The following is a 55,989-nucleotide window of genomic DNA, read 5'->3' as shown; positions in this document are numbered from 1 at the left end:
AGATCTTCGCCGCCGTCCTCGAGCTCGCGCAGGAGGACATGATGCATCCCGGCATGCCGCACGTGGACGCCGACGGCGATCCGGCCGCGATCATCGAGGCGAGCAACCGGGCGTACTTCGAGGCGTACCGCCGCAACGCGAAGCTGATGGGCCTGCTGGAGCAGGTCGCCAGCGTCGACCCCGAGTTCCGGATGCTGCGGCAGCGCAGGGCGGACGCCTTCGTGCGGCGCAACGCCCGCAGCATCGAGGCGCTGCAGAAGCGCGGGCTCGCCGACGCGGACCTCGATCCGCTGCTGTCCTCGCGCGCCCTCTCCGGCATGATCAGCCGACTCGCGTTCGGGTACTTCGTCACCGGCGATGCCGCGGAGGAGGACGGCATCGACCTCGACGCCCTCACCCGCACCGCGACCCGGCTCTGGGTGAACGCGCTGCGCATCACCGCCTGACCTGGCGCCCCCAGGCGTTGAATGGGGGTTCATGTGTCATTCGCTGGCCGCGATTGGTCACTGAAGCCCCATTCAACGGTTGGTGGCAGGACTGCAGTGAACCTTGAACTTGACGCCGGATTCAACTATATAGTTGGGGCGAGGCGGCATCGGCAGGAGAGCGGGGTCGGCAGTGAAGGTTGCAGGCAAGGTCGCCGTCGTCACCGGGGGCGGAGGCGGCATCGGCGGCGCGCTCGCGAGGGCCCTGGTCGACGCGGGCGCGCGGGTCGTTGTCGCGGACCTGGTCGGGCCCGCGGCGCGGGACGTCGCGGACACGATCAACGCCGCGCATCCCGCCGCCGCGGTCGCCGCGGTCGCCGCGGCCGCCGACGTGTCGGACACCGACGCGATCCGCGGCCTGATCGCCCTGGCGGAGAGAGAATTCGGGCCCGTCGACCTGTACTTCGCCAACGCTGGCATCACCGGGGCGCCCGGCCTCGACGCCGACGACGGCGCCTGGGACCTGGCCCTCGACGTCAATCTCCGGGCCCATATTCGGGCCGCACGACTGCTGGTTCCGGGCTGGGTCGAGCGCGGCGACGGCTACTTCGTCAGCACCGCGTCGGCCGCGGGACTGCTCACCCAGATCGGCGGCGCCACCTACGCGGTCACCAAACACGCCGCCATCGGGTTCGCCGAGTGGCTCAGCGTTACCTACGGCGACCGGGGTGTGAAGGTCAGCTGCCTGTGCCCCCAGGGGGTGAACACCCGACTGCTGTTCCCTGAGGAGGACGCCGGCGGGCTCAGTGCGGCGGCGGCGCAGGCCGTCACCTCGGCGGGCACGGTCCTCGAGCCTGCCCAGGTCGCCGCCGACACCCTCGCCGCGATCGACGAGGAGCGGTTCCTGATCCTGCCGCACCCGCAGGTGCTGGACATGTTCCGGCACAAGGGTGCCGACTACGACCGGTGGCTGCGCGGGATGCGCCGCTACCAGGCGTCCCTGCTCGACCGGGGCTGACCTCGCCCGTCCCTCCCATCCGTCAGGAGTTCGCATGTCCCTGTTCGATATCTCGGAACGCGCCACGCAGCTGCAGGAGGACCTGCAGGCCTTCATGGACTCGCACGTGTACCCGGCCGAGTCCGTGTACGAGGAGCAGATGCGCGCCTCCGGCGACCCGCACTTCCAGCCGCCGATCCTCGAGGACCTCAAGGTCGAGGCCAAGAGGCGGGGACTGTGGAATCTCTTCCATCCGCATCCCGGGACCGGGGCTGGCCTGACCAACCTCGAGTACGCGCCGCTCGCCGAGATCATGGGCCGCAGCCATCTCGCTTCCGAGGCCTGCAACTGCAACGCGCCCGACACCGGAAACATGGAGGTACTCGAACTCTTCGGCACCGAGGAGCATCGGGAGAAGTACCTGAAGCCGCTGCTCGACGGCACGATGGCCTCCGCCTTCGCGATGACCGAGCCGCGGGTCGCCAGCTCCGACGCGACCAACGTCGAGCTGTCGATGGTCCGGGACGGTGACGACTATGTCCTCAACGGCCGAAAGTGGTTCGCGTCCAACGCCCTGCACCGCAACTGCAAGGTGATGATCGTGATGGGCAAGACCGATCCGACCGCGCCGACGCATCGGCAGCAGACGATGATGGTTGTCCCGATCGACGCGCCCGGTGTCACCGTGCTGCGCGGGCTGCCCGTCTTCGGCTACCAGGACCGGGAGGGGCACGCCGAGATCGACTTCACCGACGTGCGGGTCCCCGCTACGGACGTGCTCAAGGGGGAGGGGGAGGGCTTCGCGATCAGCCAGGCCCGGCTCGGGCCCGGCCGCATTCACCACTGCATGCGCGCGATCGGGATGGCCGAGCGGGCACTTGAGCTGATGTGCAGGCGCGCCCAGTCCCGGGTCACGTTCGGCAGGCCGGTCGCCGACAACGCGAACATTCAGGACTGGATCGCGGAGGCGCGCATCGACATTGAGATGATCCGGCTGCTCACCCTCAAGGCCGCGTACCTGATGGACACGGTCGGCAACAAGCAGGCGCAGACGGAGATCGCCGCGATCAAGGTGGCCGCGCCCACCATCGCACTGACGATCGTGGACCGCGCGATCCAGGTGCACGGCGGCGCTGGCGTCACCGACGACTTCCCCCTTGCGATGGCGTACGCGCACCTGCGCACCCTCCGCCTCGCCGACGGACCGGACGAGGTGCACAAGCGGGCCCTCGCCCGCCGCGAACTCCGCCGGTACCGCGACCTGCGACCGGAAGGGCACTGAGAACCATGACGAGCACGGACTTGACCGGGCGGACCGCGATTGTCACCGGTGCTTCCCGCGGCATCGGTCTTGCTGCCGCGCAGGCACTCGCCGCCGCGGGCGCCAACGTGGTTCTCACTTCCCGCAAGCAGGAGGCCGCGGACGAGGCCGCGGCGTCGATTACCAGCAGCGCCGGAGGCGGTGCGCATGTCACCGGTAACGCGATCGGGGTCGGCGCGCACGCGGTGGAGGAGGACCAGGCCCGTCGCTGCATCGCGCTGACACTCGAACGATTCGGCAGCATCGACATTCTCGTCAACAACGCGGGAACCAACCCGGCGTTCGGTCCGCTGATCGCCCAGGATCACGGCCGGTTCGCGAAGACGATGGACGTGAACCTGTGGGCGCCGCTGCTGTGGACCGGCATCGCCACCGAGGCGTGGATGGGGGAGCACGGCGGATCGGTGATCAACACCGCGTCCATCGGCGGGCTCGGTCACGAACCGGGCATCGGCCTGTACAACGTGTCCAAGGCAGCGCTGATCTATCTGACCAAGCAACTGGCACTGGAACTCTCACCGATGGTGCGAGTGAACTCGGTTGCCCCCGGCGTGGTGCGCACCAGGCTCGCCGAGGCGCTGTGGAAGGAACACGAGGCGCAGGTCGCTGCCTCGACCGCGCTGGCCCGCATCGGCGAACCGGGCGACATCGCCGCGGCGATCGCGTTCCTCGCGTCCGACGCCGCCTCCTGGATCACCGGCGAGACCATGGTGATCGACGGCGGCCAGCGGCTCGGTGACGCACTCCCGTACCGGAACGGAGCGCCGTTCGGCAGCTGATCGCGCGCCGGACGCGGACCTGACCAGGGGCACCCGGGGACTCCTGTGCGAATGTGTGTCGCACAGCACCCGACGTCGAAGGAGTCGCCCGTGGCCCAGCTCCCCCTCCCCGGAGCCGATCGGCGTGCGCGATGACCACGACCCGGGTGGAGGAGCCGCCCCGGCAGGCGCCGACGCTGCTGCTGCCGGCGTTGTGCCTGATCGTGATGACCATTTCGGTGCTGCAGACCGTGGTCGTGCCGATCGTGGGCCGCATCGGAATCCAGTTGGGCGAGGATCGATCCGCGGTCGGCTGGGTGCTCACCGCGAACCTCCTCGCCGCGGCGGTCGCCACCCCGATCCTCGGCCGCCTCGCCGACCTGCGCGGCAAACGCCCGGTGCTGATCGGTGTGCTCGTCGCGGTGCTGTGCGGGTCCCTGATCGCGGCGGTGGCAGCGACGCTGCCGTGGTTGGTCCTCGGCCGGGTGCTGCAGGGCGCGTCGTTCGCGCTGTTCCCGATCGGCATCGCGGTGCTGCGCGACGAGCTGCCTACCGACCGACTGGTCGGCGGGATGGGCCTGCTGTCCGGCACTCTCGGCGTCGGCGGCGCCGCGGGGATGGTGGTTACCGGACTGCTCGTCCACGACGACAGCGACTATCGGCGGGTGTTCTGGCTCGCGTCCGCGGTCGGCGCCGTCGCACTGGCCGCGGCCGTGGTCGCGGTCCCGCCCCGGGCACGGGCTGCGGCGGGCACCCTCGACTGGACCGGCGCGGTGCTGCTCGCGGTGGGGTTGATCCTGGTCCTGCTCGCGCTGTCCGAGGGCGGCGACTGGGGCTGGCGGTCCCCGCCGACCGTCGGCTGCGCGGCGGCCGGAATCGCCGTCCTGGCAGGGTGGTTCGCGTTCGAGCGCCGCGCAGCTGAGCCGCTGGTGTCGCCGCGAATGCTGACCCACCGACCGGTGTTGGTCGCGAACATCACCGCGATGCTCGTCGGCGCCGCGATGTTCGTCGCGTTCCTCGCCTGCTCCGTTCTCGTCCAGACGCCGCCCGAGGCCGCCGGATACGGGTTCGGCGCAACGATCTTCGAGACCGGGGTGGTGTACCTGCTCCCCGGCGCCGTCGCCGGCGTCATCGCATCGACCGCCAGCGGTCGATTGCTGCACCGCTTCGGTGCCCGCGCGGTGATGATCACCTCCTGCGCCGTCGGGGTTGGTGGTTTCGTGCTGATTGCGGTGTCCCACGACCTGACCGTGTCGGTGATCGTCGCGATGGTCGCGGTGCAGGTCTTCATCAGCCTCGCCTATGCGGCGCTGCCCGCGATGCTGGTCGCGGAGGTGAGCCGGGCCGAGACCGGGGTCGCGAACAGCGTCAACTCGATCTGCCGCACGGTCGGCAGTTCACTCTCGAGCGCGCTGGTGTCGACCCTGCTCGCGACCCTGACCGTCGCCGGCACCGTCCTGCCGAGGGAGGGCGCGTTCGTGATCGCGTTCGGTGTCGGTGCTGGCGCGGCGGCACTCGCGTTGGTGCTCACCGTGGTCGCGTCCGGCCCGCTCGCACGGACGTCGACCCGGCGGGAGGGGGCCGAGGTGCGAGAGGGGTTGGCGACCGCGTAGTGACAGCGGTCGTGCACGATCGTGCATCGGGGCGGGACGTGAACGGAATCGCAACTCGGCGGCAAGCCGGGCGGGCGGTGGCATGGGAAGGAAGCGGCGCGCGTGGATCCGGATCCGATCGACGAACTCGAATCCGAGTTGGTGGACATGTGGCGGCGCGGCGGGGTCAGCGCCCGCGCGCGGGCCACCGCCGTCGACCCGAAGCTGGACGCGGCCTGCTATCCGCTGCTGATGCTGCTGACTCGCCGGGCCGACGCGGTCCCGATGGCAACGCTGATAGAGGTGCTCGGGGTGGGGAAGTCGACGCTGAGCAGGCAGGTGGACGCCGTGACCCGGCTCGGGCTTGCGCGCAGGATCTCGGACCCGTCCGATGCGCGGGCGCGCCTGGTCGAACTGACACCCGAGGGTCGGGTGCGGCTGGTGGCGCACCGGGACGAGCACATCGCGGTGTGGCGGCGGAAGCTGGCGAGGTGGGACCCGGACGACCTGCGGGCGCTGTCGGCGCTGTTGCGCAGGCTCGGCGACGAGGTGGGGTGAGCGCCACGCCACATTAGTTGCTGGATGCAATCAACTGGGTATATGGTTGCAACCATCAACTAATGGAGGGTGAGATGGTCAGTCCGGAATCCGCGTCGAATCTGATCGAGTCGCTGCGTTCTCTGGTCCGGCACGCGCGCGCGGTCGCGGCGCGGGGTACCCATCCCGGGATGCTGCCGCCACCCCTCGGCGCACTGCTCTCGCACATCGCCTGCGCGCAGGGGCATCGCCCGAGCGCGATGGCCGAGGACCTGCGGGTGACGCAGTCCGCGCTCAGCAGGCAGGTCGCGCACGCCGAGTCGCTCGGCTACGTCGTGCGCACCCCGGACCCGCTCGACGGCCGCGCCAGCCTGCTCTCGCTGTCGGAGGCGGGGACGGAGGCGCTCCGGGTGCATCGGGAGGTGCAGCTCGAGTGGGCGATGTCCGCGCTCGCCGACTGGACCGAGGACGAGGTGCAGGATCTCACCGCGCGCCTCGAACGATTGCTCGGCACGGCCGGGGCCAGGCCCCGTCAGGCATCCGCCACCCACTGACCTTGTCACCATCACCCCCGCGGCCGACGGTTCGTCGGCCGCTCGTCCATTCCGGCGCCCATCGCGTGCGGATCCAGTCCCCACAGGAGTGAGCATGAGTTCGTCGCAATCCCCGGACAGTCCGCCAGCCACCGGCGCCGACATCGACGGCATGACCCACAAACAGAAGGTCGAGGCCCTCGTCGGGCTGCTGCTCGGCATGTTCGTCGCGTTCCTCTCGTCGACGATCGTCTCCAACGCATTGCCCACAATCATCACCGAACTCAAGGGCACCCAGGACCAGTACACCTGGGTGGTCACCGCGACCCTCCTCGCGTCGACCGCGACCACGCCGATCTGGGGCAAGTTCGCCGACCTCGTCAGCAAGAAGCTCCTGGTCCAGCTGTCGCTGGTGGTGTTCACCCTCGGCTCCGTGCTCTCCGGCCTCGCGACCAGCGTCCCGATGCTGATCGGGTTCCGCGTCATCCAGGGCCTCGGCCTCGGCGGCCTGCAGGCGCTCGGCATGATCGTCATCGCCGCGATGTTCAGCCCCCGCGAACGCGGCCGCTACCAGGGACCGATGGCCGCGGTGATGTCCGTCGCCACCGTCGCGGGGCCGCTCCTCGGCGGCGTCATCGTCGACACCAGCTGGCTCGGCTGGCGCTGGTGCTTCTTCGTCGGCGCCCCGCTGGCCGTCATCGCCCTCGTCGTCATCGGCCGCACGCTGAACCTGCCCGTCGTCAAGCGGGACGTGAAGATCGACTACGTCGGCGCCACCCTGATCGCCGCCGGCGTGAGCGTGCTGCTGATCTGGGTGACCCTCGCGGGCAAGAACTTCGCGTGGGCCTCCGCCACCTCCTACGAGCTCGTCGCGGTCGGCGTGGTGCTGCTCGGCCTGGCGATCTTCGCCGAGACCCGGGCCAAGGACCCCGTCGTTCCGCTGCGCCTGTTCAAGGACCGGACGATGACCCTCGCCACCCTCGGCAGCATCGCCGTCGGTGTCGCGATGTTCGGTGGCGCGGTGTTCCTCGGCCAGTACTTCCAGATCGCGCGCGGCTACTCGCCGACCGCGGCGGGCCTGCTCACGCTGCCGATGGTGATCGGGTCGATGATCTCGGCAACCGTGTCCGGTCAGCTCATCACCAAGTACGGCAAGTGGAAGCGCTTCCTGATCGTCGGCGCGCTCGGCATGTCCGCGGGCTTCCTGCTGCTCGGCACCACCGACCACAGCACGAACATGGCGCTCGTCGGGGTGTACCTGTTCATCCTCGGTGCGGGCATGGGCATGACCATGCAGAACCTGGTGCTGCCGGTGCAGAACAACGTCGCACCGACCGACCTGGGGTCGGCGACCGCGACGGTGGCCTTCTTCCGGTCGCTCGGCGGCGCGGCGGGCGTGTCCGTGCTCGGTGCGGTGCTGTCCACCCACGTGGCCGACCTGATCACCAAGGGCCTGATCGCGGGCGGCGTCGACATGAGCCAGGCGGGCGGATCCGGCGCGGGCCTGTCCAACCTGAACGACCTGCCCGCACCGATCGCCGAGATCGTCCGCGCCGCCTACGGGGACGCCACCGCCCGAATCTTCCTGATCTCCGGCATCCTCGCGCTGCTGAGCCTGGTCGCGATCGCCTTCCTCAAGGAGGTCGCGCTCAAGACCCACAGCGGCATCGAGCAGCTGGCGGCCGAGCGGGCAGCGCAGGGCGCGGCCGACACCGTGTCGATCGGTGGCGCCGACCCCGAGCTGATCTCGGAGATCGACGAGCTCGAGGACCGGGCCGAGTACGACTCCGGACCCGGACGGAACGCCACGCGCTGACCGCGTCCCGGTGACAGTGTGGGATGCCTCCCGGATGCCGGGAGGCATCCCACACTGTTCCTCTCTGGCTAGGTTGGTCCCATGACGCCGACCCAGGCCCGTACCCGTCGCCGCGTGCTCGGGTGGACGGCCGCCGCCGTCACCGCGCTCGCCGTTCTCGTCGCGGGCGTGCTGTTGACGGTCCCGAGCCGCTACCTGCCCTGGGACACCACCGCGTTCCCCGACATCGACCGCGCCGCGCTGTCCGCGGAGCAGGCCCGGGTCGTCGACCTCCTCGCCGCCGAACACGACGCGCAGCGACCCGGCACCTTCTACGCCGAGGGGGTGACCGAACCGTGGTGCGCTGACTTCGTCAGCTGGATCATGCGGGAGGCCGGGATGCCGCTGTCGAACCCGAACTCCGGGCACTGGCGCATCCCCGGCGTCTACACGCTGCAGGAGTACTACGAGTCGCAGGGCCGGTTCGAGGCCGCCGAGGCTGGCTACCGTCCGGTGGTCGGCGACGTCGTGCTGTACGACAACACCAGCTGGGTGGGTCAGCACACGAACATCGTGGTCGCGGTGGACGGCGGCACCGCGACCACCGTCGGCGGCAACGAGATGGGCCGGATTCGCGTGCACCGCATCGACTGGGCGTCCGACTCCGCCGTCGTCGGGTTCGGACGGCTCGGCGCCTGAACCGGCTCGGCGCTGGGGTTCCGCTACAGGCCGGCCCGGTCGAGGGCGTCGTCGATCGCGTCCCGGACCTCCTCGAGGCTCCGCCCGGACGTCAGCTCGCGGGCGGTCAGCTCCTCCATCTGCGCCTCGACCTTGGCGTAGCGCGCCAGCCACCGCTCCCTGTCCGCCTGCCAGTAGCCCATCACGTGATACCGCTCCGGCGCCCAGCCGAGGGTTCGGCGCAGATACCCGCGGACCGTGCGGGAGGCGCCCGTCTCGCCCGCCGCCCACACATAGTCCGGCCGATGCGCGGCGACGAGGTCGGGCAGCGCCCCAGGCAGCGCGCTCGGGGTCGCCCCGTTACCGGTTCCGTGCAGCCACGTCATGCTCAGGTCCGCGGCACTGTCCCAGGTCTGCTCGTCGGCGGCGTCGGGGACCTCGGCGGCGACGTGCACCGCGACCCCGGCCGAAACGGACTCGACGATCCGGCCCGCGGCGGGCAGCGCCGACAGGTCCGCGAGGACGAGCAGTCGCCGGGCGGCCACCGGTGGGCGGTACCAGCCCTTGGGCCGGGACACCCGGACGGCGGCGCCGGGGACCGCGGTCCGCGCCCACTCGGCAGCGGGGCCGCCCGCGTGCACGGCGAAGTCGACATCGAGCATCCGGGCGCCGGGGTGCCACGCCCGGACGGTGTAGCTGCGATTGTGCCGGCGGTCATCGGCCGCGTCCTCGAAGTCGATCAGCACCCGCTCGTCGGGGTCGCCGCTCGAGGTGAACCCCGCGAGTTCGGGACCGGTGAACCGGAGTCGCCGCAGGCTGGGGGACAGGGTCGCCGCTGCGGCGACGCTGGCGCGGAATCGGGGTTCGTCGTCGGCGGGCACGCACCAACAGTAGGGGTGTTGCTGCGCGATGCCGCACACCCGCTGGTTGGCGGGGCGTGAACGAAGGAAAGTGTGATGGGCGACACGCCGGTGCGACCTGCGGCGCGTCGCCCTCGGCGTCGCGCGACCTGGGAATTTCACGATTGTGGTTCACAACATCTCGCGCTGTGTGGATATGTCGGCCACTAGGTGTAGTGTCTAGAACACCGAGAGGGCAGTGCCGGAACGGTCGAGAAACAGGGCCGACAAGGCTGAGAAACAGGGCCGACGGACTGCTCGGTAGGTGAGATCGACGTCACATGACAACGTCCCGATCCCGCCGTCGGTGGGCGTGTCCGACCGTGTTTCGCGAGGTGCCAGCACCACTGTTCGTCGTCCGTCACTGATCCGTTCGTAAGCCAAGGGGAAGAGGACTTACATGAGCATCACCGTCTACACCAAGCCGGCGTGCGTTCAGTGCAATGCGACCTACCGGGCGCTCGACAAGGCCGGCGTCGAGTACTCCGTCATCGACATCTCCGAGGACGCCGAGGCGCGTGACTACGTGATGGCTCTCGGGTACCTGCAGGCGCCCGTCGTGGTGGCCGGTGACGACCACTGGTCCGGTTTCCGCCCGGATCGCATCAAGTCCCTGACGGCCAGCGTCGCCTGAAGCGGCCCGTCACCCGAGCAGACCTACGGAGATGATCGGCCGTGACCTCGGTGGTCTATTTCTCCAGTGCATCGGAGAACACCCATCGCTTCGTGCAGAAGCTGGGAATCCCCGCAATCCGCATCCCGTTGCACGACCGCGACGGCACGTTCGAGGTCGATGAACCGTACGTCCTGATCCTGCCCACCTACGGTGGCGGGACGACGGTGACCGGCCGAGACACCAGTTACGTGCCGAAGCAGGTCATCAGATTCCTCAATAACACGCATAACCGTTCCCTCATTCGAGGGGTGATCGCAGCCGGTAATACGAACTTCGGCGAGTCGTATTGCTATGCCGGCAACGTGATTTCGCAGAAATGTCAGGTTCCGTACCTGTATCGCTTCGAACTCATGGGCACCGCCGACGACGTTGTGGCCGTCCGTGACGGTCTCGAGCATTTCATGGAGAGTGAACAGTGGCACCGACCATCACAGACGCAGCCCCGGCTGGGAGTGTAGAGCGCGCTACGGCACGACCCGATTCGTCCGCGGGGGAGCTCGACTACCACGCGCTGAACGCGATGCTGAACCTGTACGGCCCGAACGGCGAGATTCAGTTCGACAAGGACCGCGAGGCCGCGCACCAGTACTTCCTGCAGCACGTCAACCAGAACACCGTCTTCTTCCACAACCTGGACGAGAAGCTGGACTACCTGATCAAGGAGAACTATTACGAGCGTGAGGTTCTCGATCAGTACACCCGCAACTTCGTCAAGGATCTGATCGACCGCGCGTACGCGCACAAGTTCCGGTTCCCGACGTTCCTCGGGGCGTTCAAGTACTACACCTCGTACACGCTCAAGACGTTCGACGGCAAGCGCTACCTGGAGCGCTTCGAGGACCGGGTGTGCATGGTCGCGCTGACCCTCGCCGCGGGCGACGAGCGTCTCGCCGAGCAGCTCGTCGACGAGATCATCTCCGGCCGGTTCCAGCCGGCGACCCCGACGTTCCTCAACTCCGGCAAGAAGCAGCGCGGCGAGCCCGTCTCCTGCTTCCTGCTGCGCATCGAGGACAACATGGAGTCCATCGGTCGCGCGATCAACTCGGCGCTGCAGCTGTCCAAGCGCGGCGGTGGAGTTGCGTTGCTGCTCAGCAACGTTCGCGAGCACGGCGCCCCGATCAAGAAGATCGAGAACCAGAGCTCCGGCGTCATCCCGATCATGAAGCTGCTCGAGGACTCCTTCTCGTACGCGAACCAGCTCGGTGCCCGTCAGGGTGCGGGCGCGGTGTACCTGCACGCGCACCACCCCGACATCTACCGCTTCCTCGACACCAAGCGGGAGAACGCGGACGAGAAGATCCGGATCAAGACGCTGTCCCTCGGCGTCGTCATCCCGGACATCACGTTCGAGCTGGCGAAGAAGAACGAGGACATGTACCTCTTCTCGCCGTACGACGTCGAGCGCATCTACGGCAAGCCCTTCGCCGACATCAACGTCACCGAGAAGTACTACGAGATGGTCGACGACAAGCGGATTCGCAAGTCGAAGATCAAGGCGCGCGAGTTCTTCCAGACCGTCGCCGAGCTGCAGTTCGAGTCCGGCTACCCGTACATCATGTACGAGGACACCGTGAACCGCGCCAACCCGATCGCTGGCAAGGTCACCCACTCGAACCTGTGCTCGGAGATCCTGCAGGTCTCCACCCCGTCCGAGTACAACGACGACCTCACCTACAGCAAGGTCGGCAAGGACATCTCCTGCAACCTCGGGTCGCTGAACATCGCGAAGACGATGGACTCGCCGGACTTCGCGCAGACCATTGAGACCTCCATCCGCGCGCTGACCGCGGTCGCCGACCAGACGTCCATCGACTCGGTGCCGTCGATCCGGCGGGCGAACGACGAGGGCCACGCGATCGGGCTCGGGCAGATGAACCTGCACGGCTACCTCGCCCGCGAACGCGTCCACTACGGCTCGGCCGAGGGGATCGACTTCACCAACATCTACTTCTACACGGTGGTGTTCCACGCGATCCGGGCGTCGAACGAGATCGCGAAGGAGCGCGGCAGCTACTTCGCCGGCTTCCCGGAGTCGAAGTACGCCACGGGCGAGTACTTCGACACGTACACCGACCAGGTGTGGGAGCCGGCAACCGAGCGGGTCCGGCAGCTGTTCGCCGACGCGGGCGTGCACATCCCGACGCAGGACGACTGGCGTGAACTGAAGGCGTCCGTGCAGCAGCACGGCATCTACAACCAGAACCTGCAGGCCGTCCCGCCGACCGGGTCGATCTCCTACATCAACAACTCCACCAGCTCCATTCACCCGGTGGCGTCGAAGATCGAGATCCGCAAGGAAGGCAAGATCGGCCGCGTCTACTACCCGGCGCCCTACCTGACGAACGACAACCTGGAGTACTACCAGGACGCGTACGAGATCGGGTACGAGAAGATCATCGACACCTACGCCGCGGCCACCCAGCACGTGGACCAGGGCCTGTCGCTGACGCTGTTCTTCAAGGACACCGCCACCACCCGCGACATCAACAAGGCGCAGATCTACGCGTGGCGCAAGGGCATCAAGACGCTGTACTACATCCGCCTGCGGCAGATGGCCCTCGAGGGCACCGAGGTGGAGGGTTGCGTCAGTTGCATGCTATGAGTCTTGCTAACGACTTTTCGAATGGAGTGAGGGCATCGTGAGCCAGAAGATCAAGCTGATCGACCGGGTGTCGGCGATCAACTGGAACCGCGTCCCCGACGAGAAGGACGCGGAGGTGTGGGATCGTCTCACCGGCAACTTCTGGCTGCCCGAGAAGGTCCCGGTCTCCAACGACATCCCGTCCTGGAACACGCTGACCGCGCACGAGCAGCAGCTCACCATGCGGGTGTTCACGGGCCTGACGCTGCTCGACACGATCCAGGGCACCGTCGGCGCCGTCTCGCTGATCCCGGACGCGTTGACCCCGCACGAGGAGGCGGTGTACACCAACATCGCGTTCATGGAGTCGGTGCACGCCAAGAGCTACTCGAGCATCTTCTCGACGCTGTGCTCCACCCGCGACATCGACGACGCGTTCCGCTGGTCGGAGGAGAACCCGAACCTGCAGCGTAAGGCGGAGATCGTCCTCGAGTACTACACCGGGGACAGCCCGCTCAAGCGGAAGGTCGCCTCGACGCTGCTCGAGTCGTTCCTGTTCTACTCGGGCTTCTACCTGCCGATGTACTGGTCGTCGCGGGCCAAGCTCACCAACACCGCGGACCTGATCCGGCTGATCATCCGCGACGAGGCCGTGCACGGGTACTACATCGGCTACAAGTACCAGAAGGGACTTGAGCAGCTCACCCAGGCCGAGCGCGACGACCTGAAGAATTACACGTTCGAGCTGCTGTTCGAGCTGTACGACAACGAGGTCGAGTACACCCAGGACCTCTACGACGAGGTCGGGCTCACCGAGGACGTCAAGAAGTTCCTCCGCTACAACGCGAACAAGGCACTGATGAACCTCGGCTACGAGGGCCTGTTCCCGAAGGACGAGACCGACGTCAACCCGGCGATCCTGTCGGCGCTGTCCCCGAACGCGGACGAGAACCACGACTTCTTCTCCGGCTCCGGCTCCAGCTACGTCATCGGCAAGGCCGTCAACACCGAAGACGAGGACTGGGACTTCTAGCGCCCCCTCCCGCTGCCGCCCGACCGCGACCCCGCCCGACCCCCACCCCGTCCCTGACCGAATGTGGGATTCGATCACTTCACCTGACCGAATCCCACATTCGGTCAGGGGGCGGGGGCGGTCAGGGGGGTGGGGGGCGGTCAGGTGGCTGGTGTTGGCGCTCGGTGCTCTTCTAACGCGACCCGAACCGGTCTAGCGTCGAACGTGACATTCACCAAGCGTCAGGAGGCGGCGATGAGTGGTCGGGTGGTGCATTTCGAGGTCCCGTTCTCGGACGGCAACCGGGCACGAGCGTTCTACCGGGACGTGTTCGGCTGGGAGTACCACGAGATTCCGGAGTACAACTACACCGGTGTGGCCACCGGGCCGACGGCCGACACCGGAATGCCCGCCGAACCGGGCTATATCGGCGGTGGCATGTTCGAACGGGAGCCGTCGTTCCCGCAGGGTCCGGTGATCACGATCGACGTCGCCAGCATCGATGACGCGCTGGCGAAGATCACCACCCTCGGCGGGGAGCCGGTGGGGGAGAAGACGGTGGTCGGCGAGATGGGGTTCGCCGCGTACTTCAAGGACCCCGAGGGGAACATCATGGGTCTGTGGGAGACGGCAGGCTAGCGCGCCAACGCCGGACGCCCGCGACGGGCGGGTCCGACGTCGGCGCGCGGCCCGCTGATCAGTACCGGAAGGTGACCGGCGCGGCCTGCTGCCCGGAGTAGGGGAGCAGGATGCTGGGCGCGAGGGGCGCCTCGAAACGTGCAGGGACGTCGGTGAATTCGCCGTCGACGGACCCCGGTGTCGCCGCGGTGTCGAGTTGCGCGAATCGGATCCGGTGCATCGCGTCGGTGCCGACCATGTTGCCGTCGGAGGTCTCCGCGGACAGGAAGGCGCCGCGGTCGGTGAACTCGATCCACGGGTTCGCGAGCGCGATCTCGGCGAGGTGGAACCGGGTGAACGAGACCACGGTGCCGCGGTAGCGGACGGTGCCGAGGCCGGTCGCCGGGTCGACGTCGGCGCCATCGAGTTCGAACGTGAGCCTGCCGTCGCCGCGGACGGACGCGCCGTCGCTGCCGACGACGGACCCCTGCGTCGTCGACTTGACCAGGTCGGTGTAGCCGGGCGCAACGCCCCACTGCAGGTCCTGGGCAGGCGGTACCGGGGTGTTGGGGCCGGGGGCCGGGTCGAAGGTGACCGGGACGGACAGCTCTTCCGCGGCGTTGACCGCGTCCGCGGCCGCATAGGTGTAGACGCCGTAGGAGGCGTCCGGCGCGGTCTTCGCCGGCTTCGTCACGGTCAGCGTCGCGGTGAACGAGCCGTCGTCGGCGAGCGGCACCCACTGCTGCCGGATGGTGCGACGGAAGTCGAACGGGACGTCGGGCACCCGGTTCAGGGCGGACTCCGACATCACCCACGCGGTGGCCGACCGCTGCTGCCCGACCCGGGCCTCCGCGGGGGCGTCCTCGGACGGGCGCCAGTGCGGGGCGAATGCGCCGAAGGTGACGAAGGTGCCGTGCGGGACGCCGGGCGGGACCGGGACCGGCAGCCCGTCCGTGTTGGCGTTCGGGTCGAATCCGGTGCCGCGCACCACGATCCGGTCGCCCTCGTGGACGGCGGTGTCGCCGAGCGGGGTGACGCCGTCGGCGGCGAGCACCTCGATGTGCGCGGTCCCCGGTGCGGCGGGCGCGGCGACCGCGAGGCTCGCGCCTGCGGAGGCGACCAGCGCCGCACCGAGCGCGGCGAACAGCAGTCGCCTAGTTGACATAGCCATTGAGGGAAACCTCCAGATCGTCGAGGATGCCGTTTGCGGCGATCACGCCGATGCCGGTCATCCAGATTTCGTCGTCGACGTTGAACACGCGCTTGTCCGTCACCGCGCCGAGCCGCTGCCACAGGTCGCCGTTCATGACGTCGACACCCTGGCCGCGGGCCTCGTCGCCGTAGAAGCTGACGTAGATGATGTCGCCGTCGGCCTTCGGCAGTTCCTCTTCGCTGAGTTCGGCGAACCGGCGATCCTGCGCGCCCTCGAGCCGTTGGAACGGGGGCCGCTGCACGCCCGCGTCGGCGAGGACCTGACCGGAGAAGCTGTCCGGGCCGTAGACGCGGATGATGCCCGGCATGAACCGCACGACCGACGCCTGGGTCTCGGACGAGTTCAACGACTTTCCGGTCTCGGTGGCGGTGGTCTCGTACTCGTCGAGCACCTGCCGGGCACTGGCTCCGCGGCCGAGGGCGGTGCCGTCGAGGACCAGGTTGTCCTTCCACGTCAGGCCAACCCGCTCGGTGAACGTGGTCGGTGCGATGGCGGAGAGCCGCTCGTAGTCGTCCGGGGTGCGGAACTTCGAGCCGAGGATCAGGTCCGGCTGCAGCGCCGCGATCTTCTCGAAGTTGGGCTCCTGAACGGTGCCGACCGGTTCGACCGCCGCGATGGTCGCGCCGAGATACTCGGGCTGCGCGCCGACCGCGCCGGCGACGGCTGCACCGACGAGGCGGTCCTGCAGTCCGAGCGCGCACACGGTGTCGAGCTTGTCGGTGTCGAGGACAACGATGCGCTGCGGGTCCGCAGGAATCTCGGACTCGCCAGCGGCGTGCGCGACCTTGCGAACCGCGCCGGTGACGCCTGCGGGGTCGACGGGGGCGGTGGGGCCGCAGACGTTCTCGGTGTCGCGGGCGTTGCCGAGGACGCCCGCGCCCGCGACGTTGGTGGTGCTCCGCACGATGCTGCTGGCGGCGTCGTCGGTGCCGGAGCCGCCGCACGCGGTCAGGGCCAGGGCGGTCGCGGCCAGCGCGGCGATCGGTGCCGCGCGGCGGGCAAGGGTGGGCTTGCGCATGGGGCTTGTGTCCTCTCGGTGGGGCTGGTTGAGACTATCCGCGCTGGGTATCGACGCCGAACGCCCGGGCAAGGTCGTCGAGGATGCCCTCGGCGCCCTGCACGCTGACCGCGGCCATCCACACCACGTCGTTGACGTCGACCTTCCGCCCGGTCAACCCGGCCCACAGTGGGTTGGTCAGGAACGGCTGGGCGTGTTCGGTGACGGCGGTGCTGCCGTCCGGCGGCTGGTAGGTGCTGACCGCGATCAGGTCCGCCTCCGCCTCGGTGATCAGCTCGGGGCTGATGTCGTTGGCGATGCTGGACGGCTTCGCCGGGTCGGGGTCGGCGCTCGCGGGTCGGGCGATGCCCGCGTCGGCGAGGACGATGCCGCTGAACGAGGTGGTCCGGTAGATGCGGGCCGTCGGTTCGCCAGCAAACCGGACGACCGACACCGTCGGATTGTTCGCGGCGGCGTTGATGGCGGCCCCGACGTCGGCGGCGTGCCGCTCGTACGCACCGATCTTCTGTTCGGCGAGGTCCTCCTTGCCCAGCGCGGTCCCGAGCAGACGGATGTTGTCCTTCCAGGTCGGTCCCGTGGTCTCGGACATGACGGTCGGGGCGATCTTGGACAGCTGGTTGTAGATCTCGCCGTGCCGGACCTTCGCGGACACGATGAGGTCGGGTTGCAGTTCGGCGATCTTCTCGAGGCTCGGCGTGGTGAGCGGCCCGACCGGAACGGCGTCGGCCGCGTAGGTGGCGCGGGCGTCGCCGAGGTAGTCGGGCAGGCCGTCGGTCCGGTAGGTGACGTAGCCGACGAGGTCGGTCTCGAGGAGCAGCACCGCATCGGAGTAGCTGGTGTCGAGGGCGACGATCCGCTGCGGTGCTGCCGGGATCTCGGTGGATCCGAGCGCGTGGTCGACGGTGCGGGGGAACGCTCCGGCGCCGGCGGCGGGCGCGGCGGACTCGGTCCCGTCGGTGGACGAGCAGCCGGTGACGACGAGGACGGTGGCGGCCGCGGCGCCGAGCAGCGCGAGCAGTGGCCTTCTGCGCACCTTCACGGGAACTCCCATCAGTTAGGTAAGGAGAACCTTAGCAACCGGTGCTTCGGGTGGATTCGGGTGACCGCGGCCGGGCTCGTCGCCCCTGGTCAGCCGCGGGCGCGGGCAGGCGGCCGACACGAAGTACGACAGTGGGTAGGACCGGGTCCGCGGATCGTGGGGGGACGGTCTACGATTCCTCAGAGCGCAAGCCATGAGGATGGTCGTCTCGCTGCCCGAGGCGAACGTCCTGAGCGAGCCTGCCGAGCGACCAAGGGCACATTCAGGAGGATCAGTGACTGCCGTAGCGCCCCAGCCAGTCCCCGAGCTAACGGCCAAACGGCCGTTCCCGGCGAGGCTTGGACCTAAGGGTTCCTACATCTACAAGATGATCACCACGACCGATCCCAAGGTCCTCGGGATCATGTACATGGTGACGTCGTTCGCGTTCTTCCTGATCGGCGGCCTGATGGCACTGCTGATGCGGTCGGAGCTCGCGATCCCGGGCATGCAGTTCCTGTCGAACGAGCAGTTCAACCAGCTGTTCACGATGCACGGCACGATCATGCTGCTGATGTACGCGACGCCGATCGTGTTCGGTTTCGCGAACTACATCCTGCCGCTGCAGATCGGCGCCCCCGACGTCGCGTTCCCGCGCCTGAACGCCTTCAGCTACTGGCTGTACCTGTTCGGCTCCACCGTCGCGACCGCCGGCTTCATCACCCCCGGTGGCGCCGCCGACTTCGGCTGGACCGCGTACAGCCCGCTGACCGACGCGGTGCACTCGCCCGGTGTCGGCGCGGACCTGTGGATCCTGGGTCTGGCCGTCAGCGGCCTCGGCACCATCCTCGGCGGCGTCAACATGATCACCACCGTGGTCTGCCTGCGTGCCCCCGGCATGACGATGTTCCGGATGCCGATCTTCACCTGGAACATCCTGGTGACCAGCGTCCTGATCCTGCTCGCCTTCCCGCTGCTGACCGCGGCGCTGCTCGGCCTGTTCGTCGACCGTCACTTCGGCGCGCACATCTTCGACCCCGCCAATGGCGGCGTCCTGCTGTGGCAGCACCTGTTCTGGTTCTTCGGTCACCCCGAGGTGTACATCATCGCGCTGCCGTTCTTCGGCATCGTGTCGGAGATCTTCCCGGTCTTCTCGCGCAAGCCGATCTTCGGCTACAGCGGCCTGGTCTACGCCACCCTGGGCATCGCCGCGCTGTCGATCGCCGTGTGGGCGCACCACATGTACGCCACCGGCGCCATCCTGCTGCCGTTCTTCTCGTTCATGACGTTCCTGATCGCGGTCCCGACCGGCGTGAAGTTCTTCAACTGGATCGGCACGATGTGGAAGGGGCAGTTGACGTTCGAGTCGCCGATGCTGTTCTCCGTCGGCTTCATCGTCACCTTCCTGTTCGGCGGCCTCTCGGGCGTCCTGCTCGCCAGCCCGCCGCTCGACTTCCACGTCACCGACTCGTACTTCGTGGTCGCGCACTTCCACTACGTGCTGTTCGGCACCATCGTGTTCGCCACCTACGCGGGCATCTACTTCTGGTTCCCGAAGATGACCGGCCGGATGATGGACGAGCGCCTCGCGAAGTGGCACTTCTGGCTGACCTTCCTCGGCTTCCACGCCACCTTCCTGGTGCAGCACTGGCTCGGCAACGAGGGCATGCCGCGTCGCTACGCGGACTACCTGCCGTCGGACGGCTTCACGACGCTGAACACGATCTCCACGATCGGCGCGTTCGTGCTCGGCGCCTCGACGCTGCCGTTCATCTGGAACGTGTTCAAGAGCTACCGGTACGGCGAGGTCGTCACGGTCGACGACCCGTGGGGCTACGGCAACTCCCTCGAATGGGCGACGAGCTGCCCGCCGCCGCGGCACAACTTCACCGAGCTGCCCCGGATCCGGTCGGAGCGGCCCGCGTTCGAGTTGCACTACCCGCACATGGTCGAGCGGATGCGCGCCGAGGCGCACGTCGGTCCCGGCCACAAGCAGCACGACGCCCCCGTCCTGGAGGACGCGCGCTAGGCGTGGCACGCAGCTGACCACGAGGCCCCGCCCGAGTTTTGGGCGGGGCCTTCTGGTCGTGAAAGCACGGTTGGCACAATGATGGGCGAGACCCGTGGCGGCGACCACGGGATGGAGGGAGTTTCTCGGTGGGTGCGGATGCCTCGATGAAGTCGGGGACCACGGTCCTGATCACGGTGACCGGTCGGGACCGGCCCGGTGTCACCTCGGTGCTGCTTGCCGCGTTGTCGCGGCACCACGTCAGCCTGCTCGACGTCGAGCAGGTCGTGATCCGCGGTCGACTGACGCTCGGCGTGCTCGTGGAGTGCCCGGCGGACCCGGAGGCGCTGCAGGAGGCGCTCGAGGACGCGATGGCGACCGTCGGCATGACCGTCGACGTCGAGATCGGCGCGGGCGCTGCGGAGCGGCCCGCTCCGTCCACGCACGCCGTCGTCGTGCTCGGCAGCCCCGTCACCGCGCGCTCGTTCAGTCACATCGCGCGGGAGTTGGCGAAGCAGGGGGCCAACATCGACTCCATTCGGGGGGTCGCGGACTACCCGGTCACCGGGCTCGAGCTGATGGTGACCGCCGCCGACGGAGGCGACGACGCGGACGCACGGCTGCGCACCGGACTGTCCGAGCTCGCGATGGTCGAGGCGGTCGACATTGCCGTCGAGCGGGCGGGCCTGGCCCGGCGGGCGAAGCGGCTGATCGTGTTCGACGTGGACTCCACCCTCGTGCAGGGCGAGGTCATCGAGATGCTCGCCGCCCACGCGGGCGTGGAGGACAAGGTCCGTGAGGTCACCGAGTCGGCGATGCGCGGCGAGATCGACTTCACCGAGTCCCTGCATCAGCGGGTCGCGACCCTCGCGGGACTGCCCGCGACGGTGATCGACGAGGTGGCCGCGTCGATTGAACTGACCGCAGGCGCCCGCACCACCATCCGGACGCTGCGCAGGCTCGGTTTCAAGTGCGGCGTCGTCTCCGGCGGCTTCGTCCAGGTGATCGAGGGCCTCGCCGAGGAACTGGAACTGGACTTCGTCCGCGCGAACACCCTCGAGATCGTTGACGGGGTGCTCACCGGCCGGGTGGTCGGCGAGGTCGTCGACCGGGCCGCGAAGGCCCGCGCGCTGCGCGAGTTCGCCGACTCGGCAGGGGTGGCGCTCGAGCAGACCGTCGCGGTCGGTGACGGCGCCAACGACATTGACATGCTCAACACCGCAGGCCTGGGGGTTGCGTTCAACGCCAAGCCCGCATTGAAGGAGGTCGCGGACACCGCGCTCTCGCACCCGTTCCTCGATGCCGTGCTCTTCGTCCTCGGTATCACCCGTCACGAGGTCGAGGCCGCCGACGCCGTCGATGGGCTGGTGCGCCGGGTCCCGCTGTGACGGCGGTGCCGGACGCCGGGTTCGCGGCCCGGCACGCGGTCCTCGCCGCCGGATACGGTGACCGGCCGGACCCGGACGATCCGGGGCGGGTGCTGGCGATGCCGCTGGTGCTGCACATCCCGAAACCCGATCCCCCCGAACGCAGTGCGCTGTTGGCGGCGGCGGCCGCGGCGACGATCGCGGTGTGTCTCGATGAGCGGGTCGGGGTCGGCTGTGACGGGGAACCGGGACCGTGGCACGCCGCGTACCGCGCCTGGACCGACGCCCGGATCCGGAAGGTCGCGCGCCGGGCGCGCGGCGCGCACTGGCGGGCCGCGCAGGAGGTGGACGGGGTCACCGTCGACGTGCGCGGCGCGCAGGCCCGGGCGTTCGTGCCCACCGAGGTCGGCGCGCTCGACCCGCGGCTGCGCAAGCTGCAGATCGGCGGCACCGACCTCGAACCCGACGACCCGGGCGAGCCTGCGGCCGACGCCCCGGTGCTGTGGCTGAACGCCCGACTCGGCATGACCGTCGGCAAGGCGGCGGCGCAGGTCGGGCACGCCGCGATGATCCTGGCGGGCGCGATGACCGTCGACCGGGCGGCCATGTGGGCGGCGGACGGCTACCGGTGCTCGGTCCGCGACGCCGACCCGGAGCTCTGGTCGACCCTGGTTCGCGCGGAGTCGGATGGCCGCGCGATTGCGGTGCGGGACGCCGGGTTCACCGAGGTCGCGCCGGGATCGATGACGGTGATCGCGGTCCCGGCTCGGGGGTGAGCGGGACGCGCTCCGGCCGTCCCGCGAGTTGGGCGCCTTCGTGGCGCTGAGCGTCGGAATCACCGGAACACGACCAACTCGCGGCGCCCGGCGTGTGGCCGGACCTCGAGTCGTCGGTGCCCCCGCGATGCCCGTTCGGGTGCCTCGGGTGCGGAGGTCCGACACGCGCCCGGACCCGGTGCACGGCCTCGACGTTCGTGCGGGAAGATGGCAGCCGTGTCCGAACCTGATCCCGATCTGCTCATCGACTTCGACGACGTCCTCATCCGCCGCGGTGGGGTGACCCTGGTGGGTCCGGTGACCTGGAAGGTGGAGCTCGACGAGCGGTGGGTCGTGCTCGGACCGAACGGGGCAGGGAAGACGTCGCTGCTGCGCATCGCCGCTGGGGAGGTGTACCCGACCTCGGGGCACGCGAACCTGCTCGGCGAGACCCTCGGCCGGGTCGACGTGAACGAGCTGAAGCCGCGGATCGGGTTGTCGTCCTCCGCGTTGGCGAACCGGGTTCCCGCGGACGAGCTGGTCAAGGACCTCGTCGTGTCCGCAGGCTATGCGGTGCTGGGCCGCTGGCGGGAGCGGTACGAGGAGATGGACACCGACCGCGCGGTGGAGATCCTCGAGAGCATCGGCGCCGAGCACCTCGCCGACCGCACCTACGGCACCCTGTCCGAGGGGGAGCGCAAGCGGGTGTTGATCGCCCGGGCCCTGATGACCGACCCGGAGCTGCTGCTGCTCGACGAGCCCGCCGCGGGCCTCGATCTCGGTGGTCGCGAAGAGCTCGTCGCCCGGCTCGGGGACCTGGCCGCCGACCCCGACGCGCCGGCGACGGTGCTGATCACCCACCACGTCGAGGAGATTCCGCCCGGGTTCACCCACGCGCTGCTGCTGAAGGAGGGGGAGGTTGTCGCGCAGGGGCTGATCGACGACGTCATCACGGCGGAGAACCTGACCGCGGCGTTCAGCCAGTCGATCGCCCTCGACCGCGTCGACGGGCGCTTCTTCGCGCGCCGCAGCAGGCTGCCCGGCCAGCATCGCCGCTGACCCACCCCCGCTCCGCCCGGAGCGGGTGTGGGGGGTGCCGGTCGGCGGCGGTTCGCGCGGCGTAAGTTGCGTCACATGGCTTCGAATGAACTGCACGCCGACGTCCCGGTGAAGGACGCGTCCACCGTCATCCTCGTCCGGGACGGCGCGTCCGGGCCGGAGGTGTTCCTGCTCCGCCGGGTCGGCGGGATGGCGTTCGCCGGGGGGATGACGGTGTTCCCCGGCGGCGGCGTCGACCCGCAGGACGCGACCGCGGAGGTCGCGTGGGCGGGCCCGCCGGTGTCGTGGTGGGCGGAACGGTTCGGCGTCGACGAGGCGCGGGCGAAGGCGTTGGTGTGCGCGGCGGTGCGGGAGACGTTCGAGGAGTGCGGGGTGCTGCTCGCTGGCCCGACCGCGGAGACGGTCGTCTCCGACACGTCCGGCTACGCGCAGGCCCGCAATCAGCTCGAGTCGCGGGAACTCTCGTTCAGCGAGTTCCTCGCCGGTGAGGGTTTGGTGCTGCGCGCGGATCTGCTTCGGCCGTGGGCGAACTGGATCACCCCGGTCGGAGAGCACCGGCGGTACGACACCCGCTTCTTCGTCGCCGCGGCGCCCGCGGGGCAGAACGCGGACGGGGAGACCTCGGAGGCCGCGGCCGTCGCCTGGCAGACGCCGGAGGAGGCGATCACCGACTGGCGGGAGGGCCGCACCATGCTGCTGCCGCCGACGTGGACGCAGCTGCGGTCGATCGCGTCCTTCGGGTCGGTGGCCGAGGTGCTCGCCGCCGAGCCGGAGATCCCGCAGATCCTGCCGACGCTGTACCGCGAGGACGGCGGGTTGCGGGTGCGGTTCCCGGGGCAGGAGCCGTACTACGCAGCAGGGATCCATCCCTGGAGCACCCGGTAGCGCCGCCGGATCCGGGTTCGCGCGCTAGCGGTAGCCTTCGAGCATGGCTGAGTTCGTAACCCTCGAAGTTTCCGACGGCATCGGCACCATCCGACTGGCCCGTCCCCCGATGAACGCGCTGAATCGTCAGTTGCAGGAGGAGTTGCGGGCCGCGGCCCGCGAGGCCACCGTCAACGACGACGTTGCCGCGGTGATCGTGTACGGCGGCGAGAAGGTGTTCGCCGCCGGTGCGGACATCAAGGAGATGGCGGAGATGTCGTACGCCGACATGGCGCCGATCGCGGGTGAGCTGCAGTCCGCGCTCGGCGTGATCTCGGAGATCCCGAAGCCGACGGTCGCGGCGATCACCGGCTACGCGCTCGGTGGCGGACTGGAGATCGCGCTCGGCGCCGACCGCCGCATCGCCGGTGACAACGCGAAGCTGGGGGTTCCCGAGGTGCTGCTCGGCGTCATCCCCGGTGGCGGCGGCACCCAGCGGCTGGCCCGGCTGATCGGGCCTGCGAAGGCGAAGGACATGGTGTTCACGGGTCGCTTCGTCGCTGCCGAGGAGGCCCTCGCGATCGGGTTGATCGACGAGATGGTCGCGCCCGACGAGGTGTACAACGCGGCACGCGCGTGGGCGTCGAAGTTCGTCGGCGGTGCCGCCCGTGCGCTCGCCGCGGCGAAGGCGTCCATCGACCAGGGCCTCGACACCGACCTGAACACCGGACTGAAGATCGAGGCCGCGCAGTTCGCTGGCCTGTTCGCGACCGAGGATCGGTCCATCGGCATGGCGTCGTTCATCGAGAACGGGCCGGGTAAGGCGAAGTTCGTCGGCAAGTAGCACCGTCGTCCCGGGGGTCGCGCTGCCGCGGCTCCCGGGACGATCATTCTCTGAAACTAGAACTTGTTCATCCCTTACCACCGGGTAGGCTCACCACCATGACTGCAAGCTCGAACGACGACGTCGTCGATCCCGCTCCGAACCCGCACGCCACCGCCGAACAGGTCGAGGCCGCGCTCAAGGACACCAAGCTCGCCCAGGTTCTGTACCACGACTGGGAAGCGGAGACCTACGACGACAAGTGGTCGATCTCGTACGACGAGCGCTGCATCGACTACGCCAAGGGGCGGTTCGACGCCGTCGCTGGCGACCTGCCGCTGCCGTACGGGCGGGCGCTTGAACTGGGCTGTGGCACCGGCTTCTTCCTGCTCAACCTGATGCAGGGCGGCGTCGCGAAGACCGGGTCGGTGACCGACCTGTCTCCGGGCATGGTCAAGGTCGCGCTGCGCAACGCCGAGAACCTCGGACTCGAGGTCGACGGCCGCGTCGCCGACGCAGAGCGGATTCCTTACGACGACAACACCTTTGACCTCGTCGTCGGGCACGCGGTGCTGCATCACATCCCGGACGTCGAGCAGTCCCTGCGTGAGGTGCTCCGGGTGCTCAAGCCGGGCGGCCGGTTCGTCTTCGCGGGCGAGCCGTCCACGGTCGGCAACTTCTACGCCCGCTGGCTGGGACGCCTCACCTGGGAGGCCACCACCACCATCACCAAGCTGCCGTTCCTGGCCGACTGGCGTCGTCCGCAGGAAGAGCTCGACGAGTCCTCCCGCGCCGCGGCACTCGAGGCGGTCGTCGACATCCACACGTTCGACCCGACCGACCTGGAGAACATGGCGAAGTCCGCTGGCGGTGTCGAGGTTCGTGCCATCACCGAGGAGTTCGCCGCGGCGCTGCTGGGTTGGCCGGTCCGCACCTTCGAGGCGGCCGTCCCGCAGGAGAAGCTCGGCTGGGGCTGGGCGCGCTTCGCGTTCGGCGGGTTCAAGACGCTGAGCTGGGTGGACGAGAAGGTCCTTAAGCACGTCGTCCCGCGCAACTTCTTCTACAACGTGATGATCACCGGCGTGAAGCCGGTCCAGAAGGAGTCCTGACCTCCCGGTGGGATACGACTTCACCGCCGAGGACGTCCGGTACCTGAGCGGCGCCGCAGCCGACCTCGCCGAGGTGGATCGTCTCGACCTGACCGCGCGTACGCACCTGGCCGACATCGGCCGGGTGCGTACGCGTTTCGGTGATCGGGCCGGAGCGCTCGTCGAGACGGTACTGCTGCGGCGGCGCGCCGCGGGCAAGCTCGTCGGCGACGGCTGGCTGCTCACCGACGACGCGCTGCAACAGGCCACCCCGACACTGGTCGCGCGCAGGCGGGCGGAACGGCTCGCCGGCCGCGACGTCCACGACGTGACCTGCTCGATCGGTGCCGAACTGGCCGCGTTCGTCGGCGTCGCCGGCGCCGTCCTCGGCAGCGACCTCGACCCGGTGCGGTTGGCGATGGCGGCGCGGAACGTGCCCGGCGCCACCGTGATCCGGGCGGACGCGCTGCGGCCGTGCAGCCGTGGCACCGTCGTCCTCGCCGACCCGGCCCGCCGGTCCGGGGGCAGGCGCAGGCACGACCCGGCGGCCTTGATGCCGCCGCTGCCGGACCTGTTGGACGCCTACGCGGGCCGCGACCTCGCCGTCAAATGCGCGCCCGGCCTCGACTACGACGAGCTCGGCTGGGACGGGGAGGTGGAGATCGTCTCGCTGTCCGGCGGGGTGCGTGAGGCGTGCCTGTGGTCGCCCGGGCTCGCCGGTGACGGGGTGCGGCGCCGAGCGACGGTCCTGGACGCCGACGGGAGCGGCTGGGAGATTACCGACGCCGAACCCGACGACATCCCGGAACGCGAGCCGGGGGAGTGGATCGTCGACCCCGACGGCGCCGTGGTCCGGGCCGGGCTGGTGCGGCACTACGCGGCCCGGCACGGGCTCTGGCAGCTCGACCCCCGGATCGCCTACCTCACCGGCGATGCGGTGCCCGCAGGCGTGCGCGGCTTCCGAGTCCTGGCGCGGCTCAAGTACTCCGAGAAGGCGCTGCGGCAGGAACTGGCCCGGCATGACTGCGGGGTCGTCGAGATCCTGGTCCGCGGCGTCGACGTCGACCCTGCGACGCTGCGGCCCCGGCTCAAGCTGCGGGGCAGCGCGTCGCTGAGTGTCGTGCTCACCCGGATCGGCCGCACCCCGACCGCATTCGTCTGTGCGGCAGGAGTCCGCAGCGCGGGGTAGAAAGCGCCCGACCCTTCCCCGCGCCCGCAGCTCCCGAAGATCGACGAACCCGTCGAGCCGTGCGACAACAGCGTTCCGAACATGAGCTCGTTCATGAGCCGCTTGGCGGCAGGCACGATCTGGTGTGCGGGCGTCCCTGGCACGGAGAGGCTCCCCCCTCCGTTGGACAGGATGGTGACCGAGTAGTCCGAAGCCGAGATACGAGTACAGCCATTGTGTGCCGGGCGTGCTCACGAGGGCGCCATTGTCCTGCAGACCTGCCCACAGCAGGCCCTCGGTGTCCCAGGCCTTTTCTTCCGGACACGGGTTCTGTCCGTGGCACCCGGCGTCCAGGTTCGGGGGGTCGTCCGCGAGGCCCGACGTGTGGGTCACCAACTCGCGCAGCGTGATCTGCGCCCCGTCACGACTCGGCAGTGGGTGGCAGTCGGAGTAGGACGAGGCCAGATGGTCGAGACCCACGTCCCCCTCGGCCACCTGCTTGGCGAGCAGCGCCGCGGTGAACAGTTTGGTTTCGGATCCGATCTCGAACTGCGTCTGCGGGCCGACCGGGATGCTCGGGTCGAGGCTGGCGTGTCCGTCGTGGTATGTGGTGGTGAGCGAGGCCCCGGGGGTGCTCGGGTCGGGTTTGACGATCGCGAAGGCCAACCCGGGGAACTTCTTGCTGAGCAGATTCGTCGCGGCCCGATGCACAGCCTGTGCCTCTGGATCGCCGCCTGACCGAGTACCTGACGTCACTGCCCGCCCGGCGGTTCACGGTGCCGACGACGTCAACTTCGTCAGCAACGACCGAATCCGGGAGGTTCTCGACGGCACCGATGCCACACCCGACCAGGTCGACGCCGCCGTCGCTGTCAACGAGGACACGCGGCTCCGCACCCTCAAAATCGGCCTGCTGATCCTGGCCGCGATCAGCGTGACCGCCATCATCCCCGCCACCCGCCTACCCGACTACTGGCCGCACGAGATCCCCGATCCCGACGCCTGAGAAGCCGGCAACCACTCCCGTGGTCGGTGCGTGCACCGTGCAGGTTCTGCAAATGTCTCAGCCGAGCTCGTCCCGACGCAGATATGCGAGCACGGCCAGCACCCGACGATTCGTGTCGTCGGTCGGCGGCAGCACCAGTTTGTTGAAGATGTTGCCGACATGTTTGCCCACAGCCGATTCCGTGATGAACAACTGAGCGGCGACCGCCGCATTCGAATGCCCCTCCGCGATCGAGGCGAGCACCTCGCGTTCGCGCGGCGACAACTGCGCCAACGGATCCCGCCGACGACGGAACAACTGCTGTATCACCATCGGGTCGATCACAGTGCCGCCGGCAACCACATGCCGCAGGGTGGAGACGAACTCCTCGACATCGACGATGCGATCCTTCAGCAGATAACCGACCCGGCCACCTTCCGCGCCCATCAGTTCGTCGGCGTAACTCAGTTCGACATACTGGCTCAGCGCGACGACGGCAAGCCCCGGACAGGTTCGTCGCAGTTTCACTGCTGCGCGCAACCCCTCGTCGGTGAAACCCGGTGGCATCCGCACATCGGTCACAACCAGATCCGGACAGTGCTCGGCGACAGCCGATTCCAATTCCACGGCATCCGAGACCGCGGCCACGACCTCGAACCCGAATCGCTCGAGCATCGCAGCGAGGCTTTCGCGCAGCAGGGCCCCATCCTCGGCGAGCACCACTCGCACGGCAGTCAGTTCTCGATCCACGGCAACTCCACACGGACAACGGTGGGCCCGCCAGGCGGGCTGGACAGCAGCATTCTGCCGTCGACCGCCGCGACCCGGTCGGCCAGGCCCGTCAGACCGCTCCCTCGTTCCGGATCCGCACCGCCGCAGCCGTCGTCCATGACCTCGACGACCAGCAGGTCCCCGGCGCGTCGGACAGCCACATCGACGGCCGTCGCATTCGCATGCTTGGCGACGTTGTTGAGCGCCTCGACCACTACGAAGTACGCCGCGACCTCGACATCCGGGGCCGGGCGGGATGGGATGTCCGCGGTGACGCCGACCGCGGCCACGAAGTCTTCGGCCAGTGCACGCAACGCGTCGGGCAGGCCACGGTCGGTGAGGACCCGGGGGTGGATTCCCCGAATGAGTTGCCTCAGTTCCGCCATCAACTCCTTGGCCTGATCATGCGCCTGCGACACGCTTTTCGCGGCTGCAGAATCCGGTGGGAGGTCAAGTTTGGCCATACCCAACTGCAAGGTGAGGTTGACGAGCAGCGATTGCGCGCCGTCGTGCAGATCCCGCTCGATCCTGCGACGTTCCGCCTCGAAGGAATCGACCAGACGGGCACGGGACCGGGACACCTCCACAAGTCGTGCGCGAAGCGCGTCCGGGTCGTCGCCGCACAACAACGACCGGGCGAACGCACCGTGCAGTCCCGCGATCAGCGCCAGCAGATACGGGATCGCTGGCAACAACAGCAGACCTGCGATCGCGTACGGAACGGCCTGGTCGACCGCCGTGATCTGGCTGAAACCGAGCGCCACTGCCTCGTCTCCGTCACCCACCATCAGGGGGCTCACCACCATCACCACGATGAGCCCGACGATCACCGCACCCGAGAGCCACAGGGTCGGCACCAGAGTGAGCAGCAGGAATGTGTAGCCGAGCTCCCTCCACGTTGCGGCCTCGGTGTAGCGGGTGCGCACCCACGCCCACAGGCCCGTTGCCGGAGGGCAACGGTGAGCCGAGAGTGCCCGGTCGAGGCTCACCAGGCGCAGGCGTGTTCGTTCCAGGGCTGCCAGCGGTATCGCCACCAACGGGCCGAGCCCGAACACCAGCGCTGCGCCGAGGACACCGAGGAACAGCACTCTGCCGAGCGGTTGCGGATACATGCCGCCGCCGGCCCATACGGCCAGCACGAGCCACGGGACGCAGAACGCTGCGAACGGCAACGCCACCACACACACCACCGGGACGGTGGTCAGCACATGACCCAGCGACCGCCACGGCCACCCGGTCAGCAGGAAGCGCCGCCGTGTGATCGCGGTGAGCACCGTGGCCGGTTCATCGGAGGACACCGAGTGAGCCTATCGGCGCGGCCAATGCTTCAGGATGAGGCGGAGTGCAGCCGAAAGGTGGTGCTGACACCACCTTCGATCCGCCGCATGGACCCAGTGACCGCACCACCGGTCGAATGGTCAGCTGAAGTCATGCAACTGGAGCTGAACAACGTCACCAAAACCTATCGGGGCAAACCGGCCGTCACCGACGTCAGCCTGCGGATCGGGCCCGGGGTGCTCGGCCTCCTCGGCCCCAATGGAGCCGGTAAGTCGTCGCTGATGCGCATTCTCTCCACGATCACCCGCCCGACCACCGGTACGGTCACGTGGAACGGTACCGACATCGTCGCTCGGCCGGGGCCGCTCCGACGCGTCCTCGGTTACCTCCCACAGGATTTCGGTGTGTACCCGAATCTCAGTGCCGGGGAGTTCCTCCGGTATCTCGCCGCAGTCAAAGGTCTGACGGCGCGGTCGGCCAAGCAGCGGGTCGACGAGCTGCTCGAACTCGTCAACCTGACGGACACGGGATCGCGGCCGGTGGGCAGGTTTTCCGGCGGAATGCGCCAGCGTGTCGGTATCGCGCAGGCGCTCCTGGGCGACCCCGAGCTTCTCATCGTCGACGAACCGACGGTCGGGTTGGACCCCGAGGAACGCATGCGGTTCCGCAACCTGCTCGGGGATCTGGCGAACGACCGGATCGTCATCCTGTCCACTCACATCGTGTCGGACATCGAGGCGATCGCCGACGACATCGCGATCCTCACCGCCGGCGAACTACGTCGGCGCGGCACCCCCGAGGAACTGCTCCGTTCCGCGGACGGTCTGGTGTGGGAAGCGATGGTCCCCCTCGATGCCGTGGCCGAGATCCGGCAACGAGCGACGATAACCCGCACGGTCCGAACAGGACAGGGTGTTCGGGTCCGTGCGGTCGCCCATACACCGCCGATGCCGGGGGCTCGTCCTGTCGAACCCGACCTCGAAGACGCGTACGTCAACGCGGTCCACAGCCCGATGGCGCCGGCCGGGGTGACCCGATGACAGGCGCCACCGCTGCCGTCGCGATGGCAGACTTCCGGGATCGTTCGCGGCGTCCCGCGTTCCTGGTGACGGTGCTCGGCGCGGTCGCACTCGGATATGTGGCCGTCCCGCCTGTCTCTGCAACGTACGCGATGGTCAAGGTCGGATCGTTCCGGGGACTGTACGACAGCGCGTACATCGGCATGTTGCTCGCCATGATCGGCAGCCTGTGGTTGCCGCTGTTCGGGTTCTATGTCGTTCGCGGCAACGTCGCGCGCGACATCTCCACTGGCGTGGGCGAAACGCTTTCCGCCTCGCCGTTGCGCACGCCGACATATCTGCTGGGCAAGTATCTGAGCAACCTGGCGGTGCTCGCGGCGATGGCCACCGCACTCGCCCTGATCGCACCCGTGATGCAGCTTCTCCGCGGGGAATCCACGAGGCTCGACATGACGGCGCTCTGGCTTCCGATCGTGCTGTTCTGTCTTCCTGTCCTGACCGTGGCCGCAGCAGCCGCCGTCGTCCTCGAAACGGTCCCGTTCTTGCGAGGTGGTGCGGGAAACATTCTGTGGTTCTTCGTGTATCCGTCGATGTTCCTCGCCGGGATTCCGCTGGTCCACGGGTCGGCTATCGCAGGGTTCCAGGCCGACCTGGCGGCGCAGCACCCCGGCATGGACGACGAGATCTCGATCGGGCTCACCGCGGAACCGGGCGCGCTCGGGCAGTTCACGTGGTCCGGGTTGGACATCGACGCGACTCTCGTCGCCGCGAGTGCGGGGGTGATCGCGGCCTCCACGCTCGTCGCCATCCTTCCCGCCCTCTGGTTCGGCCGGTTCGACCCCGCACGGCAGCAGCGCTCTCCCTCGAACACGTCTGCAGTACCTGCGACCGAGGCTCCCGTTGCACCGGCGTTCTCGCACGGTCCGCGAACGCTGTCGCCGGCCGAGCGTGGACACGCGTTCCTGGGGTTGCTGCTCGGCGAGGTGCGCATTCATCTGGGAAGCGTGTCGCGGTGGTGGTGGCTCACACTCGCGATCGTGACGGTCGCGGCGCTCGCTGTTCCCGCTGATCGCGTCGGCACCGCACTGCTCTTCGGGTGGTTGTTGCCGGTGTTGTTGTGGTCACGTCTCGGGACACTCACCTATGAACAAGGCGTCGCTCCCCTTGTGGAGTGCGGTGTCTCGTCTCGCATCAGACTCATCGCCGAGTGGGGTGCGGGTGTGCTCATTGCGGTCATCGCCGGTGTCGGCCCGCTGGTGAAGATGCTCCTGGCATCGGACGCAACCGGAGTCGCCGCGTGGGTTGCGGCCGCGACGATGATTCCTGCCCTTGCGTTGCTGATCGGGTCGATCGGCCGGGGCGCACGCGTGTTCCAGGCTGTCTACCTGGTGATCTGGTACGCCGTGCTCAACGGGGTCGCAGCGGTCGACGTCATGGGCGTGCTTCGCACCGATGGGTCGCTCAGCGGCCCGTCTCCACTGTTGTCCTTCGGCGTCAGCGCCGTACTGATCGCCGCCACCGTACTCGTTCAGGAGATTCGCCATGCCCGTCGTTGACACTGCACTCAGGAAGATCCACCTCTCCGTCGGTGTTGCGGCACTGGCACTCTCGTCTGTGGCAGTCGCCGGCTGCACCTCCGATTCCACGAGTCACGAACAGCGGAATGACAGCTACAGCGGCGCCGCCTCCGTCACACTCGATTTCGATGATGCGGGTGCGAAACAGTTCGGTGTCACCACCGCGGCCCTGAGCGCCCAGGTGATCGGCTCCGACCGCGACGACATCGAGATCCGGCGCACCTTCGAGTTCACCGACGGCGACAAGCCGGTTGAACGCATCGACACCGACGGGTCCGGTCTGATGATCAGCGCGAGTTGCCCCGACAGATTTGCTGTCGGCAGCCCTACCTGCGTCGCCCGATACGAGATCGCTGTCCCGTACGGGACCGTCGTCCGAGGGAACTCGAAGTTCGGTGATCTGACGGTGACCGACACCCGTGGCGCCCTCGATCTGAATTCCCGCTACGGTGACGTCACGCTGGTCGCGGGCCCGGGCGGTTACGCGGTGGACGCCGTGTCGGCGACGGGGACAAGCACCATCGAGGTGCCGCAGGATCCCGCCGGGATCCCGGTGCGTCTACGGTCCGGGGACGGTGCGGTCTCCGCAACGACGGACCCTCGCTGAGACGAGATCGAAAGCCACCAACCGGCCGCCGAGCTCACAGCCGTCACGATCGGGAAATGCGGTGAGGCCGGTCATCTTCGGTGCGCCGGTGGTGGGCGCGGGCGACCTCGTCTGCCGTCGCAGGTCGAGTCAGATCCAGCCCGAGCGCTGTCCGGGCATCTGGAGCGCCTGGGCCCCCGGCGACCAGGTCTCGGCCGGGGCGGGCCGCGGGGCCGGCCGCCCGGTGCTGAGCTCCGGATGGAGGGCCAGGGCGATCTTACGGGTCGCGTCGAGGACCAGCGGCGAGACCCGTTCGAGGGGTGCCGTCCGGTTGTCGCCGCACAGGGAGACGGCCGCGACCGGGCACTCGGGACCGCGGATCGCGGCGCCGACGCATTCGGGGGCGAGCCACGCCAGCATTGCCTTGCCGCCCGCGGTGGAGTTCGCCAGCACCCGGCCGCCCACCCGGGACGGCATCGAGATGGCCAGGCGCCCACCGATCTTGTCGAGGTACACCAGCTCGCGCGGTCGAGGCGGTCGGCGACCTCGTCCATCCCCACGAGGCGGGCCGCATCCCGGACGTAGGCAGCCCCTCGTCGCTCACTCTGCAAGATGCGGGACTCGTCGAGGCTGGCGGATAGCAGCGGGGGGTCGTGCTCGCCGGCGTACTGGTCGAGCCGCCGATACAGCTCGAGCCATTCCTCATCGCTGACGAGATTCTTGACCAGTGGGGACGTTCCGTCCGTACCGGGGCGCAGGTCGACCCATTCCCCTTCGTCGACGACCGTGAGTCCCGCGGGCAGAGCTGCAGGCGTCGAGGGGGTGGCGACAGCCCGCGGTTGGTTGCCGTTGCTCAGTGCAGGCCCGGCATATCGACCTCGTCGGGCGCCTTGTCGTCGCGCAGGCCCTTCCAGCTCGGATGTCGCAGGCTGCAGCCGGTGTACTCGCGGTACTCGACATCGCCGACCAGCAACGGCTCCACCCAGTGCGCACCGCGAACATCGCGCGCGGGCGCGGCCGTAGCGAGTGGGCTGGTCGGCCGCTCGATCGCAGCGAGCTGCTGTCGGAGCGCTCGGCGGTCGGCGGTGGTGAATCCTGTTCCGACGTGGCCGATGTAGACCAGGCTGCGGTCGTCGTCGTCGTCGTCTGCGCCGAGCAGGAGCGACCCGACCCCGCCGTGGGCGGCGCCGGCGCCGCCCACCCAACCGATGACGATGACCTCGGTGTTGTTTCGGAGCGGGGTTTTGAGCCAGACGGGGGAGTGGCGGCCGGGCCGGTAGGTCGAGTCGATGCGTTTGGCCACCACACCCTCGAGCCCGTGCTCACGAGCGAGGTCGAGCATCTTCCGACCGTCGACGTCGGTCTGGTGCGGGGAACCTGCACCCTCGGGCCCGGCTGCACGAGATCAGCGAGCGTCGCCCGGCGCTCGAGGTAGGGCAGGCCGGTCGTCGACTGGCCGTCGACCTCGAGGACGTCAAACACGAAGTACGACACGGGCGCCGCGGCGAGGAGCTGCGCGGTGGGCCGCTGCGCGTGCATCCGGCGTTGCAGCCGGGCGAACGATGGTCGGCCCCCTTCGTCGAGGGCCACGATCTCACCGTCCACGATGCCGTCCCGGTCGCTGACCGCCCCGGGGAGCGCTTCGGCAAGTTCGGGGACGGAGTTGGTGACGTCGTTGCCGTTGCGGCTGCGGCTGTACAGGTGGCACTGGCTGTCTCGGACGACGGCGATCGCGCGTTGCCCGTCCCACTTCCACTCGAACGCCCACCCACCTCGTTGGGTCCGGCGACATCCGCTGCGGATGCGGGTGAGGTCATGGTCAGGTCCAGGGAGACGGTGGCAGCGAGTGCAGCGGTGCCGATGCAGAACCGTCGGTAGGTGCGGGTGGAGCCTCGGCGAGGGTTTCCCATTCTCGGAAGAACATGGCTGGTTGTCCGAACCCGCACGGCGACGGAGCAGGGTGGGAGTGCCGCGCACCGTCAAGTACGCGTAGTGCACAACGGCGGGAGTCCTTACGCGGACAACTCGATTCGGGTGTCGGAGAGCAGTTCGAGGCCTCCGCGGTAGCGGTCCAAGGCGACCTCCGCGAGCAGGGGGTGGGCGCCGATCGCGTCTGCGAAGAGAGCATCGGGCGCGTGCTCGGTGGCCTGGAGTTTGAGCCGGTCGGTGAGTAGACCGGGCGCCAGGAACCACGGCGCGACGACGATCCGCCGGGCGCCGCCCGCGCGGAGGCGGAAGACGGTCTGCGGCAGTGACGGTGCGGTGGTGGCGAAGCAGGTCTCGGCGCCGGACCAGGCGGTTCCGGCAAGCAGGCGCGGCGCGATGTTGGCGGTGCGGGCGTTGGCCGCCGCGCAGGACGAGCCCACCGCGGCGAGTACCACTCCGATCTCGGCGTCGTCGAGGGTGACGCCGGTGGCCCGCACTCGGTCCCGAACCGCGGCCACCAGACGCTCGTCGTCGCCGAGCACGTCGGCCTGCACGAGATCGAGCCCGGGGTTCCGCGCGCGACCGGCCGCGAGCAGGGCAGGCAGGTCCACCCGGGCGTGGAACGCGCTGCCGAGCAGCAACGGGACCACCACCGCGGACGAGTGCCCCTCCGCGGCAACGGCGTCGACGACCTGGTCCACCGACGGCGCGGACAGGTCGAGGAAGCAGAGCCGGACGTCGAGATCCGGCCGCGCGCCCCGGACCGCCGCCGCGGCAGCCGCCATCGCCCGCGCGGAACGCGGGTCGCGGCTGCCGTGCGCGACGAGGACCAGGGGCGTGCTCATCGACCTAGACCCGCTCGCCGAGTTCGATCGCCGCGATCGCGTCGCCGACCAGGCCCGCCGCCAGGGTGTTGCCGCCCGCGGGATCGATCAGCAGGAAGCTGCCGGTGTGCCGGTTGACGCGGTAGTCGTCCGCGACGATCGGCTCCGCGACCCGCACCGAGATCTTGCCGATCTCGTTGAGCGCCAGCGACGCCGGGCTCGGCTCGGTGGTCAGCTCCTGCTCATCGAACCGCTCCACGATCGCGCCGACGATGGCCTGCGTGGTGCGGGTGCCGTGCTTAAGCAGCAGCCGGGCGCCGGGGTGCAGCGGCTTCTCGGCCAGCCAGCACACGGTCGCCTCGAACTCGCCGAGCGGCTCCGGCGCGTCCCCCACCGACGCGATGGTGTCACCGCGGGAGATGTCGACGTCGTCCTCGAGCACGAGCGTCACGCTGCGACCGGCATGCGCGACGTCCAACTCGCCGTCCGCGGTGTCGACCCGGCTGACGGTGGTGCGGATGCCGGACGGCAGCACGACGACCTCGTCACCGGGACGGACCTCGCCGGCGGCGACCTGACCGGCGTAGCCGCGGTAGTCGGGGAAGTCGGCGGTGCGGGGCCGGATCACGTACTGCACCGGGAAGCGCAGCCCCACCCGGTGCGGCTCCGCGTCGACCGGCACCGACTCCAGGTGCTCGATCAGCGTCGGGCCGTCGTAGTAGGGCGTGTTCTCCGACCGCACCGCGACGTTGTCGCCGTGCAGCGCGGACACCGGGATCTCCACGACGTCCTCGGCGGCCCAGCCCAGCGACGAGGTCAGCTCGCCGAACTCGCGGGAGATGTCGGCGAACACGGTCGCCGGATCCTCGACCAGGTCGATCTTGTTCACCGCCAACACCAGTCGCGGCACCCCGAGCAGCGCGAGCACCGCGGCATGCTTGCGGGTCTGCGAGATGACCCCCTTGCGGGCGTCGACCAGCAGCACCACCAGTTGCGCGGTGGACGCTCCGGACACGGTGTTGCGGGTGTACTGGACGTGACCGGGGGTGTCCGCGAGCACGAAGCTGCGCTTCGGTGTCGCGAAGTACCGGTACGCGACGTCGATCGTGATGCCCTGCTCGCGCTCGGCGCGCAGGCCGTCCACCAGCAGCGAGAGGTCCGGGGTGTCGAGCCCCTTGTCGACGGACGCGCGGGTCACGGCGTCGATCTGGTCGGCGAGAACGGATTTCGTGTCGTACAGCAGCCGACCCACCAGGGTGGACTTGCCGTCGTCGACGCTGCCCGCCGTCGCCAGGCGCAGCAGATCACTCATCAGAAGTAGCCCTCTCGCTTGCGGTCTTCCATGGCCGCCTCGGAAACTCGGTCATCACCGCGGGTCGCGCCGCGCTCGGTCAGGCGGGACGCCGCGACCTCGGCCAGGATGGCGTCGTTGTCGGCGGCCTCGGACAGCACCGCGCCGGTGGTGGAGCCGTCGCCGACGGTGCGGTAGCGCACCGACAGGGTCTGCACCTGCTCGTCCTCGCGCGGTCCGCCCCACACGCCGGACGTCATCCACATGCCGTCGCGCTGGTACACCTCACGCTCGTGGGCGTAGTAGATGCTTGCCAGTTCGACGTTGTCGCGGGCGATGTACCGCCAGATGTCCAGCTCGGTGAAGTTGCTGAGCGGGAACACCCGCACCTGCTCGCCGGGGTTGTGCTTGCCGTTGTACAGGTTCCACAGCTCGGGGCGCTGCCGCTTGGGATCCCAGCGGCCGAACGCGTCGCGCAGGGAGAAGATCCGCTCCTTGGCTCGGGCCCGCTCCTCGTCGCGGCGGGCGCCGCCGAACACGGCGTCGAACCGGTGCTCGGCGATCGCGTCGAGCAGCGGCACCGTCTGCAGCGGGTTGCGGATGCCGTCGGGCCGCTCGGTGAGTCGGCCGTCGGCGAGGTAGTCCTCGACCTTCGCCACGTGCAGGCGCAGGTTGTACTTCTCGACGACGTGGTCGCGGAACGCGAGCACCTCGGGCAGATTGTGCCCGGTGTCGACGTGCAACAGCGCGAACGGCACCGGCGCCGGCCAGAACGCCTTGATCGCCAGGTGCAGCAGCACCGTGGAGTCCTTGCCGCCGGAGAACAGGATCACCGGGCGCTCGAATTCGCCTGCCACCTCACGGAAAATGTGGATGGCCTCGCTTTCGAGGGCGGCGAGGGTGTCGAAGTCGTCGCCGCGCAGCAGCGGCCGGATGTCGGTCAGTTCAGCAGTCATGACGCGTGCAACCCGCATTCTGTCTTGGAGTTGCCGGCCCACCGTCCGCTGCGCGGATCGGAGCCGGGAGCTGGCTTGGCGGTGCAGGGCGCGCACCCGATGGACGGATAGCCCTCGTCGACAAGCGGATTGACGAGGATCCCGTGCTTGTCGATGTAGTTCTGCATGTCGTCGTCGGACCAGGCGGCGATCGGGTTGATCTTCACCAGACCAAACGCCTCGTCGAACGAGATCAGCGGGGCGTTGGCCCTGGTGGGGGACTCGACCCGGCGGATGCCGGTCACCCACGCCTGGTATCCGGCGAGGGACCGCTTGAGCGGCACCACCTTCCGCAGCCGGCAGCACTCGTTCGGGTCGCGGGCGAACAGGTCCTTGCCCAGCCGGGCCTCCTGCTCGGCGACCGTCTCCTCGGCGCGGGCGTTGATCACGTTCACCCCGTACACCGCCTCGACGGCGTCACGGGTCCCGATCGTCTCCGCGAAGTGGAAGCCGGTGTCGAGGAACAGCACGTCGACACCCGGGTGCACCTGCGCCGCGAGGTGCACCAGCACCCCGTCCTGCATGTTCGACGCGACGATGTAGTTGGTGCCGAACGTGTCCTCGGTCCAGCGCAGCAGGTCCGCGGCGGACGCACCGTCGAGACTTGCCGCCCCCTGCGCGGCAAGGTCGCGGAGTTCGGACTCCGTTGCGTTCGCCACGTCCACGGGTGTGGTCATCGGCGTCGAATGCTCTTCGCCGGAGCTCATCGCAGATCCTCCTCTTCGGCCCGCACGACCCACTCCGCGAACCGCTCGTCGGCATGCTTGTTCTTGATGAAGTTGCGCACCAGCCGGTCGATGTAGTCGGTGGCCTCGTGCGCGAAAATCTTGTGCTGGCGCAGTTTCCGGCCGAAGGCGCTGTCGAGGCCGAGGCTGCCGCCCAGATGCACCTGGAACCCCTCGATCGGGGTGCCGTCCTCGTCGGCGATCAGCTGACCCTTGAACCCGATGTCCGCGACCTGCACGCGGGCGCACGAGTTCGGGCAGCCGTTGAAGTTGATCGTGATCGGCACGTCGAGCTGGTTGTTGAGGTCCGCGAGCCGCTCCTCGAGGATCGGGACGAGGGCCTGCGAACGGCTGCGGGTCTCGGTGAAGGAGAGCTTGCAGTACTCGAGTCCGGTGCAGGCGATCAGGTTCCGGCGCCACCGGGACGGCCGCGACGTCAGGCCGACCGCCTCGAGGTCGGTGTCGAGCCCGGCGACCTTGTCCTCGGGCACGTTGACCACGACCAGCTTCTGGTAGGGCGTCAGGCGCAGGATGTCCGTGCCCGCCCGCTCCATCGCGTCCGCGATCGTGAACAACACGTCCGCGGTCAACCGCCCCGACACCGCGGAGTATCCGACGGCGGTGAGCCCGTTGGTGAGTCGGGTGAGACCGACATGGTCGATTGGGTGCTTCGGCGGGACCGGCGCCGGACCGTCGACGAGCTTCCGGTGCAGGTACTCGTCCTCGAGGACCTGACGGAACTTCTCCACGCCCCAGTCCTTGACGAGGAACTTCAGCCGGGCCTTGGAACGCAGCCGACGGTAGCCGTAGTCGCGGAAGATCGCGACGACACCCTCCCAGACGTCCGCGACCTCGTCGAGCGGGATCCAGGCCCCGAGACGTTGCGCCATCATCGGATTGGTGGACAGGCCGCCGCCGACCCACAGATCGAGGCCGGGCCCGTACTCGGGATGCTCGACACCGACGAACGCGACGTCGTTGATCTCGTGGACCACGTCCTGCTGACCGGAGATCGCGGTCTTGAACTTGCGGGGCAGGTTCGAGTACTCGGGGTTGCCGATGTACCGCCGCTTGATCTCCTCGATCGCCGGGGTCGCGTCGAGCACCTCGTTCGGGGACAGGCCTGCGAGCGGGGACCCCAGCATGCCGCGGGGGCAGTCGCCGCACGCCTCGGTGGTCTGCAGGCCCACCTCGTCGAGCCTGCGCCAGATCTCGGGGATGTTCTCGATCTCGATCCAGTGGTACTGGATGTTCTGCCGGTCGGAGATGTCGGCGGTGCCGCGGGCGAAGTCCCGGGAGATGCCTGCCAGCGTGCGGACCTGCGCGACGGTCAGCTGCCCGCCGTCGGTGCGCACCCGCATCATGAAGTAGCGGGCCTCGAGCAGGTCGATGTTGTCGTCGCCGGTGTAGGTGCCGTCGTAGCCCTGCTCACGCTGGGTGTAGAGCCCCATCCACCGGAACCGGCCGCGCAGGTCCGACTTGTCGATGCTGTCGAAACCCTGCTTCGAGTAGACGTCGAGGATGCGGGCGCGGACGTTGAGCGGGTTGTCGTCCTTCTTGTTCTGCTCGTTCGCGTTGAGCGGCTCGCGGTAGCCGAGGGCCCACTGGCCCTCGGACGCCCGCTTCTTCGGGCGGGCGGCACGCGCCGGGGGTGCGGCGGCGGGGGTGTCGACGGTCTGCGACATCGGGGCGCTCCAAGATCTGCTTCAGGGGGATCTTCTGGGGGCGCCGGTCTACCGGGGGCATGATCGAGACGGGGAGGGCTGTCCCCGCGTGCCCACATTCGAGACCGGCCTTGACTGGCGGGCTGAAAGAGAATGCGTCTACGCGCAACAGGGGAGACAGCAAGAGCTGCAGACACGCTTGAGATCGACGTGGCGTCGCGCCACGAGCACAATCCCAAGTCCGGTCACGCCGACGATTGTGCCAGATCACATCGCCGATTCCGACCCCCGCCGGGTATTTCCCCCGATTTCGGGGGAAATGCGCAGGGCAGCGGCCGGTGTGCGATGGGTCACTCTGGCCGCGGTGGGACACTGGAGCGGTGAGTACACCCCTGAGCGAGCCGTCCGTGGCAGCGTTCGACCTGCCCGACCATGCCCTCGACGGGGTCGGGTCGCGGCCGTTCGGCATCTACGTCCACGTCCCGTTCTGCGCCACCCGGTGCGGATACTGCGACTTCAACACCTACACGGCTGGCGAGCTGGGGACGTCGGCGTCGCCGCAATCGTGGCTTGAGGGGCTGCGCCGCGAACTGGACGCCGGCGCCGCGCTGCTGGGCCGGGATGGGCGGACGGTGCCCCCCGCGCAGACGGTGTTCGTCGGCGGCGGCACCCCGTCGCTGCTCGGCGGGGACGGGCTCGCCGACGTGCTCGCCGCCGTCCGATCGAGTTTTGGTCTCACCCCGGGTGCCGAGGTCACCACCGAGTCCAACCCGGAGTCGACGTCGCCGGAGTTCTTCGCGGCCATCCGCGCCGCCGGCTACACCCGGGTGTCCCTCGGCATGCAGTCGGCGGCGCAGCACGTGCTGAAGGTCCTGGACCGCACCCACACCCCGGGCCGGGCGGTCGCCGCGGCCCGCGAGGCCCGCACCGCCGGGTTCGGGCACGTCAACCTCGACATGATCTACGGCACCCCCGGCGAACGGGACGAGGACCTCGACGCGACCCTCGACGCCGTCCTCGACGCGGGCGTCGACCACGTGTCCGCGTACTCGCTGATCGTCGAGGACGGCACCGCGCTGGCCCGCCGGGTGCGCCGCGGCGAACTGCCCGCCCCCGACGACGACGTCCTTGCCGCCCGCTACGAGCGCATCGACGCGCGGCTCGCCGCGGCGGGCCTCGGCTGGTACGAGGTGTCGAACTGGTCCCTGCCCGGCGCCGAGTGCAGGCACAACATCGGCTACTGGGACGGCGGCGACTGGTGGGGCGCCGGGCCGGGCGCGCACAGCCACGTCGGCGGGGTGCGCTGGTGGAACGTCAAGCACCCCGCCCGCTACGCCGACCGGCTGGCGTCCGGCGTGCTTCCCGTCGCGGACAGCGAGGTCCTCACCGCCGAGGACCGGCACGTGGAGCGGGTGATGCTGGTGCTGCGGCTGCGGACCGGGATGCCGCTGTCGGACCTGCGGCCCGACGAGCGCCTGGCGGCGGAACGGGTGGCGGCGGACGGCCTGCTCGAGCGGGTCGGGGACCGGTTGGCGCTGACCGATCGGGGCAGGCTGCTCGCGGACGGCGTCATCCGGGACATCCTCAGCTGACGAACTGTGCGTGATTCTTACCCCGGTCGGGGTGAAAAGCGCGCACGGGCGCGCAGCGCAGCTAGGTCAGCGCGTCGTAGTCGAAGACCCGGGCGTGCAGGACGACGCGGTTGCGCAGCGCGGCCCGCACCGCCCGGTGCAGGCCGTCCTCGAGGTAGATGATCCCGCCCCACTGGACCGCGTGCGGGAACAGGTCGCCGTAGAAGGTGCTGTCCTCGGACAGCAGCCGGTCGAGTTCGAGCACCTTGGTGGTGGTGACGATCTCGTCGAGGCGGACCTGCCGGGGCGGGATCTTCGACCAGTCGCGGATCGACAGGCCGTGGTCCGGGTACGGCTTTCCGTCCCGCACACCCTTGAAAATCATCTGCGCATCCGTCGGAGTAGTCGGGCAGTGCGTCGGCACTGAATGTCGGTGAAGGCGCCCCCACACTAAGGCCTGCACGGCCGGTGGTCACGAGACGACTAGAATGCGGACAGCCGGGGTGACACGGGTCCGCCCGGGGTGGCGCGACGGAGGTGACGGCAATGGCAAGTACCGAGGAACGACGATTCGAGGTGCTGCGCGCGATCGTCGCCGACTATGTCGCCACCCAGGAACCGATCGGGTCGAAGGCGCTCGTGGAGCGGCACAACCTGGGGGTCTCCAGCGCCACCATCCGCAACGACATGGCCGTCCTTGAGGCCGAGGGCTACATCGCGCAGCCGCACACCAGTTCCGGCAGGGTGCCCACCGATAAGGGGTACCGCGAGTTCGTCGACCGGATCGCGGAGGTGAAGCCGCTGTCGTCGGCGGAGCGTCGCGCGATCCTCGAGTTCCTCGAGTCCGGGGTCGATCTCGACGACGTGCTGCGGCGCGGAACCCGCCTGCTCGCCCAGCTGACCCGGCAGGTCGCGGTCGTGCAGTATCCGACGCTGTCGGCATCGTCGGTGCGGCATCTCGAGGTGGTGGCGTTGACGCCTGCGCGGCTGCTGCTCGTGCTGATCCTCGATTCCGGTCGGGTCGATCAGCGGATCGTCGAACTCGGCGACGTGCTCGACGACGACGACCTGTCCCGGCTGCGGGACCTGCTCGGCGGCGCCCTCGAGGGCAAGCGGCTCGCTGCCGCGTCGGTGGCGGTCTCGGAGCTCGCCGATGCCGCCCCGGACGGGTTGCGGGATGCGGTGGTGCGGACCTCGACGGTGCTGATCGAGACGCTCGTCGAACACCCCGAGGACCGTCTGGTGCTCGGCGGAACCGCGAACCTGACCCGCAACGCGGCGGACTTCCCCGGCTCGCTGCGGTCGGTGCTTGAGGCACTCGAGGAGCAGGTGGTGGTCCTCAAACTGCTTGCCGCGACCGGTGCACCCGGCTCGGTGACGGTCCGGATCGGCGAGGAGACGCAGGTCGAGCAGATCCGCGGCACCTCGGTGATCACCACCGGCTACGGCGCGGGCGGCAAACTCTTCGGCGGCGTGGGTGTGCTGGGCCCCACCCGGATGGACTACCCGGGAACCATCGCGTCCGTCGCGGCGGTGGCCCGGTACATCGGTGAGGTGCTCGCCGAGCGCTGAGGCACCCCCGCGGCGGCCGGGCGAGCGGCCTGCCCTTCGACATGTGGACCCGATTTTCCGAATTGACAACAGGACGAGAGACGTAACGTGGCACGGGATTACTACGGACTGCTGGGTGTCTCACCCAAGGCGACCGATCAGGAGATCAAGCGGGCCTACCGCAAGCTCGCCAGGGAACTGCACCCGGACGTCAACCCGGACGAGGACGCGCAGGCCCGGTTCAAGGACATTTCCACCGCATACGAGGTGCTCTCCGACCCGGAGAAGCGGCGCATCGTCGACCTCGGCGGCGACCCGCTGCAGCAGGGCGGCGGCGGAGCGGGCGGCTTCGGCGGCGCAGGCTTCGGCGGCGGCGGCCTCGGCGATGTCTTCGAGGCCTTCTTCGGCAGCGCGGGCGGCACCCGCCGCGGCCCCCGCGGTCGCGTGCAGCCGGGCGCGGACTCGCTGCTGCGCACCAAGCTGACCCTCGAGGAGTGCGCGACCGGCGTCACCAAGCACATCACCGTCGACACCGCGATCCTCTGCGACCTGTGCACCGGCTCCGGAACCAACGGCGACTCGAAGCCCGTCACCTGCGAAACCTGCGGCGGCGCAGGCGAGGTGCAGTCCGTGCAGCGCTCCTTCCTTGGTCAGGTGATGACCTCGCGCCCGTGCCCCACCTGCCGCGGCGCGGGCGAGACCATCCCCGACCCGTGCCACAAGTGCGGCGGCGACGGCCGGGTGCGGGCCCGCCGCGACATCGCCGTCAAGGTCCCGGTCGGGGTGAGCAACGGCATGCGGATCCGGCTGTCCGCGCAGGGCGAGGTCGGCCCCGGCGGCGGGCCGGCGGGCGACCTGTACGTCGAGGTCATCGAGCAGCAGCATGACGTGTTCGTCCGCGACGGCGACGACCTGCACTGCACGATCCGGGTGCCGATGGTGGACGCCGCGCTCGGCACCACCGTCACCGTCGACACCATCATCGACGGCCCCACCGAGATCACCGTCGACGCGGGCACCCAGCCCGGGTCGGTCGCGACCCTGCGCGGGCATGGCATGCCGAAGCTGCGGTCCGGGGTCCGCGGCGACGTGCACGCCCACCTCGAGGTGGTGGTCCCGGCCAAGCTCGACGGCAAGCAGACGGCGGCGCTGCGGGACTTCAAGAACCTGCGCGACCGTGACTACGCGGAGGTGGTCAGCAGCAGCTCGCAGCAGAGCGGCGGGCTGTTTTCGCGGCTGCGCGACGCGTTCAGCGGCCGCTGACGGTCGGGTCGAACAGCGATGGCCGCCACGGTTTTCTACCTCGACCCGCTGCCCGACGTCGGGCAGGTCGCGGTCCTTGACGGCAAGGAGGGCAGGCATGCCGCGACGGTGCGCCGGACCCGGGTCGGTGAGCAGTTGGTGCTCGCCGACGGCCGCGGCGGCATCGCCCGTGCCGAGGTCGTCGCCGTCGGCAAGGACCGGCTGGACCTGACGATCACCGCCCGCGACGACCTGCCCGCCGCGACCCCCGCCGTGACCCTCGTGCAGGCCCTGCCGAAGGCGGAGCGGTCCGAGCTCGCGGTGGAGCTGGCGACCGAGGCGGGGATCGACGAAATCGTGCCCTGGCAGTCGGCGCGGTGCGTCGCCAAATGGGAGGGGCCGAAGGCCGTCAAGGGTGTCGCGCGCTGGCAGGCGGTCGCCGTCGCGGCCGCGAAACAGTCACGGCGAGCGCACATTCCGGAGGTCGTCGAGCTGCACCGGACCGCGCGGGTGCTCGACCGGGTGCAGACGGCCGTCGGGTGCGGCGGCGTCGTCCTGGTGCTGCATGAGTCCGCGACCGCGGAACTGGCGTCGCTGGACCTGCGGGCGGCGCCGGAGATCGTGCTCGTTGTCGGTCCCGAGGGGGGCCTCGCTGACGACGAGGTCGCCGCGCTCACCGGTGCGGGCGCGACCGCGGTCCGGCTCGGCCCGACCGTGCTGCGCACCTCCACCGCCGCCGCGGTTGCGCTCGGTGCGCTGGGGGTGCTCACCGACCGGTGGGCCGCGGCGCCGCTGCAGTAGGCGCTCCGCGCCCGTGAGTCTTTCTGGTGCCGGAGGGCGCCAGAAAGACTCACAGGCGCGCAGCGCCCACTATCGACAGGAGAGTCATGCCCCGCACCCGAATCGACTACGGCCCGCACCCCGCCCAGTTCGGGCACCTGTACACCCCGACGGCGGCGGCGGGGCCGGTGCCGGTGGTGATGCTGCTGCACGGCGGCTACTGGTCCGCCGACTTCCACCTCAACCTGGCGACGACCCTGGCATCCGAGCTGGCCCGGCGCGGGGTGGCGGCGTGGAACGTCGAGTACCGCCGGGTCGGGGCGGGCGGCGGCTGGGCCGAGACCAGCGCGGACGTCGAGGCGGCGTTGGCGGCGACCGCGACGCTGCTGCCGGACCGTTCGCCGGTTCCGCTCGACCCCGGTGACGTTCGCGTTGTCGGCCACTCCGCGGGCGCGCAGCTCGCGGTGTGGGTTGCGGGGCAACGTGAGTGCCCGGTGCGGCCGAGCAGGGTGGTCTCCCAGGCCGGTGCCCTCGACCTCGCGTCCCGGGCCGCGACGCGCAGCGGCGGGTCGGCGCTGGAGGCGCTGTTCGGGGTGCCCTACGCCGACGACCCCCAGCTGTACCGCGACGCGTCCCCGATCCACCGCGTCCCGACCGGCGTTCCGACGGTGTGTCTACACGGGGTCGAGGACGTGCAGGTGCCGGTGGCGGCGAGTCGCGCCTACGTGGACGCGGCCCGTGCGGCCGGGGACCGCGCCGCGCTGTGGGAGGTGCCGGGGGAGGGACACAACGCCTTCCTCGACCGCAGCACCCGCTGTTGGGCCCTCACGCTGGACGCGATCCTCGGCGCCGACCCCTGGTCCGGGGTGCGGTAGCGGCCGTCAGCCGAGGACCCGGTCGAACCCGTGCCGCGGCGCCGCCGGGTGCTCCCGCAGCGCGGCCTCGAGGCGGGCGGCGACGTCGACGGGGTCGGCGCCCTCGGTGCTCAGCACCAGATCGACGTCGCTCAGTTCCCGCATCGTCACCGCGAGCCGGTGCGCGGCCTCGGCGAGTTCGATGCGGCCGGACCAGGTTTCGGGTTCCCGATCGAGCACCCGCCCGCGGACGGTGCCCGGTGCGGCATCGAGCCGCACCAGCAGGTGGGCTTCGGCGCCGGTCGCGGCAACGACGTCCCGGCCGTACCCGTCCTCCTCGACGGTCGCGGTGACCAGCAGCAGCGGATACCCGGCCGCCCGGTAGGAGCCGGCGAGCGCCGCCACGTGCCGCATCAGCCGCCCGTGGTCGAGCGGCGGATAGCACCGTTCGAGCTCGTCGAGTTCGATCAGGGCGTTGGCGACGCCCGCGTCACCGAGGCCGTCGTGCAGTTCGGTGAGCACGGACGTCTTCCCCGCGCCGGGCGGCCCGGTCAGTAGCAGCAGGAACATGTCGATCAGTGTCGCAGTGCCCGCCGCTACTGGGCCGACCCGGTGACCTCGATCAGGTTGACCTGCAGCTTCGGGACGGTGGTGCTGCCGCCGGCCTGGGTGTCGTAGGTGAACGAGCCGAGCACCTCCGCGTGCATGGTCACCAGGTCGTCCTCGACGACGTCCCGGATCAGTGCGGCGGTGTCGCCGACGACGAAGGTGTTCTGTTCGTAGTCGTACACGCGGTCGGGCACGGACGGCGCGGTACGGGCGAGGAACTGCGTCGCCCCGGTGGCGGAATCGAACTGCGTCACCCGGCCGTAGACGACGACCTTGCGACCGACCGCGGCGGCGGGATCCTTGGCGATCAGCGCGAAGTCGCGGTCGGTGAGCTGCTCGTAGCTGGCGGGGTCCTTCTTCGCGGCCTCCTCGGCCTGGCGGCGCGCGGCCTCCGCGGCGGCCGCCTCCTGCCGGGCCCGGGTCGCGGCGGCATCGGCCTGCCTGCGGGCCTCGGCCTGCTCGGGGGTTTCGGTCGGGGTGGTGGCGGCGGGTGCGGCGGGTGGGGAGTCCTGCGGTGCGGAGCAGCCGGTGAGGGCGGCGAATGCGGTGGCCGCCGCCGCGGCGGTCAGCAGGGTGCGGCGGAGTCGGCGGCGCGGCATCGGGGTGGTCATGGCGGGTCTCCTGTCGGTGGTGCGGGTCACAGGCCGGTGGAGCCGGCGGCGAGCAGCGGGACGAGGGCGGGCAGTACCGCGCTGCCGACGACCGCGCTGCCGATCGCGGCAGCCCCGGCGACCGGCGCGGTGAGGTCGGGTGCCTGCACCGGCGCCGCGGAGGGCGAGTCACCGATCCGAGTCCACGGCAGGCAGTTCAGGCTTCTGAACGCGGCGTCGGTGGGTGTGATGTCCACGACGACGCGGCCCGTGCCGTAGGCGTACGCGATGACGTCGTCACCCTCGCCGGTGAAGCCGGAAAGCCGGGTGCCCCAGCAGTTGTAGTCGCCGTCGATCGGCCCGGGTGAGACGTAGAGGCCGGGCTCGATGTCGACGCCGACGATGTAGGTGCTGTCCGCCGGCATCGTGGTGCCTGCCGCGTGCGCGGTGCCTGCGCTGACGACGACGGCGGCGGCGGCGAGGACGGACACGGTGAGTGCGGTGGTGCGGATGCTCATGGGGATTCCTTCAGGGTGGTGGGTGGGCCCCGTGCCGGGTGGGACGGGGCCGGATCGTGCTGGGGCGATCGGGGTCATGCGGTCGCGAGGAGCGGCGCGACGATGTTGTCGGCGACGGCGGCGCGGACGCCGGGAGCGATGTCCGCCTCGTGCCCGCGCCGCGCGGCAACGGCGAGCCGGTGCGCCGCCTCGTTGAGGGGGTGTCCGTCGTGTCCGCGGACCCACGAGAAGCGCACGCGCCGACCGTGACTGAGGTGGTGGATACGGTCCACCGTGGTGGCGATGGTGCCGCGGTTCGGATGGCCGCTGCCGAGACAGGTGAGTGCGGCGCGGCTGTCGGTGAGGATGTGCAGCGGGTGGTTCCGGAAACTGGAGACGGCGAGTTCGATGGCGACCAGTTCACCGGCGAGTACCGAGCCGACATCGGGGACCATCTTCTGGCGGCGCACCCCGTCCGCTCGAACGCAGGCCACCCCGACGCCGCGTCGCCTGCTGTTCTTGGAGGCATCGGTGGCGATGACGAGTTCCGGCAGAGGTACCGCCGCGGCGAGGGCGGCGACGTGCGCGGACATCGCGTCGGCGGGCAAGGAGCAGGGCGGGCATCCGGCCGCGGGGCGTCGGGGTGAGGTCGAGGGTGGGGAATGCGCCCGCGACGCGGCGGAGTTCGCCGCGAACCTCGGTGTCGCCGACGTAGACCGGCACCGGTGTGGGCACCGTGGCCGCCCACTGGTGGACGTGCTCGAATGCGTCGAGCGTGGTGGCCCGGCGGTGGAGATCGCTGGCGCCGTCGCGGGTGAAGACGCGGGTGCGGATGCCGGTGTCGTCGAGGATCACTTCGGCGGTGAGCGAGTGGTCGGTGTCGGTTCCCGCGGTGTGGCGGGAGTGGATCACGGCGAGGGTCATCGGGCTGCTCCTGTCTGTTCCGGTGGTGGCGACAACAGTCACCGACGGCGGTGTGTGTGGAGAACTCGATCACTGATAACCAGGGTTATCGATCTGCGCGGCGAGGGTGTCGGTGCGGTGGGCTACCGTCGCCTCACTGCCTCCGTGGGAGCGGCAGGGTCACGGTAGGGAAGGGGTCGGACACGGATGAGTAGCGATGCGGCGTCACCGCTGCTGCTGTCGAAGCCGGCCATCGCCGAGCTCGCCCGCGTGCGGCGGCCCGTGGTAACCATGTGGATCAACCGCTACCGGGCGACCGCGCACCCATTCCCGGGACCGGTCGCGACGCGGAACCGGGTCGACCACTATGCGGCGGACGAGGTGGTCCGGTGGATCCGGGCCCGCGGCCTCGGCAACAGCGACACCCTCGTCGAGGATCTCGCCCTGCACGCGGTGCTCGGACACGAGTCGGCGCTGCCCGCGCAGGTCGTCCTGGACGGGGTCACCGCGCTGCTGTGCGTGAAGGTTCTGCTCGGCGACCAGCTCGCCGACCTCGACGCCGAGGATCTGCTGGACGAGGTCGACGGCCTCGACCCCGACGACCGGTTCCTGTTCCGCGAGGTGGCCGCGCTCGGCGCCGAGGTGGACCTGCTCGCCCGGCACGTCGACACCATGTCGGATGCCGCGTACACGCCCGCGGCGGCATTCGAAACGCTGATGCGGCAACGGTTTCGGATCGGCCCCCGGGAACTGGGTGAGACCGCGCTGCGCCCCGCCGCCCTCACGCTGGCGGCCCGGATCGCGTTGGCCCTGTCGGACGGGGAGCGCGCGGTGTTCGTCGACCCGTCCACGGACGGCAGCGACCTGTTGGTGACGCTGCGATCACTGCTGCCGGAGTACACGGACGCGGTCGCGGTCACCGGTCCGGCCGACACCGCGGCGACGCGGCTGGCCCGGCGCAGGCTCGTCGTGCACCAGTGGCGGCTCCGGCCCGGCGGCGGGGACGACGGCGTGCCCGGCCCGGCGACGTTCCTGACTCAGTTCCCCGGACCCGGCGCCCCGCACCTGTCCGACACGCAGATCCTGTCCGCGATCGACGACGTGGCGTTGCAGATGTGGGACGGCCAGTCGGCGGTGATCGTCGGGCCAGCGAGCGCGCTCGTCGACCCGCTGGCCGACCGGGACGCCGAGGCCATCCGGTCGGCGCTGCTGCGGTCAGATCGGGTGCGTGCTGTGGTGCGACTGCCGGAGGGGTTGCGGGTGTCGCGGCCCGGGTTGTCGACGGCGCTGTGGGTGCTCGGCTCCGCGGACGCCTCGGTGAAGCCAGCGGACCGGTGGACGGTCCTCGCGGACCTCGGGGGCGTCGACCTCGATGACCTCGCCGCCGAGGCGGTGCTCGCCGATGTCCTCGCCGCGATGGGATCGCGGGACACGGTGCGGGCCCATGCCTTCCGCGTCGGCAGGAGGTACCGGACGGCGACGCTGCTGGCGTCGGGCTCGTTGGCGCCGCCACGCCCGCACCGCCTGCCACGTCCGCGCCGTCCCGGCGCCGAGGCCGCCGCGCGGGTGGTCCAGCTGGTGGGGGAGTACCGGGACGGCACGACCCGGATCGACACGCAGCTGACGGTGCCGGTCGAGTACCGTCCTGCCACCGCGCCGACGGAGTCGGCAGGCCGGTTGGCGGCGTCGCGGGAACTGGCGGCGGTGCCGGGCAACCGGATCGACGCCGCGGACCTGCTGGAGTCCGGCGCCGAGGACGCGGCCGGTGTGGTGCGGGTGATCGGCACCGATGAGGTCCTCGGGCGGAGGATCGTGGGGGAGCGGGGAATCGACCGCCTGCGGTTTACGACGCGGCATCCCAGCGGCCGCTACACCGAGCCCGGCGACATCGTCTACTGCACCAGCCCAGAGTTCGGGGCGATCGTCGACGTCGAGGGGTCGTCGGTGGTGCTCGCCCCGGCCCGAATCATGCGGGTCACGGACCCGCTCGCCTCCGGGCTGGTGCCGGAGCTGATCGCCGGGCACCTGCGCGCCGCTGGCGTCGGGGACCGCGCTACCGGTGCGGTGCGGAGGGGGAAACCATGGCGGGCGTGGGAGATTCCCCGCATCGACCCGAGTCGGGTGCCCGCCGTGACCGCCGCGCTGGCGGATCTGCGTCGCCGCAGGCAGGCGGCGGCCGAGCTGGTGGCGACGATCGACCGCCTCACCGACACCCTGGTCGACGGGGTGGGTCGGGGCGCGCTGGTGATCGCCGAGGACACTGTGTTGGAACCGGAGAAAGGCTGAGGATGCCCCCCAGGAAGAAGTCCGTCGACGCGGCGCCGTCGACGATGAAGGAACTGAAGGACACGCTGTGGAAGGCCGCGGACAAGCTGCGCGGCTCGATGGACGCGTCCCAGTACAAGGACGTGATCCTCGGCCTGGTGTTCCTCAAGTACATTTCGGACGCGTTCACCGAGCGCCGTGAGCAGATCCACGCCGAACTCGTCGCGGACGGGCTGGACGAGAACCAGATCGCGCAGCTGATCGACGACGAGGACGAGTACCGCGCGGGCGGCGTGTTCTGGGTTCCCGGCGAGGCCCGCTGGGAGTTCCTGTCCGCCAACGCGAAGGGCACCGCCCCGGCCGCCGGCGTCGCGGGCCGGACGGTCGGGGAACTGATCGACGCCGCGATGCGCCAGCTGATGGACGCCAACGAGAGCCTGCGCGGCACCCTGCCGACGATCTTCAACGGCGACAGCGTCGACCAGCGCCGCCTCGGGGAACTGATCGACCTGCTCGGCGACACCCGGTTCACCGGTGAGGGTGCGACGAAGGCACGGGACCTGCTCGGCGAGGTGTACGAGTACTTCCTGGAGAAGTTCGCCCGCGCCGAGGGCAAGCGGGGCGGCGAGTTCTACACCCCCGCCGGTGTGGTCCGGGTGCTGGTGGAGGTGCTCGAACCGTTCGGCGGCCGCGTGTACGACCCGTGCTGCGGTTCCGGCGGCATGTTCGTGCAGACGGAGAAGTTCATCGAGCATCACGGCGGCAACGCCACCGACGCCGCCGTGTACGGCCAGGAACTGAATCAGCGCACCTGGCAGATGGCGAAGATGAACCTCGCGATCCACGGTGTCACCGGCAACCTCGGTGACCGCTGGGAGGACACCTTCGCGCAGGACAAGCATCCCGACCTGCTCGCCGACTATGTACTCGCGAACCCGCCGTTCAACATCAAGGACTGGACCCGCCGCGAGGACGACAAGCGCTGGCGTTACGGCGTCCCCCCGGCCGGCAACGCGAACTATGCGTGGATCCAGCACATCGTCGCGAAGCTCGCCGAACGCGGCAGCGCGGGCATTGTGATGGCCAACGGGTCGATGTCCTCGAATTCCGGTGGGGAGGGCGACATCCGCGCCCAACTCGTCGAGGCCGACCTGGTGTCGTGCATGGTGGCGTTGCCGACGCAGCTGTTCCGCTCCACCGGCATCCCGGTGTGCGTGTGGTTCCTCGCGAAGGACAAGTCGGTGGGCCCGAAGGGCAGCATCGACCGCCAGGGCCAGGTGCTGTTCATCGACGCGAGAAACCTCGGCTACATGGTGGACCGCGCCGAACGCGCGCTGAGCGACGACGACATCGCGAAGATCGCCGGCACCGTGCACGCCTGGCGCGGAACCGAATCCGCTGGCGGCGCAACCTACGAGGACGAGCCCGGCTTCTGCTACTCGGCTGAGCTGTCCGAGATCAAGGAAGCCGACTACGCACTCACCCCGGGTCGCTATGTCGGTGCCGCGCCGATCGAGGACGACGGGGAGCCGATCGAGGAGAAGATCGCGAGGCTCACGGGGGAGCTGTATGCCCAGTTCGACGAGAGCAGTCGGCTGCAGGAAGTGGTTCGGGAGCAGTTGGGGAGGGTGCTGTGAGGGAGTTGGTTCTTGGCGACTCGCTCGAGTTACTGATTGACAATCGCGGCAAGAATCCTCCCTTTGTGGCGGACGGTGTGCCCGCAGTTTCGGCGATGAATGTCGCGAACGGTGTGCTTGATCTGAATGACGCGCGCCGGGTTACCCGTGATATCTACGAGACATGGATGCCCCAGCCGATCAGGAGGGGCGATGTCGTCATGACCAGCGAGGCGCCTCTCGGTCGTGTAGCTAGGGTTCGATCGGACGACGAGATATGTCTGGCGCAACGAGTATTCGGCCTGCGTGGTCGCGAGGGCGTACTTGATACCGGCTTTCTGTACTACGCGCTCCAGTCGTCAAAGGTCCAGGCTGAGCTCGAAGGCCGGGCGACCGGCACCACGGTCGTCGGAATTCGGCAATCCGCGCTACTTCAAGCGAAGATCCCTGCGCCAGATTTTGGCCAACAATGCGCCATGGCCGAAGTCCTCGGCGCCCTCGACGACAAGATCGCCGCGAACCGGAAGCTGGCCGAGACCGCGGACTTGCTGGCTAAGGCTCAGTTCACTTCGATGCTTGCTGACTCCCAGTCGGTGCCTCTTTCTGCGACTGCCCAGTTCGTGAACGGGAAGGCGTTCACCAAGGGCGCGAGTGGAACGGGGCGGGTAGTCATCAGGATCGCCGAACTCAATTCGGGTATCGGCGGATCGACGGTGTTCAGTGACATCGAGGTGGACGATCAGTTCGTGGCTCGTCCTGGCGACCTGTTGTTCGCATGGTCGGGTTCACTCACGCTCCATCGCTGGTTCCGGGATGAAGCGATCGTGAACCAGCACATCTTCAAGGTGATCCCGGCTGACGGATACTCGCCGTGGCTACTGTTCCAGCTGATCCAGGAGAAGCTGCCCAGATTCAAGGACATTGCAGCCGACAAGGCGACAACGATGGGGCATATTCAGCGCAAGCACCTAGACGAACCGGTGCTGGTTCCATCACCGGCACAGGTCGAGCGCCTCGAAGCAACGATGACCGCGTTGTGGGATCGTGCACTGCTCGCAGAGCGGGAGTCGCTGCAGCTCACCACCCTCCGCGACACCCTCCTCCCACGCCTCATGTCGGGCGAACTCCGCGTCCGCGACGCCGAGAAGCAGGTGGAGGCTGCCCTGTGACGGACGAGGTCGCGAGGGAACTCGTCGAGCTGGCGGAGGCGAAGCGTGCCTCGCTGACCCCGTCCGACTGGGCGACCTTGCGTGAGATCACTGAGCGGGTCACGGCGCATGCCGGTCCGTTCGCGGAGTGGGTGCCGCCGAAGCGCATAGGCGACAACTCTTTCGAGATCGGCTACTCATCCTGGGGTTCGTTGGCGGGGGAGGTGGTGCGCGCGGTGTACGACCTGGGCCTGGTCGTCCCGTTCGCGTGGCCGCAGTGGGAGGACGCGCAGCGGCTGCTTGCCCCGGCGACCTTCGACCCGGACACCCTGACCTGGCCGCAGACCGTCGGACTGCTCACGTTGCTGCTCCGGCAGGACCGGTTCAGTGATGGCACGGTGGCGGAGGCGTTCGAGGACGGCGCGCTCCCAAAGCTGTTGGTGCGCCTCCTGGACTTCGCGCCGACACGCGGGGAGTGCATGACTGTCGCCTCCCCGCCGAACCCGCGGTCATCGGCCGCGTCCCCTCATCACCGGAGCCATCCATGACCCGCTACGCCCCTTACCTCCGCGTCTTCGCGGGGATGCTCGCCGCGATCTGCTTGTGGCTGGCGTTCGTGGAGTTGATCAACGGCAACGTCGGGCAGGCGCTGGCGCAGGTGCTGTTCGCCGCCGGCCTCGGCTACCTCGCTGTCGGAAGGCCGATCCGTGACCATCTGGCCCGGGTCAGGGCGGAGAAGGCTGGCCTCGCCGCCCGCGCGCAGGCCGGCCACGAGGCGTTCCTCGCCGGTGACCCGGCGGCGTTCGCCCCGCCGCCGGAGCCGCAGCCGACGAAGCCGATGCGCCGCGGCGTCCTCGTCGCGATCGCCGTTGCCGCGGTGTTCGTGCTGATCGGGATCGTCGGCGACATCGGTGACGGCCTCGACGTCGAATCCGACACGGACACCACAACCGCGCAGCCGACACCCGCCGCCACGCCGCCGCCTGCGGCCACGCCCGCCGAACCTGCGGCAGCACCCGCCGCGTCCGCGGCAGCCCAGCCTGCCCCGGTGGCGCAGGCCGCGGCGGCGACGGCGACCATGCCGAACGTGGCGTGCATGAACCTGCAGGACGCCCAGGACACGATCCAGGCGGCGGGCGTCTTCTACTCCCGCAGCGCGGACGCGACCGGGCAGGGTCGCAACCAGGTCGTCGACCGCAACTGGGTGGTCGTCGGCCAGACCCCGCCCGCCGGGAGCCTCATCGGCGAGGGCGACGCGGTGCTGTCGGTCGTCAAGGTCGGCGAGCCGGGGGACTGCTCGTGACCGGGCGCCCGCAGGCGCGGTCGGCATGCTGAGTCGCCTCGGCCGGGCGGCCGCGGCACGGATCCGCGACGTGGGTTCCATCCCGTCGGGGTTGCGTGCGCGTCACGAGGTGAACCGGCGGATTGACCTGCAGCGCGAACGGTGGGAAGCCGAACTGGCGCAGTGCCGCGCGCGGCGTGCGGCGCTGTCCGCGCGGGTCCGGGACGAACGATGCGGCTTCGACCCCGCCGAGAGTGAGGGATCCCGGCTGGCGCTCACGGCGTACAACACCAACGCTGCGCGCATCGACGAACTCCGGGACCTGCTGCGCCACACGGCCATGCCGACCTACCTGCCGCAGTTCGCCGTCCGGTGCGGGTCTGTCGTCACGCTGCGGTTCGGTGACGACGAACCGTGCCGGATGATCGTCGCCCGCCACAGCCACGACGAGACGATCGAACCGTGCCCGCCGCATACCCCGTTGGGTGCCGCGCTGCTCGGCCGTCGGCGCGGCGACATCGTCGCGTACGTGGTCGACGGGCGACAGAGCCCCGTGAAGTGGTGGACTTCGGATCAGGCGCGAGATCGCGTAGTGATCAACGAGTCATGCTGAATGCTAGCTGATTTCGACGGCCTC

The 55,989-nt window shown here is 69.5% G+C and carries 56 protein-coding genes and 2 pseudogenes (1 of these 58 only partly in view); 37 read left to right on the top strand and 21 right to left on the bottom strand.

Annotated features, from left to right (window positions below; translation table 11 throughout):
• The 9 genes from ACFWPA_RS15700 to ACFWPA_RS15660 all read left to right on the top strand — a co-directional run.
• Positions 1-446, top strand: partial view of a TetR/AcrR family transcriptional regulator gene (locus tag ACFWPA_RS15700; RefSeq protein ID WP_378570864.1) — the 3' portion only. The gene continues 238 nt to the left of window position 1, outside the view; only the last 446 of its 684 coding nucleotides appear in the window; its start codon lies off the left edge, out of view; it ends in the stop codon at positions 444-446.
• A 172-nt stretch (positions 447-618) separates the two neighbouring features.
• Positions 619-1,443, top strand: a complete 825-nt coding sequence (locus tag ACFWPA_RS15695; RefSeq protein WP_378570861.1) for an SDR family oxidoreductase — start codon at positions 619-621, stop codon at positions 1,441-1,443.
• Positions 1,444-1,477: 34 nt separating this feature from the next.
• The gene (locus ACFWPA_RS15690) at positions 1,478-2,704 is read left to right on the top strand and encodes an acyl-CoA dehydrogenase family protein (protein WP_378570859.1); all 1,227 of its coding nucleotides are present in this window, start codon (positions 1,478-1,480) and stop codon (positions 2,702-2,704) included.
• A 5-nt stretch (positions 2,705-2,709) separates the two neighbouring features.
• Positions 2,710-3,522 carry an SDR family oxidoreductase gene (locus ACFWPA_RS15685; protein WP_378508460.1) on the top strand — a complete coding sequence of 271 codons (813 nt, stop codon included), beginning with the start codon at positions 2,710-2,712 and terminating at the stop codon, positions 3,520-3,522.
• 131 nt (positions 3,523-3,653) lie between these two features.
• Complete coding sequence (locus tag ACFWPA_RS15680) at positions 3,654-5,114, top strand: MFS transporter (RefSeq protein ID WP_378508461.1); 1,461 nt, start codon at positions 3,654-3,656, stop codon at positions 5,112-5,114.
• A gap of 102 nt (positions 5,115-5,216) precedes the next feature.
• Positions 5,217-5,651 carry a MarR family winged helix-turn-helix transcriptional regulator gene (locus ACFWPA_RS15675; protein WP_378508462.1) on the top strand — a complete coding sequence of 145 codons (435 nt, stop codon included), beginning with the start codon at positions 5,217-5,219 and terminating at the stop codon, positions 5,649-5,651.
• 74 nt (positions 5,652-5,725) lie between these two features.
• Positions 5,726-6,184 (top strand): MarR family winged helix-turn-helix transcriptional regulator, encoded by a 459-nt coding sequence (locus ACFWPA_RS15670; protein WP_378508463.1) that lies wholly within the window; start codon positions 5,726-5,728, stop codon positions 6,182-6,184.
• Positions 6,185-6,278: 94 nt separating this feature from the next.
• Entirely contained in the window at positions 6,279-7,979 is a 1,701-nt protein-coding gene (locus tag ACFWPA_RS15665; RefSeq protein WP_378508464.1) for an MDR family MFS transporter, read from the top strand.
• Positions 7,980-8,060: 81 nt separating this feature from the next.
• On the top strand, positions 8,061-8,657 hold the full coding sequence (locus ACFWPA_RS15660; protein WP_378508465.1) for a CHAP domain-containing protein: 597 nt from the start codon (positions 8,061-8,063) through the stop codon (positions 8,655-8,657).
• A 23-nt stretch (positions 8,658-8,680) separates the two neighbouring features.
• Here ACFWPA_RS15660 and ACFWPA_RS15655 read toward each other — a convergent pair whose 3' ends face one another.
• Complete coding sequence (locus ACFWPA_RS15655; protein ID WP_378508466.1) at positions 8,681-9,517, bottom strand: siderophore-interacting protein; 837 nt, start codon at positions 9,515-9,517, stop codon at positions 8,681-8,683.
• 418 nt (positions 9,518-9,935) lie between these two features.
• On the opposite strand from ACFWPA_RS15655, the gene nrdH reads away from it, so the two are divergent.
• The 5 genes from nrdH to ACFWPA_RS15630 all read left to right on the top strand — a co-directional run bounded on the left by nrdH (position 9,936) and on the right by ACFWPA_RS15630 (position 14,443).
• Positions 9,936-10,169 carry a glutaredoxin-like protein NrdH gene (nrdH, locus tag ACFWPA_RS15650; protein ID WP_378508467.1) on the top strand — a complete coding sequence of 78 codons (234 nt, stop codon included), beginning with the start codon at positions 9,936-9,938 and terminating at the stop codon, positions 10,167-10,169.
• A gap of 41 nt (positions 10,170-10,210) precedes the next feature.
• Positions 10,211-10,669, top strand: a complete 459-nt coding sequence (gene nrdI, locus ACFWPA_RS15645; RefSeq protein WP_378508468.1) for a class Ib ribonucleoside-diphosphate reductase assembly flavoprotein NrdI — start codon at positions 10,211-10,213, stop codon at positions 10,667-10,669.
• Positions 10,627-12,813, top strand: a complete 2,187-nt coding sequence (gene nrdE / locus ACFWPA_RS15640; protein WP_378508469.1) for a class 1b ribonucleoside-diphosphate reductase subunit alpha — start codon at positions 10,627-10,629, stop codon at positions 12,811-12,813. Before nrdI ends, nrdE begins: the two co-directional genes overlap by 43 nt.
• 49 nt (positions 12,814-12,862) lie before the next feature.
• Positions 12,863-13,825 carry a class 1b ribonucleoside-diphosphate reductase subunit beta gene (nrdF, locus tag ACFWPA_RS15635; RefSeq protein ID WP_378508588.1) on the top strand — a complete coding sequence of 321 codons (963 nt, stop codon included), beginning with the start codon at positions 12,863-12,865 and terminating at the stop codon, positions 13,823-13,825.
• Between the two features lie 234 nt (positions 13,826-14,059).
• A complete protein-coding gene (locus tag ACFWPA_RS15630; RefSeq protein ID WP_378508589.1) occupies positions 14,060-14,443 on the top strand; it encodes a VOC family protein in 384 nt (127 codons plus the stop codon).
• A gap of 58 nt (positions 14,444-14,501) precedes the next feature.
• Here the strand turns inward: ACFWPA_RS15630 and ACFWPA_RS15625 are convergent, their stop codons facing one another.
• From ACFWPA_RS15625 to ACFWPA_RS15615, 3 genes are read right to left on the bottom strand one after another with little or no spacing between them, the layout of a single operon-like run.
• Positions 14,502-15,587, bottom strand: a complete 1,086-nt coding sequence (locus ACFWPA_RS15625; protein ID WP_378570893.1) for an HtaA domain-containing protein — start codon at positions 15,585-15,587, stop codon at positions 14,502-14,504.
• Complete coding sequence (locus tag ACFWPA_RS15620) at positions 15,577-16,653, bottom strand: ABC transporter substrate-binding protein (protein WP_378508277.1); 1,077 nt, start codon at positions 16,651-16,653, stop codon at positions 15,577-15,579. The genes ACFWPA_RS15625 and ACFWPA_RS15620 overlap by 11 nt, the downstream gene beginning before the upstream one ends.
• 34 nt (positions 16,654-16,687) lie before the next feature.
• Entirely contained in the window at positions 16,688-17,692 is a 1,005-nt protein-coding gene (locus tag ACFWPA_RS15615) for an ABC transporter substrate-binding protein (protein ID WP_378508278.1), read from the bottom strand.
• Positions 17,693-17,966: 274 nt separating this feature from the next.
• On the opposite strand from ACFWPA_RS15615, the gene ctaD reads away from it, so the two are divergent.
• The 8 genes from ctaD to ACFWPA_RS15575 all read left to right on the top strand — a co-directional run bounded on the left by ctaD (position 17,967) and on the right by ACFWPA_RS15575 (position 26,824).
• On the top strand, positions 17,967-19,700 hold the full coding sequence (gene ctaD, locus ACFWPA_RS15610) for a cytochrome c oxidase subunit I (protein ID WP_378570853.1): 1,734 nt from the start codon (positions 17,967-17,969) through the stop codon (positions 19,698-19,700).
• A 146-nt stretch (positions 19,701-19,846) separates the two neighbouring features.
• Positions 19,847-21,067, top strand: coding sequence for a phosphoserine phosphatase SerB (serB, locus tag ACFWPA_RS15605; protein ID WP_378508428.1), 1,221 nt, complete (start codon positions 19,847-19,849; stop codon positions 21,065-21,067).
• Positions 21,064-21,822, top strand: coding sequence for an aminoacyl-tRNA hydrolase (locus ACFWPA_RS15600; protein WP_378570851.1), 759 nt, complete (start codon positions 21,064-21,066; stop codon positions 21,820-21,822). Before serB ends, ACFWPA_RS15600 begins: the two co-directional genes overlap by 4 nt.
• Before the next feature lie 207 nt (positions 21,823-22,029).
• A complete protein-coding gene (locus ACFWPA_RS15595; protein WP_378508281.1) occupies positions 22,030-22,860 on the top strand; it encodes an ABC transporter ATP-binding protein in 831 nt (276 codons plus the stop codon).
• A 75-nt stretch (positions 22,861-22,935) separates the two neighbouring features.
• A complete protein-coding gene (locus ACFWPA_RS15590) occupies positions 22,936-23,745 on the top strand; it encodes an NUDIX hydrolase (RefSeq protein WP_378508282.1) in 810 nt (269 codons plus the stop codon).
• 43 nt (positions 23,746-23,788) lie between these two features.
• Positions 23,789-24,568 (top strand): enoyl-CoA hydratase/isomerase family protein, encoded by a 780-nt coding sequence (locus ACFWPA_RS15585; RefSeq protein ID WP_378508283.1) that lies wholly within the window; start codon positions 23,789-23,791, stop codon positions 24,566-24,568.
• A gap of 98 nt (positions 24,569-24,666) precedes the next feature.
• Entirely contained in the window at positions 24,667-25,656 is a 990-nt protein-coding gene (locus ACFWPA_RS15580) for a class I SAM-dependent methyltransferase (protein ID WP_378508284.1), read from the top strand.
• 7 nt (positions 25,657-25,663) lie between these two features.
• Complete coding sequence (locus ACFWPA_RS15575) at positions 25,664-26,824, top strand: class I SAM-dependent methyltransferase (protein ID WP_378570849.1); 1,161 nt, start codon at positions 25,664-25,666, stop codon at positions 26,822-26,824.
• A 234-nt stretch (positions 26,825-27,058) separates the two neighbouring features.
• On the opposite strand, the pseudogene ACFWPA_RS15570 reads toward ACFWPA_RS15575, so the two are convergent.
• A pseudogene (locus ACFWPA_RS15570) lies at positions 27,059-27,514 on the bottom strand (serine hydrolase domain-containing protein); the annotation flags it as partial.
• On the opposite strand from ACFWPA_RS15570, the gene ACFWPA_RS15565 reads away from it, so the two are divergent.
• The gene (locus ACFWPA_RS15565; protein WP_378570847.1) at positions 27,417-27,809 is read left to right on the top strand and encodes a hypothetical protein; all 393 of its coding nucleotides are present in this window, start codon (positions 27,417-27,419) and stop codon (positions 27,807-27,809) included. The pseudogene ACFWPA_RS15570 and the gene ACFWPA_RS15565 overlap by 98 nt on opposite strands.
• 57 nt (positions 27,810-27,866) lie before the next feature.
• Here the strand turns inward: ACFWPA_RS15565 and ACFWPA_RS15560 are convergent, their stop codons facing one another.
• Positions 27,867-28,517 (bottom strand): response regulator, encoded by a 651-nt coding sequence (locus tag ACFWPA_RS15560; protein ID WP_378570891.1) that lies wholly within the window; start codon positions 28,515-28,517, stop codon positions 27,867-27,869.
• A 5-nt stretch (positions 28,518-28,522) separates the two neighbouring features.
• Positions 28,523-29,857, bottom strand: a complete 1,335-nt coding sequence (locus tag ACFWPA_RS15555) for a sensor histidine kinase (protein WP_378570845.1) — start codon at positions 29,855-29,857, stop codon at positions 28,523-28,525.
• A 3-nt stretch (positions 29,858-29,860) separates the two neighbouring features.
• Between ACFWPA_RS15555 and ACFWPA_RS15550 the strand changes: the two genes are divergently transcribed.
• Genes ACFWPA_RS15550 through ACFWPA_RS15540 form a run of 3 tightly spaced genes read left to right on the top strand, consistent with a single transcriptional unit; the run spans position 29,861 to position 33,040 of the window.
• Positions 29,861-30,877, top strand: coding sequence for an ABC transporter ATP-binding protein (locus ACFWPA_RS15550; RefSeq protein WP_378570843.1), 1,017 nt, complete (start codon positions 29,861-29,863; stop codon positions 30,875-30,877).
• A complete protein-coding gene (locus ACFWPA_RS15545) occupies positions 30,874-32,412 on the top strand; it encodes a hypothetical protein (protein ID WP_378570841.1) in 1,539 nt (512 codons plus the stop codon). The genes ACFWPA_RS15550 and ACFWPA_RS15545 overlap by 4 nt, the downstream gene beginning before the upstream one ends.
• Positions 32,413-32,470: 58 nt before the next feature.
• Positions 32,471-33,040, top strand: coding sequence for a hypothetical protein (locus ACFWPA_RS15540; RefSeq protein ID WP_378570839.1), 570 nt, complete (start codon positions 32,471-32,473; stop codon positions 33,038-33,040).
• Between the two features lie 129 nt (positions 33,041-33,169).
• Here the strand turns inward: ACFWPA_RS15540 and ACFWPA_RS15535 are convergent, their stop codons facing one another.
• The 9 genes and pseudogenes from ACFWPA_RS15535 to ACFWPA_RS15495 form a co-directional block, all read right to left on the bottom strand.
• Positions 33,170-33,535, bottom strand: a complete 366-nt coding sequence (locus tag ACFWPA_RS15535) for a hypothetical protein (RefSeq protein ID WP_378570837.1) — start codon at positions 33,533-33,535, stop codon at positions 33,170-33,172.
• A 337-nt stretch (positions 33,536-33,872) separates the two neighbouring features.
• Positions 33,873-34,361 carry a hypothetical protein gene (locus tag ACFWPA_RS15530; protein ID WP_378570835.1) on the bottom strand — a complete coding sequence of 163 codons (489 nt, stop codon included), beginning with the start codon at positions 34,359-34,361 and terminating at the stop codon, positions 33,873-33,875.
• A 68-nt stretch (positions 34,362-34,429) separates the two neighbouring features.
• A pseudogene (locus ACFWPA_RS15525) lies at positions 34,430-34,996 on the bottom strand (hypothetical protein); the annotation flags it as partial.
• Positions 34,997-35,031: 35 nt separating this feature from the next.
• On the bottom strand, positions 35,032-35,790 hold the full coding sequence (locus tag ACFWPA_RS15520; RefSeq protein WP_378570833.1) for a sirohydrochlorin chelatase: 759 nt from the start codon (positions 35,788-35,790) through the stop codon (positions 35,032-35,034).
• A 4-nt stretch (positions 35,791-35,794) separates the two neighbouring features.
• Positions 35,795-37,081, bottom strand: coding sequence for a sulfate adenylyltransferase subunit 1 (locus tag ACFWPA_RS15515; RefSeq protein WP_378570831.1), 1,287 nt, complete (start codon positions 37,079-37,081; stop codon positions 35,795-35,797).
• Positions 37,081-38,016, bottom strand: coding sequence for a sulfate adenylyltransferase subunit CysD (gene cysD, locus ACFWPA_RS15510; RefSeq protein WP_378508288.1), 936 nt, complete (start codon positions 38,014-38,016; stop codon positions 37,081-37,083). The genes ACFWPA_RS15515 and cysD overlap by 1 nt, the downstream gene beginning before the upstream one ends.
• Complete coding sequence (locus ACFWPA_RS15505) at positions 38,013-38,732, bottom strand: phosphoadenylyl-sulfate reductase (protein WP_378570889.1); 720 nt, start codon at positions 38,730-38,732, stop codon at positions 38,013-38,015. The genes cysD and ACFWPA_RS15505 overlap by 4 nt, the downstream gene beginning before the upstream one ends.
• A gap of 26 nt (positions 38,733-38,758) precedes the next feature.
• Positions 38,759-40,465, bottom strand: coding sequence for a nitrite/sulfite reductase (locus ACFWPA_RS15500; protein WP_378570829.1), 1,707 nt, complete (start codon positions 40,463-40,465; stop codon positions 38,759-38,761).
• A gap of 138 nt (positions 40,466-40,603) precedes the next feature.
• Positions 40,604-40,675 (bottom strand): Ms4527A family Cys-rich leader peptide, encoded by a 72-nt coding sequence (locus ACFWPA_RS15495; RefSeq protein WP_378570887.1) that lies wholly within the window; start codon positions 40,673-40,675, stop codon positions 40,604-40,606.
• 149 nt (positions 40,676-40,824) lie between these two features.
• Here ACFWPA_RS15495 and hemW point away from each other — a divergent pair, with 149 nt between their 5' ends.
• A complete protein-coding gene (gene hemW / locus ACFWPA_RS15490; protein WP_378570827.1) occupies positions 40,825-42,036 on the top strand; it encodes a radical SAM family heme chaperone HemW in 1,212 nt (403 codons plus the stop codon).
• 61 nt (positions 42,037-42,097) lie between these two features.
• Here the strand turns inward: hemW and ACFWPA_RS15485 are convergent, their stop codons facing one another.
• Complete coding sequence (locus ACFWPA_RS15485; protein WP_378508292.1) at positions 42,098-42,400, bottom strand: type II toxin-antitoxin system VapB family antitoxin; 303 nt, start codon at positions 42,398-42,400, stop codon at positions 42,098-42,100.
• A 161-nt stretch (positions 42,401-42,561) separates the two neighbouring features.
• On the opposite strand from ACFWPA_RS15485, the gene hrcA reads away from it, so the two are divergent.
• The 4 genes from hrcA to ACFWPA_RS15465 all read left to right on the top strand — a co-directional run bounded on the left by hrcA (position 42,562) and on the right by ACFWPA_RS15465 (position 46,463).
• Positions 42,562-43,587, top strand: a complete 1,026-nt coding sequence (gene hrcA / locus ACFWPA_RS15480; RefSeq protein ID WP_378508293.1) for a heat-inducible transcriptional repressor HrcA — start codon at positions 42,562-42,564, stop codon at positions 43,585-43,587.
• A gap of 87 nt (positions 43,588-43,674) precedes the next feature.
• On the top strand, positions 43,675-44,829 hold the full coding sequence (gene dnaJ, locus ACFWPA_RS15475; RefSeq protein WP_378508294.1) for a molecular chaperone DnaJ: 1,155 nt from the start codon (positions 43,675-43,677) through the stop codon (positions 44,827-44,829).
• Between the two features lie 18 nt (positions 44,830-44,847).
• Positions 44,848-45,609: a 16S rRNA (uracil(1498)-N(3))-methyltransferase gene (locus ACFWPA_RS15470; RefSeq protein WP_378508295.1), complete on the top strand. Its 762-nt coding sequence runs from the start codon at positions 44,848-44,850 to the stop codon at positions 45,607-45,609.
• Between the two features lie 86 nt (positions 45,610-45,695).
• Positions 45,696-46,463: an alpha/beta hydrolase family protein gene (locus tag ACFWPA_RS15465; RefSeq protein WP_378570825.1), complete on the top strand. Its 768-nt coding sequence runs from the start codon at positions 45,696-45,698 to the stop codon at positions 46,461-46,463.
• Between the two features lie 6 nt (positions 46,464-46,469).
• Here the strand turns inward: ACFWPA_RS15465 and ACFWPA_RS15460 are convergent, their stop codons facing one another.
• The 4 genes from ACFWPA_RS15460 to ACFWPA_RS15445 all read right to left on the bottom strand — a co-directional run bounded on the left by ACFWPA_RS15460 (position 46,470) and on the right by ACFWPA_RS15445 (position 48,746).
• Positions 46,470-47,012 (bottom strand): hypothetical protein, encoded by a 543-nt coding sequence (locus ACFWPA_RS15460; RefSeq protein ID WP_378570823.1) that lies wholly within the window; start codon positions 47,010-47,012, stop codon positions 46,470-46,472.
• 26 nt (positions 47,013-47,038) lie between these two features.
• On the bottom strand, positions 47,039-47,662 hold the full coding sequence (locus ACFWPA_RS15455; RefSeq protein WP_378570821.1) for a DUF2510 domain-containing protein: 624 nt from the start codon (positions 47,660-47,662) through the stop codon (positions 47,039-47,041).
• 26 nt (positions 47,663-47,688) lie between these two features.
• Positions 47,689-48,159, bottom strand: a complete 471-nt coding sequence (locus ACFWPA_RS15450) for a hypothetical protein (RefSeq protein ID WP_378570819.1) — start codon at positions 48,157-48,159, stop codon at positions 47,689-47,691.
• Positions 48,160-48,233: 74 nt separating this feature from the next.
• Positions 48,234-48,746, bottom strand: a complete 513-nt coding sequence (locus ACFWPA_RS15445) for a ribonuclease H family protein (protein WP_378570817.1) — start codon at positions 48,744-48,746, stop codon at positions 48,234-48,236.
• A gap of 502 nt (positions 48,747-49,248) precedes the next feature.
• On the opposite strand from ACFWPA_RS15445, the gene ACFWPA_RS15440 reads away from it, so the two are divergent.
• Genes ACFWPA_RS15440 through ACFWPA_RS15415 form a run of 6 tightly spaced genes read left to right on the top strand, consistent with a single transcriptional unit; the run spans position 49,249 to position 55,965 of the window.
• Positions 49,249-51,327 (top strand): hypothetical protein, encoded by a 2,079-nt coding sequence (locus tag ACFWPA_RS15440; protein WP_378570815.1) that lies wholly within the window; start codon positions 49,249-49,251, stop codon positions 51,325-51,327.
• Positions 51,328-51,329: 2 nt separating this feature from the next.
• Positions 51,330-52,943 carry a type I restriction-modification system subunit M gene (locus tag ACFWPA_RS15435; RefSeq protein ID WP_378570813.1) on the top strand — a complete coding sequence of 538 codons (1,614 nt, stop codon included), beginning with the start codon at positions 51,330-51,332 and terminating at the stop codon, positions 52,941-52,943.
• Positions 52,940-54,091 (top strand): restriction endonuclease subunit S, encoded by a 1,152-nt coding sequence (locus tag ACFWPA_RS15430; protein WP_378570811.1) that lies wholly within the window; start codon positions 52,940-52,942, stop codon positions 54,089-54,091. Before ACFWPA_RS15435 ends, ACFWPA_RS15430 begins: the two co-directional genes overlap by 4 nt.
• Positions 54,088-54,618: a DUF6508 domain-containing protein gene (locus ACFWPA_RS15425; protein ID WP_378570809.1), complete on the top strand. Its 531-nt coding sequence runs from the start codon at positions 54,088-54,090 to the stop codon at positions 54,616-54,618. Before ACFWPA_RS15430 ends, ACFWPA_RS15425 begins: the two co-directional genes overlap by 4 nt.
• Positions 54,615-55,373, top strand: coding sequence for a PASTA domain-containing protein (locus ACFWPA_RS15420; protein ID WP_378570807.1), 759 nt, complete (start codon positions 54,615-54,617; stop codon positions 55,371-55,373). The genes ACFWPA_RS15425 and ACFWPA_RS15420 overlap by 4 nt, the downstream gene beginning before the upstream one ends.
• A gap of 25 nt (positions 55,374-55,398) precedes the next feature.
• A complete protein-coding gene (locus tag ACFWPA_RS15415; protein ID WP_378570805.1) occupies positions 55,399-55,965 on the top strand; it encodes a hypothetical protein in 567 nt (188 codons plus the stop codon).
• Positions 55,966-55,989: the final 24 nt, after the last annotated feature.

This window comes from Rhodococcus sp. NPDC058505, from assembly GCF_042720095.1.
In the GTDB taxonomy this organism is placed as follows: Bacteria; Actinomycetota; Actinomycetes; order Mycobacteriales; family Mycobacteriaceae; genus Rhodococcus_G.
The sequence above is the reverse complement of the archived record's forward strand: the minus strand, read 5'-3'. Positions and strand labels throughout refer to the sequence as shown.

Excerpts from the sequence above, each read along its gene's own strand:
- ACFWPA_RS15470 (WP_378508295.1), top strand. The coding sequence starts at position 44,848 with ATGGCCGCCACGGTTTTCTACCTCGACCCGCTGCCCGACGTCGGGCAG.
- serB (WP_378508428.1), top strand. The coding sequence starts at position 19,847 with ATGAAGTCGGGGACCACGGTCCTGATCACGGTGACCGGTCGGGACCGG.
- ACFWPA_RS15460 (WP_378570823.1), bottom strand. The coding sequence starts at position 47,012 with ATGTTCCTGCTGCTACTGACCGGGCCGCCCGGCGCGGGGAAGACGTCC.
- ACFWPA_RS15500 (WP_378570829.1), bottom strand. The coding sequence starts at position 40,465 with ATGTCGCAGACCGTCGACACCCCCGCCGCCGCACCCCCGGCGCGTGCC.
- ACFWPA_RS15680 (WP_378508461.1), top strand. The coding sequence starts at position 3,654 with ATGACCACGACCCGGGTGGAGGAGCCGCCCCGGCAGGCGCCGACGCTG.
- ACFWPA_RS15580 (WP_378508284.1), top strand. The coding sequence starts at position 24,667 with ATGACTGCAAGCTCGAACGACGACGTCGTCGATCCCGCTCCGAACCCG.
- ACFWPA_RS15435 (WP_378570813.1), top strand. The coding sequence starts at position 51,330 with ATGCCCCCCAGGAAGAAGTCCGTCGACGCGGCGCCGTCGACGATGAAG.
- ACFWPA_RS15690 (WP_378570859.1), top strand. The coding sequence starts at position 1,478 with ATGTCCCTGTTCGATATCTCGGAACGCGCCACGCAGCTGCAGGAGGAC.
- ACFWPA_RS15670 (WP_378508463.1), top strand. The coding sequence starts at position 5,726 with ATGGTCAGTCCGGAATCCGCGTCGAATCTGATCGAGTCGCTGCGTTCT.
- ACFWPA_RS15545 (WP_378570841.1), top strand. The coding sequence starts at position 30,874 with ATGACAGGCGCCACCGCTGCCGTCGCGATGGCAGACTTCCGGGATCGT.
- nrdH (WP_378508467.1), top strand. The coding sequence starts at position 9,936 with ATGAGCATCACCGTCTACACCAAGCCGGCGTGCGTTCAGTGCAATGCG.
- cysD (WP_378508288.1), bottom strand. The coding sequence starts at position 38,016 with ATGACTGCTGAACTGACCGACATCCGGCCGCTGCTGCGCGGCGACGAC.
- hrcA (WP_378508293.1), top strand. The coding sequence starts at position 42,562 with ATGGCAAGTACCGAGGAACGACGATTCGAGGTGCTGCGCGCGATCGTC.
- ACFWPA_RS15590 (WP_378508282.1), top strand. The coding sequence starts at position 22,936 with ATGGCTTCGAATGAACTGCACGCCGACGTCCCGGTGAAGGACGCGTCC.
- ACFWPA_RS15450 (WP_378570819.1), bottom strand. The coding sequence starts at position 48,159 with ATGAGCATCCGCACCACCGCACTCACCGTGTCCGTCCTCGCCGCCGCC.
- ACFWPA_RS15665 (WP_378508464.1), top strand. The coding sequence starts at position 6,279 with ATGAGTTCGTCGCAATCCCCGGACAGTCCGCCAGCCACCGGCGCCGAC.
- ACFWPA_RS15505 (WP_378570889.1), bottom strand. The coding sequence starts at position 38,732 with ATGACCACACCCGTGGACGTGGCGAACGCAACGGAGTCCGAACTCCGC.
- ACFWPA_RS15620 (WP_378508277.1), bottom strand. The coding sequence starts at position 16,653 with ATGCGCAAGCCCACCCTTGCCCGCCGCGCGGCACCGATCGCCGCGCTG.
- ACFWPA_RS15585 (WP_378508283.1), top strand. The coding sequence starts at position 23,789 with ATGGCTGAGTTCGTAACCCTCGAAGTTTCCGACGGCATCGGCACCATC.
- ACFWPA_RS15465 (WP_378570825.1), top strand. The coding sequence starts at position 45,696 with ATGCCCCGCACCCGAATCGACTACGGCCCGCACCCCGCCCAGTTCGGG.
- ACFWPA_RS15420 (WP_378570807.1), top strand. The coding sequence starts at position 54,615 with ATGACCCGCTACGCCCCTTACCTCCGCGTCTTCGCGGGGATGCTCGCC.
- ACFWPA_RS15520 (WP_378570833.1), bottom strand. The coding sequence starts at position 35,790 with ATGAGCACGCCCCTGGTCCTCGTCGCGCACGGCAGCCGCGACCCGCGT.
- ACFWPA_RS15530 (WP_378570835.1), bottom strand. The coding sequence starts at position 34,361 with ATGCTCGACCTCGCTCGTGAGCACGGGCTCGAGGGTGTGGTGGCCAAA.
- ACFWPA_RS15685 (WP_378508460.1), top strand. The coding sequence starts at position 2,710 with ATGACGAGCACGGACTTGACCGGGCGGACCGCGATTGTCACCGGTGCT.
- ACFWPA_RS15595 (WP_378508281.1), top strand. The coding sequence starts at position 22,030 with ATGGCAGCCGTGTCCGAACCTGATCCCGATCTGCTCATCGACTTCGAC.
- ACFWPA_RS15625 (WP_378570893.1), bottom strand. The coding sequence starts at position 15,587 with ATGTCAACTAGGCGACTGCTGTTCGCCGCGCTCGGTGCGGCGCTGGTC.
- ACFWPA_RS15485 (WP_378508292.1), bottom strand. The coding sequence starts at position 42,400 with ATGATTTTCAAGGGTGTGCGGGACGGAAAGCCGTACCCGGACCACGGC.
- ACFWPA_RS15660 (WP_378508465.1), top strand. The coding sequence starts at position 8,061 with ATGACGCCGACCCAGGCCCGTACCCGTCGCCGCGTGCTCGGGTGGACG.
- ACFWPA_RS15440 (WP_378570815.1), top strand. The coding sequence starts at position 49,249 with ATGAGTAGCGATGCGGCGTCACCGCTGCTGCTGTCGAAGCCGGCCATC.
- ACFWPA_RS15515 (WP_378570831.1), bottom strand. The coding sequence starts at position 37,081 with ATGAGTGATCTGCTGCGCCTGGCGACGGCGGGCAGCGTCGACGACGGC.
- ACFWPA_RS15415 (WP_378570805.1), top strand. The coding sequence starts at position 55,399 with ATGCTGAGTCGCCTCGGCCGGGCGGCCGCGGCACGGATCCGCGACGTG.
- ACFWPA_RS15455 (WP_378570821.1), bottom strand. The coding sequence starts at position 47,662 with ATGACCACCCCGATGCCGCGCCGCCGACTCCGCCGCACCCTGCTGACC.
- ACFWPA_RS15630 (WP_378508589.1), top strand. The coding sequence starts at position 14,060 with ATGAGTGGTCGGGTGGTGCATTTCGAGGTCCCGTTCTCGGACGGCAAC.